The sequence below is a fragment of the Agrobacterium sp. SOY23 genome (genome assembly GCF_027212525.1).
GTDB lineage: Bacteria > Pseudomonadota > Alphaproteobacteria > Rhizobiales > Rhizobiaceae > Agrobacterium > Agrobacterium tumefaciens_I.
In genome coordinates this window covers 1-57671 of record NZ_JAPWDT010000005.1, presented here as the reverse complement: position 1 = coordinate 57671, position 57671 = coordinate 1, and the positions used below count along the sequence as shown (strand labels likewise).

The 57671-nt window shown below is 59.7% G+C and carries 49 protein-coding genes and 2 pseudogenes (1 of these 51 running past the window's edge); 17 read left to right on the top strand and 34 right to left on the bottom strand.

The annotated features are described in order from the left end of the window. A protein-coding gene (locus O3S81_RS15560) for an EamA family transporter (RefSeq protein WP_269344557.1) crosses the window boundary here: on the top strand, positions 1-415 show its final stretch. Its footprint begins 500 nt before the window's first position; the window shows 415 of its 915 coding nt (coding positions 501-915); its start codon lies beyond the left edge, outside the window; the stop codon is at positions 413-415. A gap of 32 nt (positions 416-447) precedes the next feature. Continuing rightward, complete coding sequence (locus tag O3S81_RS15555) at positions 448-1839, top strand: M20/M25/M40 family metallo-hydrolase (RefSeq protein WP_269344555.1); 1392 nt, start codon at positions 448-450, stop codon at positions 1837-1839. Between the two features lie 46 nt (positions 1840-1885). Here O3S81_RS15555 and O3S81_RS15550 read toward each other — a convergent pair whose 3' ends face one another. The 9 genes from O3S81_RS15550 to tssI form a co-directional block, all read right to left on the bottom strand. Then, on the bottom strand, positions 1886-2878 hold the full coding sequence (locus O3S81_RS15550; RefSeq protein ID WP_269344553.1) for a type VI immunity family protein: 993 nt from the start codon (positions 2876-2878) through the stop codon (positions 1886-1888). 9 nt (positions 2879-2887) lie between these two features. Then, positions 2888-3880 (bottom strand): type VI immunity family protein, encoded by a 993-nt coding sequence (locus tag O3S81_RS15545; RefSeq protein WP_269344551.1) that lies wholly within the window; start codon positions 3878-3880, stop codon positions 2888-2890. Positions 3881-3889: 9 nt separating this feature from the next. After that, the gene (locus tag O3S81_RS15540; protein WP_269344549.1) at positions 3890-5011 is read right to left on the bottom strand and encodes a DUF4150 domain-containing protein; all 1122 of its coding nucleotides are present in this window, start codon (positions 5009-5011) and stop codon (positions 3890-3892) included. Next, positions 5008-6075, bottom strand: coding sequence for a hypothetical protein (locus O3S81_RS15535; RefSeq protein ID WP_269344547.1), 1068 nt, complete (start codon positions 6073-6075; stop codon positions 5008-5010). The genes O3S81_RS15540 and O3S81_RS15535 overlap by 4 nt, the downstream gene beginning before the upstream one ends. Further along, positions 6072-7097: a DUF2169 family type VI secretion system accessory protein gene (locus tag O3S81_RS15530; RefSeq protein ID WP_269344545.1), complete on the bottom strand. Its 1026-nt coding sequence runs from the start codon at positions 7095-7097 to the stop codon at positions 6072-6074. The genes O3S81_RS15535 and O3S81_RS15530 overlap by 4 nt, the downstream gene beginning before the upstream one ends. A gap of 5 nt (positions 7098-7102) precedes the next feature. Then, positions 7103-7351: a hypothetical protein gene (locus O3S81_RS15525; protein WP_269344543.1), complete on the bottom strand. Its 249-nt coding sequence runs from the start codon at positions 7349-7351 to the stop codon at positions 7103-7105. Positions 7352-7429: 78 nt separating this feature from the next. After that, a complete protein-coding gene (locus O3S81_RS15520; protein ID WP_269344542.1) occupies positions 7430-8593 on the bottom strand; it encodes a hypothetical protein in 1164 nt (387 codons plus the stop codon). 16 nt (positions 8594-8609) lie between these two features. After that, complete coding sequence (locus tag O3S81_RS15515; protein WP_269344540.1) at positions 8610-9755, bottom strand: hypothetical protein; 1146 nt, start codon at positions 9753-9755, stop codon at positions 8610-8612. 9 nt (positions 9756-9764) lie between these two features. Further along, positions 9765-11876, bottom strand: a complete 2112-nt coding sequence (gene tssI / locus O3S81_RS15510; RefSeq protein ID WP_269344538.1) for a type VI secretion system tip protein TssI/VgrG — start codon at positions 11874-11876, stop codon at positions 9765-9767. Between the two features lie 156 nt (positions 11877-12032). Between tssI and O3S81_RS15505 the strand changes: the two genes are divergently transcribed. Next, complete coding sequence (locus O3S81_RS15505) at positions 12033-12947, top strand: hypothetical protein (protein ID WP_269344536.1); 915 nt, start codon at positions 12033-12035, stop codon at positions 12945-12947. Between the two features lie 10 nt (positions 12948-12957). On the opposite strand, the pseudogene O3S81_RS15500 reads toward O3S81_RS15505, so the two are convergent. Beyond that, positions 12958-13079, bottom strand: a pseudogene (locus O3S81_RS15500) (DUF4172 domain-containing protein); the annotation flags it as partial. A gap of 278 nt (positions 13080-13357) precedes the next feature. Here O3S81_RS15500 and O3S81_RS15495 point away from each other — a divergent pair. From O3S81_RS15495 to O3S81_RS15455, 9 genes are all read left to right on the top strand, one after another. Then, a complete protein-coding gene (locus O3S81_RS15495) occupies positions 13358-14416 on the top strand; it encodes a LacI family DNA-binding transcriptional regulator (protein WP_269344534.1) in 1059 nt (352 codons plus the stop codon). A 1-nt stretch (position 14417) separates the two neighbouring features. Then, positions 14418-16028 carry an FAD-dependent oxidoreductase gene (locus O3S81_RS15490; protein ID WP_269344532.1) on the top strand — a complete coding sequence of 537 codons (1611 nt, stop codon included), beginning with the start codon at positions 14418-14420 and terminating at the stop codon, positions 16026-16028. 29 nt (positions 16029-16057) lie between these two features. After that, positions 16058-17317 carry an ABC transporter substrate-binding protein gene (locus O3S81_RS15485; protein WP_269344530.1) on the top strand — a complete coding sequence of 420 codons (1260 nt, stop codon included), beginning with the start codon at positions 16058-16060 and terminating at the stop codon, positions 17315-17317. 55 nt (positions 17318-17372) lie between these two features. Next, positions 17373-18299 (top strand): carbohydrate ABC transporter permease, encoded by a 927-nt coding sequence (locus tag O3S81_RS15480; RefSeq protein WP_269344529.1) that lies wholly within the window; start codon positions 17373-17375, stop codon positions 18297-18299. Further along, positions 18289-19131 (top strand): carbohydrate ABC transporter permease, encoded by an 843-nt coding sequence (locus O3S81_RS15475; RefSeq protein WP_080813145.1) that lies wholly within the window; start codon positions 18289-18291, stop codon positions 19129-19131. Before O3S81_RS15480 ends, O3S81_RS15475 begins: the two co-directional genes overlap by 11 nt. Before the next feature lie 15 nt (positions 19132-19146). Continuing rightward, positions 19147-20190 carry an ABC transporter ATP-binding protein gene (locus O3S81_RS15470; protein WP_269344526.1) on the top strand — a complete coding sequence of 348 codons (1044 nt, stop codon included), beginning with the start codon at positions 19147-19149 and terminating at the stop codon, positions 20188-20190. A 198-nt stretch (positions 20191-20388) separates the two neighbouring features. Beyond that, a complete protein-coding gene (locus tag O3S81_RS15465; protein WP_269344524.1) occupies positions 20389-20931 on the top strand; it encodes a hypothetical protein in 543 nt (180 codons plus the stop codon). After that, positions 20928-21716: a hypothetical protein gene (locus O3S81_RS15460; protein ID WP_269344523.1), complete on the top strand. Its 789-nt coding sequence runs from the start codon at positions 20928-20930 to the stop codon at positions 21714-21716. Before O3S81_RS15465 ends, O3S81_RS15460 begins: the two co-directional genes overlap by 4 nt. 197 nt (positions 21717-21913) lie before the next feature. Further along, positions 21914-23416, top strand: coding sequence for a SecDF P1 head subdomain-containing protein (locus tag O3S81_RS15455; RefSeq protein ID WP_269344520.1), 1503 nt, complete (start codon positions 21914-21916; stop codon positions 23414-23416). 111 nt (positions 23417-23527) lie between these two features. Here the strand turns inward: O3S81_RS15455 and O3S81_RS15450 are convergent, their stop codons facing one another. The 13 genes from O3S81_RS15450 to O3S81_RS15390 all read right to left on the bottom strand — a co-directional run bounded on the left by O3S81_RS15450 (position 23528) and on the right by O3S81_RS15390 (position 40564). Next, positions 23528-25282, bottom strand: a complete 1755-nt coding sequence (locus O3S81_RS15450) for a M48 family metalloprotease (protein ID WP_269344518.1) — start codon at positions 25280-25282, stop codon at positions 23528-23530. Between the two features lie 146 nt (positions 25283-25428). Further along, complete coding sequence (locus O3S81_RS15445) at positions 25429-27462, bottom strand: DUF4034 domain-containing protein (protein WP_269344516.1); 2034 nt, start codon at positions 27460-27462, stop codon at positions 25429-25431. A gap of 345 nt (positions 27463-27807) precedes the next feature. After that, positions 27808-28245 carry an RpiB/LacA/LacB family sugar-phosphate isomerase gene (locus O3S81_RS15440; protein WP_269344514.1) on the bottom strand — a complete coding sequence of 146 codons (438 nt, stop codon included), beginning with the start codon at positions 28243-28245 and terminating at the stop codon, positions 27808-27810. Between the two features lie 64 nt (positions 28246-28309). Next, positions 28310-29332 (bottom strand): NAD(P)H-dependent glycerol-3-phosphate dehydrogenase, encoded by a 1023-nt coding sequence (locus O3S81_RS15435; protein WP_269344512.1) that lies wholly within the window; start codon positions 29330-29332, stop codon positions 28310-28312. Positions 29333-29365: 33 nt separating this feature from the next. Beyond that, entirely contained in the window at positions 29366-31414 is a 2049-nt protein-coding gene (locus O3S81_RS15430) for a bifunctional aldolase/short-chain dehydrogenase (protein ID WP_269344510.1), read from the bottom strand. A 72-nt stretch (positions 31415-31486) separates the two neighbouring features. After that, entirely contained in the window at positions 31487-32551 is a 1065-nt protein-coding gene (locus tag O3S81_RS15425) for an ABC transporter ATP-binding protein (RefSeq protein ID WP_269344508.1), read from the bottom strand. Positions 32552-32601: 50 nt separating this feature from the next. After that, positions 32602-33327 carry an SDR family oxidoreductase gene (locus tag O3S81_RS15420; protein WP_269344506.1) on the bottom strand — a complete coding sequence of 242 codons (726 nt, stop codon included), beginning with the start codon at positions 33325-33327 and terminating at the stop codon, positions 32602-32604. A 76-nt stretch (positions 33328-33403) separates the two neighbouring features. Next, entirely contained in the window at positions 33404-34900 is a 1497-nt protein-coding gene (locus O3S81_RS15415; RefSeq protein ID WP_269344504.1) for an ABC transporter substrate-binding protein, read from the bottom strand. Positions 34901-34981: 81 nt separating this feature from the next. Further along, on the bottom strand, positions 34982-35857 hold the full coding sequence (locus O3S81_RS15410) for a carbohydrate ABC transporter permease (RefSeq protein ID WP_269344502.1): 876 nt from the start codon (positions 35855-35857) through the stop codon (positions 34982-34984). 2 nt (positions 35858-35859) lie between these two features. Then, positions 35860-36747 (bottom strand): carbohydrate ABC transporter permease, encoded by an 888-nt coding sequence (locus O3S81_RS15405; protein WP_269344501.1) that lies wholly within the window; start codon positions 36745-36747, stop codon positions 35860-35862. 124 nt (positions 36748-36871) lie between these two features. Then, the gene (gene glpD / locus O3S81_RS15400) at positions 36872-38407 is read right to left on the bottom strand and encodes a glycerol-3-phosphate dehydrogenase (RefSeq protein ID WP_269344499.1); all 1536 of its coding nucleotides are present in this window, start codon (positions 38405-38407) and stop codon (positions 36872-36874) included. Continuing rightward, the gene (locus O3S81_RS15395) at positions 38404-39216 is read right to left on the bottom strand and encodes an HAD-IIB family hydrolase (RefSeq protein ID WP_269344497.1); all 813 of its coding nucleotides are present in this window, start codon (positions 39214-39216) and stop codon (positions 38404-38406) included. Before O3S81_RS15395 ends, glpD begins: the two co-directional genes overlap by 4 nt. Before the next feature lie 4 nt (positions 39217-39220). Beyond that, on the bottom strand, positions 39221-40564 hold the full coding sequence (locus O3S81_RS15390; RefSeq protein ID WP_269344494.1) for a sn-glycerol-1-phosphate dehydrogenase: 1344 nt from the start codon (positions 40562-40564) through the stop codon (positions 39221-39223). 129 nt (positions 40565-40693) lie between these two features. Here O3S81_RS15390 and O3S81_RS15385 point away from each other — a divergent pair, with 129 nt between their 5' ends. Together O3S81_RS15385 and O3S81_RS15380 are read left to right on the top strand one after the other, a co-directional pair. Then, complete coding sequence (locus O3S81_RS15385; RefSeq protein ID WP_442864928.1) at positions 40694-41680, top strand: sugar-binding transcriptional regulator; 987 nt, start codon at positions 40694-40696, stop codon at positions 41678-41680. Between the two features lie 120 nt (positions 41681-41800). Continuing rightward, positions 41801-43288 (top strand): xylulokinase, encoded by a 1488-nt coding sequence (locus tag O3S81_RS15380; RefSeq protein WP_269344491.1) that lies wholly within the window; start codon positions 41801-41803, stop codon positions 43286-43288. A 480-nt stretch (positions 43289-43768) separates the two neighbouring features. Here the strand turns inward: O3S81_RS15380 and O3S81_RS15375 are convergent, their stop codons facing one another. Genes O3S81_RS15375 through O3S81_RS15350 form a run of 6 tightly spaced genes read right to left on the bottom strand, consistent with a single transcriptional unit; the run spans position 43769 to position 49908 of the window. Beyond that, complete coding sequence (locus tag O3S81_RS15375; RefSeq protein WP_269344490.1) at positions 43769-44644, bottom strand: endonuclease/exonuclease/phosphatase family protein; 876 nt, start codon at positions 44642-44644, stop codon at positions 43769-43771. Next, positions 44641-45354, bottom strand: coding sequence for a glycerophosphodiester phosphodiesterase (locus tag O3S81_RS15370; protein WP_269344489.1), 714 nt, complete (start codon positions 45352-45354; stop codon positions 44641-44643). Before O3S81_RS15370 ends, O3S81_RS15375 begins: the two co-directional genes overlap by 4 nt. Beyond that, positions 45351-46484, bottom strand: coding sequence for an ABC transporter ATP-binding protein (locus tag O3S81_RS15365; RefSeq protein WP_269344487.1), 1134 nt, complete (start codon positions 46482-46484; stop codon positions 45351-45353). Before O3S81_RS15365 ends, O3S81_RS15370 begins: the two co-directional genes overlap by 4 nt. Positions 46485-46488: 4 nt before the next feature. Next, positions 46489-47568, bottom strand: coding sequence for a carbohydrate ABC transporter permease (locus O3S81_RS15360; protein WP_269344485.1), 1080 nt, complete (start codon positions 47566-47568; stop codon positions 46489-46491). Further along, complete coding sequence (locus O3S81_RS15355) at positions 47569-48480, bottom strand: carbohydrate ABC transporter permease (RefSeq protein ID WP_269344483.1); 912 nt, start codon at positions 48478-48480, stop codon at positions 47569-47571. Positions 48481-48540: 60 nt separating this feature from the next. Then, positions 48541-49908, bottom strand: coding sequence for an ABC transporter substrate-binding protein (locus O3S81_RS15350; RefSeq protein ID WP_269344481.1), 1368 nt, complete (start codon positions 49906-49908; stop codon positions 48541-48543). 115 nt (positions 49909-50023) lie between these two features. Here O3S81_RS15350 and O3S81_RS15345 point away from each other — a divergent pair, with 115 nt between their 5' ends. Beyond that, the gene (locus O3S81_RS15345) at positions 50024-51160 is read left to right on the top strand and encodes an ROK family transcriptional regulator (protein WP_269344479.1); all 1137 of its coding nucleotides are present in this window, start codon (positions 50024-50026) and stop codon (positions 51158-51160) included. Between the two features lie 65 nt (positions 51161-51225). Here O3S81_RS15345 and O3S81_RS15340 read toward each other — a convergent pair whose 3' ends face one another. Further along, entirely contained in the window at positions 51226-51336 is a 111-nt protein-coding gene (locus O3S81_RS15340) for a recombinase family protein (RefSeq protein WP_269344478.1), read from the bottom strand. 114 nt (positions 51337-51450) lie between these two features. After that, entirely contained in the window at positions 51451-52866 is a 1416-nt protein-coding gene (uppW, locus tag O3S81_RS15335) for a Wzy-type polysaccharide biosynthesis protein UppW (protein WP_269344477.1), read from the bottom strand. A 651-nt stretch (positions 52867-53517) separates the two neighbouring features. On the opposite strand from uppW, the gene uppZ reads away from it, so the two are divergent. Both uppZ and O3S81_RS26625 read left to right on the top strand, forming a co-directional pair. Continuing rightward, complete coding sequence (gene uppZ / locus O3S81_RS15330) at positions 53518-54501, top strand: polysaccharide biosynthesis acyltransferase UppZ (RefSeq protein ID WP_269344475.1); 984 nt, start codon at positions 53518-53520, stop codon at positions 54499-54501. A gap of 233 nt (positions 54502-54734) precedes the next feature. Then, positions 54735-54950: pseudogene (locus O3S81_RS26625) on the top strand (IS30 family transposase); the annotation flags it as partial. 45 nt (positions 54951-54995) lie between these two features. On the opposite strand, the gene O3S81_RS15320 reads toward O3S81_RS26625, so the two are convergent. The 3 genes from O3S81_RS15320 to O3S81_RS15310 form a co-directional block, all read right to left on the bottom strand. After that, entirely contained in the window at positions 54996-55742 is a 747-nt protein-coding gene (locus tag O3S81_RS15320; RefSeq protein ID WP_269344473.1) for an ABC transporter ATP-binding protein, read from the bottom strand. After that, a complete protein-coding gene (locus tag O3S81_RS15315) occupies positions 55735-56505 on the bottom strand; it encodes an ABC transporter ATP-binding protein (protein ID WP_269344471.1) in 771 nt (256 codons plus the stop codon). The genes O3S81_RS15320 and O3S81_RS15315 overlap by 8 nt, the downstream gene beginning before the upstream one ends. Next, positions 56502-57671: ABC transporter substrate-binding protein (locus tag O3S81_RS15310; RefSeq protein WP_269344470.1), on the bottom strand; the 1170-nt coding region annotated here is incomplete at its 5' end. The genes O3S81_RS15315 and O3S81_RS15310, both read right to left, overlap by 4 nt.

Genomic DNA, 57671 nt, shown 5'->3' with positions numbered 1-57671 from the left:
TGGCCTCGTCTGGGCATTTGTGAACGGTGGTCTTTTCGTTCTCTATATCGTGCTTGGACACAGGATTTCACAAAGCGGCGCATCGAAGGGGGTGGAGCGTCTGGGCGCGGCGATGGCGGCGGCCTTCATCTTCGTGATCCCGATCGGATTTCTCGATGCGCTCAATGCCTTCGGTGCGCCGCTTTTGGTTCTTGCGGGGATCGGGGTCGGGATCTGCTCCTCGGTGATCCCTTATGTCTGTGATCAATTTGCAATGTCGCGCCTGCCGCGCTCCAGCTTTGCGTTGCTCCTGGCGCTCCTGCCGGCAACGGCGACAATCATCGGCGTGGTCGTCTTGCGTCAGATACCCGAATTTATCGATCTCGCAGGCGTTGCCCTCGTCATGCTCGGTGTCGCGATACACAAGCCGAATTAGCCGGAAATCTAAAGAAAGGAGATCGCTGGATCATGCCCGATACTGCCACAGTCGATACTGTCCTCGCCCATGTCGATGCCGGGCTTGACCAAAGCGTGGAGCGTTTGCAGGACTTGTTGCGGATTAAATCAATCTCGACGGATCCCGCTTTTGCTGAGGACTGCAAGGCGGCCGCACAATGGCTTGTTGACGATCTCACCGCATGCGGCTTCGAAGTCGCGACGCACCTGACGCCCGGCCACCCGATCGTCGTCGCCCATGATCGTGATGGGACCGATCCACACGTGTTGTTTTACGGCCATTACGACGTCCAACCCGTCGACCCCCTCGATCTCTGGGACACCGACCCGTTCGTGCCGCAAGTCAAGACCATTGCCAACGGCACCAGGGTTATCACCGGCCGCGGCGCTTCCGATGACAAAGGGCAGCTCATGACTTTCATCGAAGCATGCCGTGCCTGGCGTCATGTCGTCGGCAAGCTGCCAGTCAGGGTCTCCATCCTTCTCGAAGGCGAGGAAGAGAGCGGTGGCAAGAATTTGCCCGCTTTCATCGAAGCGAATACGCAAGAGCTTAAGGCAGACATCGCACTCGTGTGCGATACCGACATGTGGGACCGCCAGACACCTTGCGTCACCACCATGTTGCGCGGGTTCGTGGGCGAGGAGATGACCATCTTCTGCGCCAACAGGGATTTGCATTCGGGCACGTATGGCGGTGTTGCGCGCAATCCGAACCAAATCCTGGCGGAGATCATTGCATCGCTGCATGATGCGGATGGGCGCGTTGCGCTCGAAGGTTTCTACGATGACGTCGCTGAACTGCCGACCAACGTCAAAGAGCAGTGGCGCGGCCTCGGCTTCGATGACAAAGCGTTTCTTGCTGATGTCGGCCTCTCCCTGCCATCCGGCGAACGAGACCGCTCGGTAATCGAGATGCTCTGGAGCCGTCCCACCTGCGAGATCAACGGTATCTCCGGCGGATATATCGGCGAAGGGTTCAAAACAGTGATACCCGCCAGGGCCAGCGCAAAGATTTCTTTCCGCCTTGTCTCCAATATGGACCCACGAAAGATCCGGGACACCTTCAGAGCTCATGCGCGCGCCCGCATCCCTGCCGATTGTTCGGTGACCTTCACTGATCATGGTGGGAGCCCGGCACTGACCGTTCCCTCCGAAGGCGCGCTACTCAACAAGGCCCTTGCTGCGCTCACGCGCGAGTGGGGCAAGCCCGCCGTCATCATCGGAGATGGTGGCTCAATTCCCGTTGGCGGTGAATTCAAGCGCATTCTGGGCATGGACACCCTCTTCATCGGTTTCGCCCAAAATGATGACCGAATTCACTCGCCCAACGAGAAGTACGACCTGACGAGCTTCCACAAAGGCATTCGCAGCTGGGTTCGCCTGCTTGACGCTTTCGCCAGATAGACCATCATGGTGATGGGTTCGTTTAGATTCACGAGAGTGGTCGACCTTAACGTTCACCATCGTCAAATCGACGGGTCCACCATTGTGTATATTCCATCTCATCGACATCGTGGGGCGCTTGCAGATAGGGATAATCCCAGGCCTCGTAACGCAGGGGCTTGAGAAAATCGTTGACCGCGCGGTACGCCGCAGGCACTCGCCCCTTGTTCAAGTCGCCGAGCACAGGCCGTTGACTCGCCTGGAAAACGACGCCTCCCTCGTAGGGATGGAGGACAATCTCGTCTGCGAGCACTTCTCTCGCCTTCTCTAGACCACCGACGCGCGCAAGCAGTTCATCGTTGACGGCTGTCAGCCAATTCACGTCACGGATCACATCGGTGCGCTGCGAAATGATTAACCCAAAACGGATGCCGTCCTCATAGAGAAGGCCGGGAAATCTGCGGAACAAGGGATATGCCCGTTCAGTTGCACCTGCCGCATAGGAATAGAAGAAAAGCGACATCCCCGAAACGGCATAAAAAACCCGGAGATCACGGCAGGCGTCAACAAAGAGGCGAACCACGCCAGTTGGATTGCGTGATAATTCCGATAGCCGCGTCTGATACATCACGCGCCCGTTGCCGCCGCGGTAACCGATGCCTGGAAGAAGGGCCGTAAGGTAGTCGCGAACCGGATTCGCCGAACGCAGCGCCTGTTTTGGCATGTGCCTGATATAGAAGCTCGCCGTCTCGGCCTCGTCGAAATATTCATCTTGTGACAGATATTGCGCGACGTCTTCCCGTGACGAGATGCGACGCACACGCTCGTTAAAGGACAACAGATTTGTGTTGCCTTCCGCAAGGTCGTAGTAACGTAACGCCAGATCGAGCATGGCTTGGCGCGTACGCCGTGTTTCACCATCCGCAAAATAGAACCCGGATGTCAGCCCGAACAGCCATTGGATGACATTGCCGGGCGGCAGGCCGATTTCATCCAGTTTTTCGAGTTCACCGCGCTCCTCGAGGATCGCCATCGTGGTGATGAGTTCGTCTATATCCAAGAAACCGCCCTAACGCTCGCCACCATCAAACCGGCGTGTCCACCATTCGGTGTACTCCATCTTATCGACATCATGTGGCGCTCTAAGATAGGCGCGCTCCCAGTTCTCATAACGCAGGGGCTTGAGAAAATCGTTGACCGCGCGATATGCCGCGGGCACCCGCCCCTTGTTCAAGTCACCGAGCACAGGCTGGTCTCCAGCCTGGAAAACGACGCCGCCCTCGTAAGGGTGAAGGATGACTTCCTCGCCGAGTACCGTTCGTGCCTTTTCAAGGCCGCCAACCCGCGCGAGCAGTTCATCGTTGACGGCTGTCAGCCAGTTCACGTCGCGGATAGTGTCCGTCCTGTCTCGTATCGCCAATCCAAAACGCGCGCCATCCTCGTAAAGCAGCCCGGGAAACCTGCGAAAAAGAGGGTAGGCTTTTGCCGTTGCGCCCGAGGCGTAGGAATAGAAAAAAAGCGATAAACCCGATACGGCGTAGAAAACCCGCAGATCGCGGCAGGCGTCAACGAAAAAACGGACCACGCCATCCCGATCGCGCGACAACGCCGATAGTCTCGTCTGGCACATGAGGTGTCCATTGCCGCCGCGATAACCGGCGCCGGGAAGAAGGGCAGTGAAGTAGTCGTGGACCGGATCCGTCGAACGCAAAGCCTGTTTTGGCATATGCCTTATATAGAAACTCGCCGTCTCCTTCTCGTCGTAATAGTCGCCCTGCGACAGATATTCCTCGATCTGTTTTCCCGCTGAGATACGGCGTGTCCGCTCATTAAACGACAATAAATTGGTGTTGCCCTCTGCGAGATCGTAATAACGCACTGCCAAACCGAGCATGGATTGGCGTATCTGACGCGTTTCTCCATTGGCAAAATAGAACCCGGATGTCAGCCCGAACAGCCACTGGATGGCATTGCCGGGCGGCAATCCGATTTCATCCAGTTTTTCGAGTTCACCCCGCTCCTCGAGGATGGCCATCGTGGTGATGAGTTCGTTTAAATTCATGATATTATCCTACTTGATCGGTATCGGGCGGCCGGGGAACCGACGACCGGGCAAGGGCAACCAGATCGGATTCTCCAGACCTTTCTGGAGTTCGCGCCACCGTCTCTCAGCTTCCCACTGCCGCTCCTGTTCGCGCTGCCTTACCGCTTCCTCACAGTTGTCACACTCATCCAGCACCACGAACTCACTATATTCAGCACCGTGCCGGTCAGCGATATCTTCATATGCCCTGGCCTTCGCCGCATCATTCGGAAACTTGTCTCCCGGAAATTTCATGTCGTACATATGGGTCATCTGGCCGTTCTCGACTTTCACCACGTCGAGCCAGCGGGAGCCACGCACGTTGAACCATCGCGTACCGCCCCAGGGCGCCCGGCGGGGAACCTTGGGAATGTCGTGTTCCTCTCCCTGCAGGATGACATTGCCGGGCGGTTTGTCCGGGAATGTGTTGTTCGGATTGTTCGGGTCCCAGAAGCCAAGTTCGGAAATATAGCCGTAATTGGTGCGCGGATCGCCGACCGGCATGCTGCTGCCAAGGACCGTGTTCGGATATTGCGCCTGGATCGTCGCATCGACACAGCGCTGGTAGCGGCCCGGGCTCGCCTCGTCGTCGCGCGGCAAAACCTGATCCATCCATTCAAGCCCCTCGGTAACGCTGTTTCTCGGACGATGCAGCGCATAACAGCGGCAGCCCACCTCGCAGAGATAACGTTCGGGATCGCCTTCGGGCAGATCGGTCTTGTAGCCGCCGACCGATACGGTGTTGCCCTTGTTAAGCAGCATCTTGTCGGTAAGGCGCGTCACCGCGCGGCCTTGCATGAATACGTTGGGAGACCAGGACAGGAAAGTGGCCTCATGCAGATGCGTGCCGGATTTGACCCCTCCGGACGAACCGGGCTCGTCACCGATCGATTTGGCGAACCGGGAGCCGCGCACGCCATTCATCGCCCCGCCATGCGAAAACACCGTGGTGGTGCCATCGGCGAGGTCGCGGGCGAATGCGGTATTCGTATACGGCACGGGCACAGGCTTGGGCGGGGTCAGGCATACATCCGGCAGCGTCGAGCGGACATAGCCATTCGAGTTTTTATGGCAGAGTGTAATCCCGTTGATGCGGATTGTTTCCTTCATGCGTCTATCCTGCCGGTTTCCATGTCGCGCTGGACGCTTTCCACGATTGTCGCCGCTCTCAACCCGTCACGGGAACTGGCGGACAGCAGGCTGTAGAGAAATTCCACGCCCCCCGGCTCCGCCTTTTCTACGCGCGATCCGGGCGCCGGCCCAAGCGCAAGCGCCGCCATCACAAGCCCGCTCGCGGCCCCAAGGTCACCCAGCTGAAGCGCCGGGATTTCCGCCCTGTCGGACAGGTCGGCCATTTGCGCGGCATTGGTTGTGATCGCATATCCAAATTCCTCGGCGCGGACGCGATCACCATTGAGATCGACAATGAAGCGATCCGGAGAAAAGCCGCCTTCGAGGAGGGCCCCATAACAGCTCGCAAGGGCGCGGCCCATCAATCCGCGCTCGGGATCAACAGGGCTTTCAGGCTCTTCCATGATAGAAAGGCGCGCAATCCGGCCGAGCCGCGTATTGTCTTCCGGCCCAAGCGCCAGCACAGCCGCAGCTTCACCGGGAACCATGCCGTAGGGGTTGTCCCGTGTCAGCAGTTCACCGTGATAGGCCAGACTGTCGAGCATGTCCGAGTGAATATAACTGTCGACAACCGCAACAAGGACAACTCTATCCGTTCTCCTCACGATTTCCGGACCATCCCGGCCAACAAGCTGCAGGCTTTCCGCCTGTCCGCCAAAGGAAACGGAGAGGCTCTTCACCTGCGTCAGAGGGGTTTGCTTAAGCCTGGCATCAAAGGCCTCGGCGACAACCCCGCCCTCCATCCAATAGGGCAGCAGCAGAAGCATCGCATAATCCGCGCTTTCCTGCCCCCGCTGCGCCAATTGCGCAAGGCAATCGGCAAGCGCGCAGGACAGTAATTTTCGCAGCCGCTCGACATAGTCCCGCTCTTCCGTCAACGGATAGACCGGCGCAAGGGTCGGTGGTCGCCCGTCCGCCATCACCAGGTTGCGGTCCTTCTCGGTAAACCGTTCGCCACGCGAATAGGCGGCAATTGCCGTTTCAAAATTTTTGCCCGCCGGACATGTCAGACCGGCCGCCAGAATTGAAACCGCCGCCCTCATGAGACGACCCCGGCCATTTGCCTCAATCGAAGGAAAGAGACTTCAACGTCCTGATCGCGCCCGCCACAGGGCACATGGGCGTTCCATACCAGATCCACGAGACGCTCATCGCCAGTGATTTCCACCTGAACGAGCCTGAACCTGTGCGTCAGCGTCTTGCCGGCGATCCGAGTGTCCGCTTCGAGGATACATTGCGGCAGGCGAAATGCGTAACCGCCTTCCGGATGAAGCCCTTCCAGTCGCACGGGTTCGCCACCACGCAACTCGCCGGGATAGATTTGATCGACCGGCGCGGTCTGGTGGAAATTTTCCGAGAAATCGGAAGGCAAAAGCGGCGACCTGTGTTTCATCCACGCTTCATCATAGGTGCCGGCGTGGATACGCCGCGTTGCCCAGGCCGGCTGAATCGCGCCGAAGCCAACCGGCTGCGAAAGCGGACGGCCAGGATCGAAGACATCGGCGGGAGCCGCGATCTGCGGCATGGCCAGTTCCGCACCCTCCGGCGCGCGCTCAAAATAACGGGACCAACCCCGGCCAATTGGATTGGCTTCGCACTCGGCGCCATCGTCATCCGCAAAGAGATCGCTTCCGCCGAGCGAACGCGTCCATGACAGTTCGACGCGTGAAACCCGCTCTCTTTCAGCAGCCTCCCAGCCGCGCCTTTTTTTGATCATGCGCGCTTCGCCCGTGACGGCGGCCTGCTTGGTCATTGTACCAACAGCAACGGTGACATCGATACGGTCCAAAGGCTTTTCGTCCAGTGCCACAGCCGAGCCATGGAGAAGAATATCTGCGGCGGGCCTGAAAGGTGCGAAATCAGCATCCGCGAGGAGCTCATTTGCCTCGGCATCACGATAGGCCGGCGAGAGCCGGACAGGCTGCGGCTCAAGAAGATCAGTCATGCCGTCGGGACGCGCACGAAACCGCCCGCGCACGGCGACACACCAATATTCCTTTCCATCACGATCCCGAGTGAAATAACCGTCCGCGGAGAAAGGCGTGTTGTTGCTGACTGCCCACATGCCGGTCAGTTCAGGTCGATATAGGCAGCGTCCAGTGCGATATTCTGGCGAGCCGTCTGGATGATTTTCTTGCCTTCCACTCTGACGACTCCATCAGCACCCAGCACGATGCGGGCTTCGCCATTACGGATTGCCAACGCACCGGAACCGTCAAACTCGATCATTGCCGCAAGCTTCAGTAGCTTGCCCCAGGCGTCCTCCGATAACGGAAGAGCTTGTGCCAACAGCGCTTTACGATCAGGGATTTGATTCATACCTGCGAACTCCCTCTAAATTCACCCAGATGGAAGGCCGATCCCAAAATGAGCGGCACTTCCAGCGACCACAGATCTCTATTTCAGTTGTTTCACCAAACCTTCTTCGATGGTACGCGTAACGAAATCGGTATGGATCATTGTTGCAACGTCCTTCGGCGCAGCAGGAAACGCAGTAAGCGAAGCCACTGCGGTGACAACGCCTTTCCCGACACTCAATACGGTCCTGGCACGTATCTTCTGCTCGCTGCCCTGGAGAGTAACGATGTCGATGAAACCTTTATCCACGTCACCGACTTTTTCGCCGGGAACGAAACTGACGTCCTCGTCCAACTTGAAGCCCACGTCCGGCATGAGATTCTGCAGCTCTATTTCCACCACTTTGGCAGCGAGTTGACGCAACTGGTCGTCAGTTGGCGACACGTCCGACTTAGGTGTTGGAAAGACGAACAGGGATACGGCTGCGTTTCCGTCCGGATCATTGGAATTTGTGAATATCGCTCCCGTATAGGACGGATTGGGATCGCTGTTCTGTGTCAGTTTTTTCCATCCATCCGGCAGGCGCGCGGAGTAGACCGTGCCGCCGCTCGACGGCAATTTTTCCCAATGCATCGAGCCTTCAATGCTGTCAGCCGTTTCGTTGTCGAGCTTCAAAGCTCCGAAAAATTGCCCGATCTGGGGTTCGACGCGGGCGGCCTCCTCTTCTGCATAGCCGGCACGCACAATGAGCAGAGACTTGTCCTCGCGCCAAACCGCAACCCTCTCACGGCGGTTGAATCCATTATCCGGCCCGAGGGCAAACACATCGCCAGCATCGCGACCATGTTCCTTCATCGCGGCGACCGAAGGTGCCCATTCTTTCGCGAAGAGCCGGGCGTAATCGACCCCACGGGCAACCTTTTCCGGTTTGATCTCGGCGGTGATGATCTGGATTTCGAAATGATCGCGATTGGCGGGATCATAGCCGATCGTCTGCAGGGTAACATTGTCAAAGGTTTCGTACTTGTCCCATTCGGACAGTGCCCGCTGTTCCTTGAACCACATGAACTTGTCGATCTTGACCGAGTGAAAGTTAAGATCCTTGGCGTCTTGAAATGTATATGGCTCGGACGCCTTCGCTGTGGTGTCGAGGGTCAAACGGCTCGTATAATCTTCAGCCATAACATCCAATCCAATTGCGGTCGTCATTAAAACCATCGCCGAAAAAGACAGTCGGCGCAGCACCAAAAATAGAGGCTTCAACGTTCGGTTCTCCGTATCATTTTCCCCACCATCCCTTGACGAGGTCTGCCGCCTTATCAAGACCCGTCAGGCCGCCAGACACTTTCGCGCCGCCACCCACGCCCAAGCCAAGTTTTGCGCCGACTTCGGCGCGCGCCTTGCCCTTTTTCACGCCAGCTTCAGCAGATGCCTCAGCCTGAGCGCCAACAGCTCCCTGCAACTCACCGCCAACACAAACACCTATATCCCATTTGTCCTCGATGAGCTGGTTGTGCTCTTCGAACAACCAGTTCCACGCTTTGATGACAGGGTTGCCGACACGGCTTGGCGTCAGGCAGAGCTCTCCGTTGACCGATCCCTCGATGACGTTGGCCTTGGCGGCAAGTTTCAGTGTTCCCGTTACCTCTTCAGGGTTACCGACAAAGGCAACCTCGCCCTCAAGCTCTCCTTTCAGCACCGCACCTTTCGCGGCGCCGGAGATGACCTGGTCCTTGAGAACTTCGACCTTGCCCTGGGCGGCGGCGGCACTGGCTTTTGCGCTTAATTTGGCATCAACGCCGCCTTTGGTGACAGAAAAACCGGCCTTTCCATCACCTTCCAGTGCTCCGAGCTTGTATTCTCCTGAAGCCCAATCCTTTGCCGGGTCGCCAAAGCTGTCTCCGGCCAATTTTTTATCGGCTTTCCACCAGGTAAATTCGGCAACCTGGAAATTGCGTTCCTTCCATTTGCCGCGCCAGTCAGTGTCGTGGGCGGTCTTTCCGTCCGGATTGCGGCGTGTGTAGCCCGAAGCAAGATACTCTCTCACGCCTCGTTGATATTTCTTGCCGACGCCCGCATCCTTGTAGTCCTTGCTCAGCTCACCAAACTTCCAGGCGTTTTCCTTGGTCTCGTTTTCACGTTCTTTCTGGGGAAGGAGCTTGTTTGCGCTGGACGATCGTCCGAAAAGCACGGTCTCGTCCACAGCCGGTATATATTCGCACATTCCGCCGTTGGAATTGAACGACTGCTGGGGCGCATCTGCGCGATATGGCGGCGTGATCCGCGGAGATACCGGAAAAAACGGATGACGCTTGAATGTCGACAGGTCGGTTTTCAACATATCCAGAACATTGTCGTCGTCATATGCGGAAAACGGCACACCCAGCATGCGAGACGGCGGCAATCCTGATGGTTTCTCAGCCATGGCCTACACTCAGTTCTGTGTAATCTGGTCGGCTTGGAAATGAATATGCTTCCCTTGAATCACGATATGCCCCTCGCGCGACATCGTCAGCATCGAGTTCTCTCCCACCTTGATCGTCAATTGTTCGCCTACCCGGATGTTCATGATGCGCCCGATATCCGTATCGGAGCGCCCCCGGACGATGACACTGTGAGACTTACCCACCGTCGTTTGATAAGTGTGTCCAACGACCGTTGATTTCGCCCCGCCGACAACCTCCGAGGACCCGATACCGACGACCTGCGAGTGATTTTTCTCCACGAAAAGCTGGAAATTCCCTTTCGCGAAATTGAATGGGTCCGGGATCTTCATTTTGCCCAACGCAGCGCCAACCTTGTCGAAGACGAGCTTCGTCTTGTCCCTCAGAAGGTTTGACAAGGCATTTTCGCCTACCGCAATAGACATGTTGCCGGCGATAACCTCATCATGGTCGCCGCCAACTTCCGTCGATTTGTCGTTGGCCACGAGTTCCGATTTATCGTGTCCCACGCGCTTGGAATAATCGTTCAGAATTTCAAAATTCGTGTCCTTCTGAGCGTGGAGAAATACCTCCTCCTGCTCCGCTTCGTCCTCAAACCGCAATTCATTGAATCCGGACCCTTTGTGCGTATTGGTGCGGAACGTGCTGCGCGTCTTGTTCGCCGGCAGATCATAAGGAACGGTCTGCCGCGCATTCGGCACCACGCCGGTCACCAGCGGCCGGTCCGGGTCGCCATCGACAAAGGCAACCATGACCTCCATGCCGATACGCGGAATGATCTGGCCGCCCCAGGTGGAGCCCGCCCAGTTCTGCGCCACCCGCACCCAGCACGTATCCGTGCCATCCTTCTTCGCCTTGCGGTCCCAGGGGAACCACAGCTTGATGCGGCCATATTGATCCGGATGGATTTCTTCGCCTTCAGGGCCGGCGACGATCGCCACCTGCGTGCCTTCGATGCGCGGGCGTTTTGTTGACCGGTGCGGCGTCAGCGGCACGCGGGCCGGAATCGCCTCGAAGTGGTTGCGATATTCCGGCTCGTTGCTGTTTGTTTCATAGGACAGGTCAACGATGCTGTGGCTTGCCCTGATGATCACATGCTCCTCATAGGCATGTTCGGGATGGGCGACCTCGAAAGGCGTGAAGCGCCGGCCAGCCTCCAGAATACGCGCGGTCGACGAGCCGAACACCCGGTCGTGATCGGCTTCGATGGACTGGGTTCTGAGTTTCTGCGCCCGCTCCGCCTCTTCCACCGTCTTGATGCGGGCCGGATATTCGTAAAGTTCGCGTTTGGTCGCATCCGGCATCTGCACCAGCGATGGCGTCATCGTGCCCGGCACCATGCCCGGCGTTTCGAAATTCCAGTCCGCACCCGCCCGCTGGCCGGAGACGTAAGAAAAGCGCCGCGCCCAGTCATTGATATGGTTGCGATCCGACGAGCCCTGCGCCAGCCGCACCGTTCCCTCGCCCTGTGCGGCCGGTGATGGCCCGAGCCAGCCGCTGGCGCTATCGGCCACATGCAACTTGTGGGAGCCATCCTCATGGCTGAACCAGTAGAACAGCCCGTCCTCTTCGAAACGGCGGGTGAGAAAATCGAGATCGGTCTCGTTAAACTGCACGCTATAATGCTGCGCAGGCGGTGGCGAGATGATGCCGGATGTATCGGGTGCCGGAATGCCGTGTTCGGAAAACAGCGTCTCGACGATCTCGACCGCCGTCTTGTCCATCCAGATGCGGCAATCGGACCGGCGCGACAGCAGCCACATCTGCGGCCGGATGGTCAGCGCATAGGAGCGCATGCCACGGGTAATCGGCGGTCCCTCGTGCAGTTCCGTCACCAGGCCATTGAACGGGCGGCGAACACCGCCGCCATCGCCATCGCCCTGGCTGATCTCGACCGAAACATCGACCAGCCGCCCGATCAGTTCCTCGGGTTTGACCGCTTCCTTCTTGGCCCGCACCGTCAGGTGGATATCGAAGAGCTGCGACACGCCCTCCTCGACCGACAGGCGCTCCGGCAACAATTGATCTTCGCCCAAAGGCGACCTGACCTTGAGAACGCGGCTGGCCTGAACGAAATCGGAAACTGCGGGCTGGTCATTCATCGCGAACCTCGATAGCAGAGCCAAAAAATCAATCAGCTGTCAAAATCTCGACAGAATGCAATCAAACATTGTGGCGAAACCAAGGATTCACCACGAATTCTGCAACCTGGATATGCCAAAATTCCATCGATGAAATCTGACAGGCTGGGGTACGGAGTGACGATCGAAAAACAATCGAGGCAGACGAAACACGACGCCGATAATTACGGCCTGCGTCGGGAAGAGGCTGTCGGCGCTCGCCGTAGTGGCGGATGGTGGGTCAGTGTGAGGCGGCGTGGCCACAGGATTGTCAGGCTGTTCAAGGACAGCATCTACGGTTCGGGCCATGCCGCCTATTGTCAGGCACGCGCCTACCGCGACGCCATCATCCTTGCCATTCCGCCCGCCACCAACCTCGAGCAGGCCGTACTTGTGCGCACGAACAACCGAAGCGGCATCTCCGGCGTCAGGCGTGTCGAGACCGCCGACGGCGATGCCTGGCAGGCAACGCTGATGACCCGTGAGGGGCAGAAAAGAGAAAACTTCTCCATCGCCAAACTGGGCGAGGAAGCGGCAAAATCGATGGCAATCACACAACGCCGCAAATGGCTGAAGGCATTGCCCGTGACCCATCTCGCCTATGCCCATCACGCTGCAGAAGTGGCGCGCATGCAGTTTGGAGACGAGCTTGCGCCTGTAGACGATGTCATGCCGGAAGCGCATTACAGCGATGCGGATATTGAGGCACGCATCAGAGCCATCAACGATCGCTTTGATGCCGAACGGCCGAAGCGCCTGCGCGTTCGGGTCAAAAGCTACTCAACAGACAGGATATCCATTGCGGTTTCCGACGCGGGTAACCCCGCGCATAAAAAACTCAGGCATCTCAACAGGCGAGGCAAGACCCGGATCGACATCATCGACACGATCAAGGAGAGTGTACGGGAGAGCGTGACGGCAATTCATGACGAGAGCACCGCGTTCTGGTTCAGCTCCGAACACGCAAACAAACTACTCGACCTACAGACCTTCAATGTTGATGAAGGCTTTAACGTGCTCGTTTTTGTGCCAACGGAGTGGCGGGACAGATGACGAACGGGAGCGATGTGGCAGTGATCGAAATGTAGTTTTCCAAGCTGAGCCCACCCTTGAAGCCTGCGATACCCTCTCGAAATATACATTCGACATCTCCTGGCGCTCGTTAAACCGCCCACGAAATCGATCCGTTCAAGCGTTGTCTATTGGGCTTCCAGGGGAGGTCTTGACCGCCTCATCGCTCAATAATTCAATTCGGAGCTGACTGCTGTCATCATCGCTGAAATGCCGAACGACGTCTGAACGTTGTGAATCATGCCGCCAGCGAACTGCCTGCTGCAACATGCTCCGTGCCGGAACCTGACACATCATCGTGGAGCGACTCACTCTTGACATCCTCTCGTAAACTCTGTTTATACGTATAAGCAGCTAATACGAATTAGCAAACGCCGGGAGATGAGGTTTCGATGGTTAGGCGCTTGACGCAACGGGACATTGCGATCTTCGCGGGTGTCAGCCAGGCGACGGTTTCGCTCGTGCTCAACGAGGCGAAATCCGCTGAAGGCCGTATTCCGCCGGAAACGCGCGAGCGTGTGCTGAAGGCCATTCGGGATACCGGTTATGTGGCGGATCCCGTCGCACGCAGCATGGTCAAGGGGGCCAACCGCATTCTGGGCGTTTTCACCTATCAGCCGGCTTTTCCGATCGCGCAGGCCGATTTCTACACGCCTTTTCTGATGGGGATCGAGGAGGAAGCGGAGAGGTTGGGCTACGACCTTCTGCTGATGACGGCTGCGGCGCGCGACGATAACGGCCGCAAGCGCATCTTCGGGGAAACGGGTCGGCTTCGACTAGCCGACGGATGCCTCATTCTGGGCAGCCAGTTCGATCGCGATGAGCTGGCCCAGCTGGTTGCCGGTGACTATCCCTATGTCGCAGTCGGCCGTCGTGACGATGCTGGCGGGCCGGTGCGTTATGTTGGCGCGGATTATGTGACTGCCACGCATGCTCTTGTCCGAGAGGCGCTTGCCGCCGGCCATCGCCGTTTCGCCTTTATCGGCGCGACGGGTCCGGCGGAATCCATCAGCGATCGCTGGCGTGGTTTTCTGGCCGCGATCGAAGGTGCGGCCGAGCTGGTCTATTCCCATGAAAGCGAAAATGGCGATCCGGCAGAGCAACTGACCGCCGTTCGCGCCAGCGGAGCGAGCGTGGTTTTTTTTGCCGAGGTGGCCGAAGCGGTGGTCTTCGATAATCATGCTCGTGCGCAGGGGGTGAGCGTTCCCGGCGATCTTTCCATCGTGGTGCTGGGCAGCGGCACACGCACGCATACGCTCCGCTTGCAACGCGTCTTTACCTCCTATGCCATCCCCCGAGAAGAGATGGGCAGGCAGGCGACCTCCATGCTGGTCGAAACCCTCACCAGCCCCCCCGGCCCCGTACGGCAGATACTGCTGGGCTGCGACATCGTGGCGGGCGAAACGCTTGGCTCCCCAACTCAAGCCCCAACTCAAGGAAAGAGAACCTGACGTGAGAGAATACAATGCAGATATTCTTGTGGTTGGCGGCGGACTTGGCGGCGTGGCGGCGGCGCTTGGGGCCCTGCGCAACGGCCGCAGCGTTATCCTGACCGAAGCATTCGAGTGGATTGGCGGCCAGCTGACCAGCCAGGCCGTGCCGCCCGATGAGCACAGCTGGGTCGAACAGTTCGGGATCACGGCCAGCTATCGCGCCCTGCGCACGGGCGTGCGGCAATATTACCGCGACCACTATCCGCTGACGGACGCCGCCCGGGCGGATCTGACGCTCAACCCCGGCGACGGCAATGTATCTCGCCTGTGCCATGAACCACGGGTTTCGCTGGCGGTGATGGAGGCAATGCTTGCCCCTTACGCGGCCGGCGGCAAGCTGACCATCCTCAAGCCCTATGAGCCAATTGCGGCCGAGGTCGACGGCGACACCGTGCGGGCCGTAACGCTGCGCCATTGCAATACGGGCGATCTCATATCCTGTTCGGCCCGCTACATCATCGACGCCACCGAATTGGGCGATCTGCTGCCGCTGACCGCAACCGACTATGTCACTGGTTTCGAAGCCCAATCCGAAACCGGCGAACCGAGCGCGCCGGCGGAGGCGCAACCGGATAATCAGCAGGCCGTCTCGATCTGCTTCGCCGTCGATCAGGTTGACGGCAATCATGTCATCGACAAGCCCGCCCGGTATGACCACTGGCGTCAGGTTGCCCCCGAATTCTGGGGCGGCCCGCTATTGAGCTGGGACTCGCCCAATCCGCGGACGCTGGAGCGCAGCCGCCGCTTTTTCGATCCCAATCCGGTCGACAATGCAACACGCGACGTTGCCGACCAGCGCCACAGCGCCGGCGATATGAGTCTCTGGATATTCCGCCGCATTGCCGCCCGCCATACATTTCGGCCCGGCGCCTATGCCAGCGATATCTGCCTCGTGAACTGGCCGATGATCGATTATTTCGAGGCACCGATCATCGACGTCACTCCCGAACAATATGCCGAGCGGCTGGCCGATGCGGCAAGCCTCTCCTATTCCATGTTCTACTGGATGCAGACCGAGGCGCCTCGCCCGGATGGCGGTCAGGGTTTTCCGGGTCTGCGCCTGCGCGGCGATATTACCGGCACGGAGCATGGCCTGGCCATGGCACCCTATATCCGTGAAAGCCGTCGTATTCGCGCCCTGACCACTGTGGTCGAACAGGATCTGTCGCTTGCCGTGCGCGGCGATCGCGGCGCGGTGTATTACCGCGACAGCATCGGCGTCGGCATGTACCGTATCGATCTGCACCCCTCGACGGGCGGCGATAATTATATCGATGTCGGCGCCTGCCCTTTCGAAATTCCGCTGGGTGCCCTTATTCCCCGCCACAAAACGAACCTGCTGGCGGCATCCAAGAATATCGGCACGACGCATATCACCAATGGTTGTTACAGGCTGCATCCGGTCGAATGGAACATCGGCGAAGTGGCCGGCATGCTGGCCGCCTATTGCTTCGACAGGGGCGAGACCCCGCATGGCGTGCATGCCGATGAAAAGCGGCTGGCGGAGTTTCACACCCACATCGAACGCCAAGGGGTGGAGCGCCATTGGCCTGATATTCGCGGCTACTAGCCAAAACGTATAATCTGGGAGGATTATTCATGCGCAGGAGTATAGTCAAAATTGCAGTGACCGGTTTTCTGGTCACATCCGGGCTGGTTTCTCCGGCTTTGTCGCAGGAATTGCGAATGGCCATCTGGAGCGCCAACGAAGCCCATCTCGCCCTCTTCAACGAGATCGCCGGTGAATTTGAAGCCAACCATCCCGGTGTCAAGATCACCTATGATTCGCTTGCCTACGAAGGTTATGCCACCACCCTGACCACCCAGATTGCCGGCGGCAATCCGCCCGATCTGGCCTGGCTGTTCGACACGACAGCCCCTGACTTCATGGCGGCCGGGGCGCTTTATCCCCTCACCGAAACCTTTGCCAATACGCAAGGTTACGACATGGGCGACTTCCCCCCGGCAACACTCACCGCCTGGTCGTATGAAGGGGTACAATATCTCTATCCCTTCTCGACATCGCCCTTCGGCGTTTTCGTCAACAACGACATGATCCGGGCGGCAGGTGCCAAGACACCCGCCGAGATGATCGCTGCCGGCGAATGGAACTGGGACAACGCCATTGCGACGGCCGCGAAAGTCGCCGCCACCGGCAAACAGGGAGTGATCATTCGTGATTTCGAATACAAGGCCTGGGAGAACCTTGCCGAAGTCTATACCGGCTGGAACGCCTATCCCTGGTCGAAAGACACGAAGTCCTGCGCTTTTGCCAGTCCGGAGATGGTTGAGGCCATGCGCTTCATCCACGATGCGATCTTCGTGAAAAAAGCCATGCCGGGCCCCGGTGTTTCTGCCGACTTTTTTGCCGGGGATGCGGCGATGACGACCACCCAGATCAGCCGCGCAGCGCTGCTGCCGAAAGGCGACAAGGCCTTCGACTGGGATCTCGTGCCGTTGCCTAAAGGACCTGCAGGTGACTATGCCGTAACAGGTCGGGCAGGCATTGGCGTCATGGCCAGCGGCAAAAACCCGAAGCTCGCGGCGGAATTCCTGGCGTTTTTCTCCTCCAAGCCTAATGTAGCCAAGCTCGCGCGGTTTTTCCCGCCGGCACGGCAGAGCTTGCTTACCGCCGATGTCCTCGCGGCCGCCAACCCATTGCTGTCGCGCGAACAGATAGAGGCCGTGGTCATTCGCGGCGTCGCCACGGGCCAGTCGACGCAGCAGGTTCTCAATTTTGCCCGGCTGCAACAGACTGTTCGCGCTGGCCTCGACGGTCTCTGGCGCCCCGATGCCGATGTCGCGGCTGTCCTGCAAGCGCTTTGCGGCCGTCTCGATCCCTTGCTGGCGGCCAATTGACGCTTCCTAGTCACCCGATTTTCGGTGGATGCGAAAGGCAGAAGGAAGAAAAGCCATGACGCTTGCCCTCCAGACAGTGCAGACACAGGCTAGGCGCGGCTTCTGGACCATGGCGCGCCGTGACGCCGCCACCGGTTATCTGTTCATAGCGCCGCAACTCATCGGCATCGTTGTCTTCGTGCTCGTGCCGCTGGTGCTGGTCTTCTGGTATTCACTGCATGAGTGGAACGTGCTCGCAGGATCTTTCCGGTTCACCGGCGTCGCCAATTACCAGAAGCTGCTCGGCGACCCGGCCATAGGCGAAGTGCTGGCCGTGACCGCCGTGTTCTCGGCCGGGCTTGCGCTCCTCAATATGAGCCTGGCGCTGGGGCTTGCGTTGCTGTTGAACCAGAAACTGGCCTTCATGACCGTGTTCCGCACGCTGTTCTTTTCACCGGTCGTGGTGTCGCTGGTCGCCTGGACAATCGTGTGGAGCTTCCTTCTGCAGAACAATGGCGGCATCAACGGCCTCCTGCAAATGATTGGCGTCGAAGGTCCCAACTGGCTGCGCCACCCAACAACCGCGATGATCTCGGTCATCGTGGTGCAGGCGCTCAAGAATCTCGGCCTCAACATGATCCTGTTTCTGGCCGCGCTGCAGGGCGTGCCCCGAGAACTGTTCGAAGCCGCGCGCGTCGATGGCGTGCCGCGCTTCAAGCAATTCTATCGCATCACCCTGCCGATGATCAGCCCCACGATCCTGCTCGCTTCCATCGTCACCATCGTCGGTGCGTTGCAGGTCTTTGCGCAGATCATGATCCTCACGCAGGGCGGACCGGGTTTTTCCACGACGGTTCTCGTTTATTACCTCTACCAGCAGGCCTTCCAGTTCTACCTCTTCGGTTACGGCTCGACACTCTCCATCATCCTGCTGGTCATTGTCGGCGCGCTCACCTTCATCCAATGGCACCTGCGCAGAAAGTTCGTATTCTATGAAAACTGAACTCAGCCCACGCGCGCAGACGCTGATCTATTTCATACTCTGCGTGCTGCTTGTCCCCTTCGTTTTTCCGACCTGGTGGATGGTCACGTCGTCGGTCAAACCCGTCAGCCAGATATTTGCCTTTCCGCCTGATATCTGGCCGCGCGCCTTTGATTTTTCGTCCTATTCCGACGTTTTCAGAATACAGCCCTTCGCGCTGCAGTACTGGAACTCCGCCTATATCGCCGCAATCGTCACCATCGGCACCATGGCAGTGGCGTCGATGGCCGGATATGCCTTTGCGCGCATCAGGTTCCCCTTCGCCAACGCCATATTCATGGTGGTGCTGGTGGGATTGCTCATCCCGTCCGAAGTGACGCTGGTTCCGCTGTTCCGGATGTTTCTCAAATGGGGCATGATCAACACGCACTGGCCGCTGATCCTGGTACCGATCTTCGGTGCGCCGGCGGTCTTTGCCACCTTCATCATGCGGCAGTTCTTCATCTCGCTGCCGGTGGAACTGGAGGAAGCCGCACGGGTCGATGGCCTCGGCCGGTTCAAGATATTCTGGACCATCGCCCTGCCGCTTGCCCGTCCGGCGCTGGCCGCCGTTGCGATCTTCACATTTCTCGGCAGCTGGAACCTCTATCTCGAACCCATCGTCTTTCTTTCCAGCCCGGACAAATTCACCCTGCCCCAGGCACTGACACAATTTACCGACGCCTATGGCGGGCCGATGTGGAACATCCAGCTTGCCGCTGCGACGATGACCGCCATTCCCGTCCTCATCGTCTTCATCGTTGCGCAGAAACAATTCGTCGAAGGCCTCGCCCATACCGGCCTTAAAGGCTAATCGAAAGGCTGACCCATGGCACCCGTTACCCTTAAATCCGTCAAGAAAAGCTATGGCGCACTCGCCACCATCCATGGTGTCGATATCGATATTGCCGATGGCGAATTCGTGGTCCTCGTCGGCCCTTCGGGCTGCGGCAAATCCACCTTGCTCCGGATGATCGCCGGCCTTGAAACCGTGACCGGCGGCGATATCTCGATCAGCAGCCGTGTCGTCAACGAGATCGAACCGAAAGACCGTGACATCGCGATGGTCTTCCAGAACTACGCGCTTTATCCGCATATGAGCGTGGCAAGAAACATGGCCTTTTCGCTCGAGCATCGCGGCGGCAGCAAAGCCGAGATCGCCGAGCGGGTGAGCTGGGCAGCTGACATATTGGGGCTGACGCCGTTACTTGAACGGTTCCCCCGCCAGCTTTCCGGCGGTCAGCGGCAGCGTGTCGCCATGGGCCGCGCGATCGTCCGCAATCCTCAGGTCTTTCTGTTCGACGAACCGCTCAGCAATCTCGATGCCAAGCTGCGCGTCGTGATGCGTGGTGAAATCAAGGGGCTGCACCAGCGCCTCGGCGTCACCACCGTTTACGTCACGCATGACCAGGTGGAAGCCATGACCATGGCCGACAAGATCGTGGTGATGAATGCCGGACGGGTCGAGCAATGCGGGGCGCCGCTCGAGCTTTATGACCGGCCGGCCAATCCGTTCGTCGCGGGTTTCATCGGCTCGCCGGCGATGAATTTCATCAAGGGACGACTTACCGCCGGTGGCTTCGAGGCTGACGGCGTCGTCCTGCCCCTCCCGCCCGGCCACGTCTCGGGTGACGCGATCTACGGCATCCGCCCGGAACATTTCGAACTGGCCGACCATGGCCTCCCCGCGACCGTTTTATTGGTGGAGCCGATGGGGTCGGAAACGCAGGTCACGATGATGCTCGGCCAACACCAGGTCATCGGTGTCTTCCGCGAGCGTGTGCAGGCGCAGCCGGGCGCGACCATACAGGTTCAGCCGGATCTGGCATCGATCCATTTGTTCGATGCCGCGACCAGTCAACGCCTCAACTAACGTTGATGAAACCGGGCGCCCCCCGCTGAAACGAAAGACGCCATCACAATTCGTCAACACGCGCCAAACAGGAAAATTTGCAACGTGCCCGTCTGAACCAAACACCATATCGCAATTACCCGCATGACATCCGATTACGCTATATTCAGCTAAGCCATTGCTATAGCTTGTTAACGGACCCCAATTGGAAAAATCGCCGTGACCTATGTTTCCAAAACGATGCGTAGCCAGCTATCCAGCCCGCACGCCATTTATCACTCTGTCGTCAAGCTCACGCTTTTGAGCATCCTGCTGCTGGGAACGTGCGGGGTCGCCCTTTATTTTGCCTATCGGATTTTCAGCAAGGCACCGGCCGGTGCACCGCTCGACAGACCGGTATGGCTGCTTCTCATCGCAGCAGGAGCCGGCTTCCTGTTCTTCTGCCTGCGTGCGCTGCCGAAATGGCTCACGCTCGGTGCGCCCGTTCTGATGATTTCGCAGGAAGGTCTGACGTTTCGCGGTAAACCGCTGATGCGCTGGCATGACATCATCGAAAACGAATGGGTGAGCCTTGGCAGCTTTGGTCTCACCACGGGGGCAGCGCTGCATGTCCGCACCTTGGACAGGAAGATCAAGCGCGAGGCCATCACCTTCAATTGCTCCGCGAGGGAATATATGCGCCTTTGCGAGCTTTATGAGCAGAGCAGCGGGCAACACTCCGACGATGGCCCTGCCGCTCACGGCGGTGCCCGACACCCATGACATCCATCCTCGGTGAGCGCTCCATCGGCATAAAGAGAGGCTACGATGCCTTGGACCTCGAGGGCATCGACGAGATGCGTGTCTCTCGCCGGTTTCCAGTCGGCGCTTTCTTGTGGAGCCTCGGCGGCCTTCTGGTCGCCGGCTTTTTGGCGGCGGTTGTCGTAAATGCCAAACTGAATTCACCGCATCGCAACTTCCCGAACATGGGATACGCCTATTTTTTCGCCTTCGCGGCCCTGGCCGGCACCGTCTATTATCTGCCGACGCTCATGGCTTTCCTGTCGGCGCCGCGCCCCTTTATCATTAGCCGCGATAGCTTCCGTTACGGTCGGCGGCAACTGAGGTTCGATCAGGTTCGTGGTCTGCAGAACGATGTCGGGAGGTCCTCCACCCGCCTCTTGCTGGATGAAGGCCCCTCGATCAGGCTTCGATGGCCGATCTGGCATGACAGCGCGCTATTTGTGGATCTGCTCGAACATCGCTGCCAATCCCATCTGTTATCGGCAGCAATCGCGCAGTTGCGGGCGGGCAAACGTGTTTCGTTCGGCGCAAAGCTGGCGCTCGACCAGAAGGCAGTGCACATCAAGGGTAAGGTTCTGCCGTTGGATTCCGTCACGGATTTCCATTTTACCAGTCAATCCGATCGCGGTGACGAGACATCGATGCTGAGGCTGCGAACCCTCAAGAGGGAATATCTGCTGGACGAGCGGCATATTACCAACGCCAAGGTGTTCGTCGGCGCGTTCAAGCATCTGTCGGAATTGGGAAATAGCCGATCGCCATGACACGCCATCGCAAACCGGGCTTGAAAGTGTACCGCCCGAACTGCAGCACCGCCTGAGTGCAATGATCGCGGAATCGCGACGCAGGACAGGATTCAATGATTAAAAATCACTGCTTATGGGAGCCGTGTAGCATTGAACCTGGGATAGACAGTACGAAATCGGCATGTCACCTGTTGGAAAAGCCGTAACCGGAGGGCATGCAAATTCGCAAGAACGCAACGCGCCGCAATATCGGTCTGGTCCCTCCCCTCTTTCTCGCTGCCGGGCTGATATTCCAGGCAACGATAACAGTCGGCCTCGCACAGGCGGCAGAGAACGTGACCGTTCCGCCTTATGCGCCTGCCGTCGGGACTGAGCGTCATTATCGCGTTCAAAAGACGACCGAGACCGACATGTCGCTTTGGCTCGACAAGCCGGAAGCATCCTCCGTTGTCTTGCGTGGCGATTTCCGTCAATCGGCAACCGTGCTATCGCGGGACGACGAGGGCATGCGGGTGCAATGGAGGCTTTCCGCCGATCTCCCACCGGATGTGGCGGATGCTGCGGATTCTTATCCGATGAACGCCATGTTTCGCAATTCACTCGCCGCCTACGGCGTTCAACAATTGGAATTCGAGGCCGATCCGAGCGGTACTCCGACGGCGCTGATCGGCGCGGATCAGATCGTCGCCAATATGGAAAGACTGCTGTCCAGCTCCGCACCAGATAGCACAGCCTCTCGCATGCTCCAGACCGTCAAAAATAGCCCTCTCACGATTATCGACGTTCTTGCGCCTGAAATCATGACCCTGGGGCTTGGACAGTCTTCTGAAGCTTTCACGGCCGATATCGGACAGGAGTGGACGGTTGCAGGCAATGAAGAGCTGAAAGGCATGCTCGTCCCGACAAGCACCGTGTGGAAACTCGAAGCTGCCGACAAAACGAGGCAAACGGCCACTTTCATCGCTAAGGTCACCTACGATCCGGTTACCCTGCTGCAATCGCAGCAAGCGTCGATCGATGGCATCATTGCAAGTTTCGGAGACCGGGCGAAGCAACTGACTGACGCCCAGCTGGCGCAGGTCAGAAGCGCCGCGAAGTCACGGACGGTGACCTATGTCAATTCGACACGCGACGGCTCGACACTCGAAGTGCTGGAAAACACGGTCGCAAGTGTCGGCGGCATGACCGTCACCGTGGCTGTGCACATATGGCAGGAGGATCAGCCACCGGTCCTGCCCGCGCCGCATGCATGGAACGCCAACGCCCTGTCTGGCCAGCTCGTTGAACCCTTGCCCAAAAACAATGCGCAAACTTCGATCGATCTGGATCAGTACCGCCCGAAGACCGATGCCGATACGCCTCCCTCGCCCAACCAGACCGATGGCGGCAAAACCTCTATCGACGGCGCCGGAGACATTGCACCCGTTTCGCTCAAGGTCGCAAGGGCGAAAGCCTCGGTCGATCCCGCTGCCGGGCCTAGGGTGGAAATTGCGTTGACACGGGAAAGCACAAAGGCTTTCGAGAATTTCACGCATGCAGCTCTCGGGCAAAAAATCCAGCTGCTGGTTGATGGAGAAGTCATCTTCGAGCCGGTGGTGAGAGAGCCAATTATGGGCGGCGTAGTCCCCATCGGTGGTATTGATTCAGCGCAAGCTCTGGCCATCGAGCGACAGTTATCGTCTTCTGGGGCCGCGATCATTGTGCGGTTGGCACCGTGAGCACGTCGCGTTGATTGACGCCGGAACTGGGCTCGAAGCGCCAGTGCAGGAGTAATTGAGGCATATTACAGGTGCTGAAATTTCCCGCCTGAATGTCCCTTTCACCGTCTTTCAAGGCTTGTCAGTGATTTGCGTCACCACAAGGCCGGCCCGCGCGATCAAACTGTCGGGTGTGCAATGGACCGGAATTTGTTCCGATGGTCCGATAAATTTGACTTCGTGGTCAATATGTAGCCGTGGTGACAAGCGCTCGATCAACCGTTCGCATGCGGAAGCATTATAGTCCCTCTCGCCCGTCAGCCTGCCGACGAGGCGCATGAACCAACCGTCATAGGCCTCAACATACAAAAACCATCGGGTCGGCTTTTGGCTGCTCGGCGGCGTGTCGCGGCAAAGCCAGATGGCGCGCGCATGCTGATGGAGCGGCTGGAGCTTGCTCTGCAGCAATGCGAGTTCGGACGCCTCCATTCCGTGTGGAAAAAGGCCGGCTGCCGCGGTTTGCCTCACCTCCTCGCTTGCCCACAATCGGTCTGCAATGTGCCGGTGATCTTCTGCCGCTGCCTTGTCCCCCTGCCGCAGATAAAGTTCACAAAGACGGCGATGAGCCCGGACCTGGAAAGAAGAAGAGGGCTGGCCGATGCGATGCCACAGCGCAATCGCCTCATGGCTGTCGCCGGCCTGCTCCAGATCATCAGCTTTTAGCTGCAAAAGCGCCTGGTCTTCGGGAAAGTGTTGCAATCCCTCTGTAATCGCTTCAGCGCGAAGCACCCCTGTCTGATCGAACTTCTTCGCCAGTAACGCCAGTTGCAGCCAGTCCTGCTCGTCAAATAGCTGCTGCCTGCGACGGTGTAGCAGGGTTTTAAATTCGTCATGCCGGTTCACCTGCCAGCGCTTTGCATTTCGCCAGTCCTGCATGGCATTCTCGCGCCAGCTCTCATCGAGTTGTGTGGCCAGGGCGGGCGCCTCCTTCCCCAGCCAGTTTGCGGCAGCCGACGCCTGATCAAGTCGCCAGGGCAGGCGATCGGGAAGCGGACCGGAGGGATCGAAACCGGTCGTCTCGACACGTTCGAAAAGGGATGGATGTGTGCTGCCGGGGTCCGGCTTTTCGCAGAGGCTCTCGTGCAGCCAGACGGCCGCCTGCGCACCATCGCGCGGATGGCTTGTCGCGGGCTCGGCAAGTAGCGCCGTAAACGGCCTGGCGGAGCCAATATCCGCTTCTCCCGCACACTCGAATATACCCGGCCAGAAGCCGTCAGTCATTGCTCTCTGCCGCAGAGCCAGGGCGAGTTCCGCCTTCAGGGCAAGTTCCGAACCGCATATCTCGACTGCCTGCGCATCGGCGACCTTCTCACAACGGCGGGAGAATTCGAGCGTCTCGCGCATCATGCGCGGCACGTACCAGGACAAAAACAGCCGCAGCGGCGCGGTAATCAGCCGATGGTTGCGCTCATGCAGTTCGCCCAGCCTCGCCCAGCGCTGCCGCGCCATATAGGCCCAACGGGCGAAATGGCCGTGCAACCGGGAAATATGCGCATATTCATGAACAAGCACAGCTTCAGCCTGGGCCTTCGTCAGCAAGGCCAGAAGCGGCAGACCAAGCACGAGAATGTGCTTGCGCGAACCGGAGCGCGCTCCCCTCTGGTAAATGGACGCATTGAGCTCGGCGTTGACGCAAACCTCTGTAAAACCGGGCGCGTCGCAGGCAAGCCGCAACCGTTCGAGGTCGCGGACCAGAGCCGGAAACTTTTCGGGATCGAGCAATATTTCACCCGAGACCGGCGATGGTGGTGGCACGGCGCGGGCGCGCAGGACCATCAGCCCATAAAAGAACCACGACAGCGACGGCAGGGCGAAAATCGCCAGCAACAGCGGCGAACTCAGAAAAAAGATCAGCAGAAGTGGGGACAAAACCAGCAGGACGCCGGAAAACAGCAGAACGGCGTCACCGAAAGCGAGCCAGATCAAGGCTCTCCATCGACCATCATGCGGCGGCGAGTGCTTTTTCATGGCCCTTATTTCGGCGGCAAATGGTCACTGGAAAGTTTGTTGCCGAAGAAAGCGCGGATCGCCCGCCCGGCCATCTGCCAGCCACTCGAACCGTAAACCTGCGTTTCCATCCAGTCGAGCGACGAATGATCGGGGAACAGTTCCTTGTATCGATCAAACCACTGCATGGCGATAAACTCGCTCTTGGGAACACCGTCGCCGTATTTATAGGCGAGGACGACCTGCCCATAGGCTTCGCCGGCGAGATGATCGTCATCGTGGCCAACAAGGGATTTCATGTCGGCAACGGCCTGCTGCTTTTCCTCCGGCGTTCCATGCCGGCGGCTGACACTGGCTACTTTGATCGCGGATAGCTCCAGGCCGCCATGCATTGCCCCGATATAAAGATTGCGAACCTGTTCGAAGTTCTCGCGGATCGTCAGATCGGTGTTTTGAACATTTTCAAGGCGCCAGGCGTAGTTATAAAACGCAACCGGGTCCCCTTCCTCGACGGCCCGCTCAAGCCAGTAATCCGCTTGGCTCTCGTCAAGCAGATGCGGTTTGGCGTCGTCCCGCGTACCCCTGACGATATCATACATGCTGGCCGCCGCCGCATAGGCACGTCTTTCCGCAAAGGCGCGCGTGAGATAAGCGGACTCGTCCTGAAAGCCACCGTCCCATATCATCCGGCAGGCGTGCATCGGCGTGAATTCGTCCGGTTCGTAGAGCGGTGCAAGCTCAGCCGCCCGGTCGATCAACCGTGTAGCGATCTCGGGGTCCGCCCCTATGCCCCACATGCCGAACTGCCAGGCAAAAGCCGCCATGGTCAGCATCGTCGGCTCATCGAAACGGCGCACGGCAGTTTGCAGCACCCGCGCATAGGCACCTTCCACATCCTCGACATGGTGGATCAACATCAGATTGGTGAAGTCCCGGAAAGGCCCGTCCACACCGGGATATGTGCCCGGTTCCTTCAGGTAACGGACAGATTCGACATGGCGCTGATGCGCCAGTTCTGCGTCCTGCAGGGAATAATGCGTGAAATTGGCGTATTTGCCGAGAGCAATGAACCGCAGCCGGTCGGGAAGGTCTCGTGACAGCCACTGTTCGAATTTTTTCTGCCGCGCGGCAGCGCCTCGAACATCACCCGGCTCGGGATAGTCGGGAATTGTCAGCGTATCGTGAACGCCCGGCCAGCGGATAGCGTTGCGCTCCTTCTCACTCAGTTGCGCGCACAGGGGGCCGGAAGCGAATTTTTCGACCTCACCCTCCGAACCGCCCCACCGCGCGCTCAGATATTGCGCATAATCCGCCAGCACATCCGCCCAGCCGGGCTTGATCGACAGGCAATAACGCAGCCAGTAATAACCGGGATTTTGAAGATCCCCCTCCTGTACCGGCGGTGCGGAGGCGGGAAGCGTTGCGGTGGCGATGCCGGGTGGTTTCAGTCCGTGCCTTGCAAGCTGGGCGCAAGCCGCCTCGTAAGTATCCGGCTCGAACTCATCCCGCTGCATGGTGTTTCGAACCGGCCCGCCGTCAAACAGCGCATCGACGAAATCCGGCTGACCGAGATACTGGCATATCTGCATCATGATTTCGCAGGCGACCGCCGGCCTCTGCGAAAGCGTCATTGCCTTCAACAGATATTCGGCTGCGTTGATGCAGGCCATATGCGCGGCGACCCACTGATCTTCCCCCACCTGTGATGCCCAGGACGCCGTGCGGATATCGCAGGCCCGGCGGAAGTAATAATCACCGGAAACCATATGCGCATGGTAGGAGGCAGGGTGGGATCGCACCCACTCGTTCAACAGTTCAAGCCTCAGGGCCGCATCGACACCCGTATTGTCGAACAGGGCGGAGCTGGTTGCAAGAAAGGTATAGCGATCGTCCGGAACGGCGGCGACTTGCCACCATGCCTCCTCCAGTTCCGCCAAAAGACGTTCGACTTCGTCGAAACGCCGCTCAAGCATCGCCCTGCGCAGTTCCTCCTGCTGACGCAGCCGAATCCACGACGGCCCATCCAGCGACAAGGGGGGCAGGCTTTCGACAGTCGGCATGGACGATTCCTTGAAACAGTTAATGAAAGGCGATCTTCAGGTAATTCATTTCATGGCCCGGTTGTAAGGGTTTTGCAACTGCTTGAAATAACCGACAAAGTAGCGGCTCTCATCCGTAGTCGAGCCGCGATCACCGATGAGGGCACCAACGGTGCCCCTTGCCCAACCCGATGGAATACGGCTGATGTTCGAAGCCGCGATTGCCAGAACGCGCGACCATCTTTTCCTGGCCTGTTCCAATCAAGGCAAATGCTTTGATGGCTTCGCCCGCATGCTTGGGAACCTTGAACCGCAGCCAGGATGCCCGAATCGTTGATAACGATATCGATTTCCCCAAAAAACGCGTTACCGTGTCACATCCAGCCTGTTGATCGCCTGAACATTGCCTGCCGATGGGCCGTCAGGATCGAAACTTGAAGCCAGCCAGGTATCGACGATTGTCTTTGCCAGTTCGGGACCAACGACGCGCGCGCCCAGTGTGATGATCTGGGCGTCGTTCGATTTGGCGGCGCGCTCCGCCGAATAGGTATCGTGCGTGAGAGCCGCACGTATGCCTGCCACCTTGTTGGCCGAAATACAGACGCCGATTCCGGTGCCGCAAAACAGGATGGCCCGATCGTGCCTGTGCTCCAGAATATCCTGCCCGATCCTGGCTGCAAGATCAGCGTAATAACCGGATTGGCTAAGGTCGGTGACCTCGATATCCGGCCGCCCGGCCAGATGGGCGGCAATGACATCCAGCAGGGGTTTGCCGGCACTGTCGGCTCCCAGGGCAATTTTCATGGCGGTTTCCTTCCCTGTGTCTGAAGAACGAATTCGTGGCTGCGCAGCCGGCGCGGCCTGAGGCTCAGGCAAAAAGTGTGGAGAAATCGAAGTCCAGCGCGCCGCCATCGAGCACGGCGGCGATGATCGCGCAGGCGAGTGGAAAATCGGTTTTCGCCGAAGGAACAGTGCTGAGCAATTCCGCCAGCACGCGGGCCGTGTCGATACCTTCCACTGTCTCGCCCGCGAGTTCACCGGCCATCATGCCGCTCACCGTTCGGTTGCGTCCGAGACCGTGGCCAAGCCGACTGTTGCGACCACCACCAACGGTCACATGCAGATCACCGATGCCGGCAAGGTCGAAGGCGGTGTCGCCCCGTCCACCGATCCGCTCGCAGAGTATCGCCATTTCGCCGGCGGCCTGTGTGAAGGCGGCCGCCGTCGGGTTTTTGGATTGCCCGTCGGCGCGCGTGGTATCGGGATAACGGGTCTGCATGGCACTGACGCCGATGGCGAAGAAATTCTTGAGGGCGGCGCAGGCTTCGACCCCGATCACATCATCACTGACCGCAAGGCGGTAATAGGGGGTTTGCAGCAATGCAGCCGCAAAATCGGCGGTTTGTCGGTCACGGCAGGCATAGACGCTCGTCGTCGGATAGCGATTGGCCAGTTCCCGCGCAATGCAGGGTCCGCCGATGCCGATGAAGGCTGCCATATTCGCCACCTGCCCCGGCAACGTTTGCGCATAAGTGACGATGCGACCATGCTTGCGGTCGAGTCCCTTGGTTACGAAGGCGACCGGTTTCGGCGTCAAAAGGGTCTCGTTGAGCCGCTTGATTGCCCATGGAATCCCCGGACTGCTGACGCCGATGATGACTAAATCGGCGGACGCCATATGCTCGGGCGTCAATTCGTGATCGGCAAGGATCGTAACATTGTCCGGCAGCGGCCGGTCGAGCTTCGGATGCGCCTCGCCCGCCTGCATGCGGCGAACAGGTTCGCCATCGAGGGGCGTGCCCACCAGGGTGACCGTGTGGCTGTTGTCCGCCGCCGGCACGCTTAGCGCACTGCCCATCACGCCGGCGCCAAGAATGAGTATTTTTGCCATGGTCTTTTCCTTCAAACCTTTGGGAGACAGGCTTCAGCGCATCATCGCTGCGACATTGCCGCCATCGACGGTGATCACCGCTCCTGTTGAGCTGCGCGCTTTCGCAAGGTGCACGAAGGCCGCCGCCACATCCGCGCCCGTCACTTCACGGCCGACGAGATTGCCGCGCATATAGGCCTCCGGCGTCAGGCCGCGCGCTTTCGAGCGCTCCTGCACCATCGCATCCGTCATTAGGCCGGTGCGGATACGGTCGGCATTGACGGCGTTCGAGGTGATGCCGGATACGCCGTGCTCGATTGCGTATTGGCGCATCAGCGCCATCAGCGCCGCCTTGGACGTGCCGTAGGGACCGAAATCGGCGCCGGGATTGACCGCCTGTTTCGAGACGTTGAAGACAATCGCCCCGCCGGTCTTCTGCTTCTCCATAACCCGCACCACGGCGCGCGCCATATAATGATGGCCCCAGAAATTGAGGTCGAACGCCTTGCGGAAGGTCGCCTCATCGACGGAAAGCAGCTTGCCCTGGAAGGCGGCCCCGGCATTTGAGATCAGAATATCGACACCGCCGAAATGCCGCGCCACGCTTGTCACCGCCGCATCCACGGAAGCGGGGCTGGTGACGTCGCATACCACCGGAAACGCGCCGATCCGTTTGGCCTCCCGCCTCACCGCCTCGTCGGAAATATCGAACAGCGCGACTTCCGCCCCTTCCGCCTTCAGCGCTTCGGCCACGGCAAGACCGAGACCACTCGCCCCGCCGGTAACGATGGCCACCTGCCGGGTCAGCGGCTTTTCCTGAACCTTGGTCAGCTTCACCTGTTCGAGCGACCAATATTCGATGTCGAAGAGATCGGCCTCTGAAAGCGCCTCGAAGGCATCGATGCCTTCGGCATTGGTGATGACCGATACGGTGGCTTCCGCCACATCCGCACCGACGATGGCGTTCTTGCGCGCCGCCCCGGCCGCGAAGAGGCCGATGCCGGCGACGTAGAACACGCGCGGCATGGGGTCGAGCATATGTTTGATGCCACCGACGCGGGCATTGTTGCGCTCGAAATAAGCCGTGTATTCGGCCTGATAGGCGCTCACCGCCGCACGGACCGTTTCGGCCCATTGCTCCAGTTCTCCTTCCGCCGGGGCCGGCAGCGCCACGCCGAAGCGCTTGATGTGGATGATGTGTTCCGGCGTCGCATTGCCGCGCTTGACGAGGCTTTCGACATTTTCGGCATTGCAGAAGTCGAGGATCTTCTCGCCGGTGCGGTGTTCGAGCACGAAACGTTTCGGCGCGCCCTCGATGCCGGTGTCGATGGCGATTGCGCCGCGCAGGATCGGCGCGATATCGGCAGCGGTGGCGAGCCTATCGGGAATGGCGATGCTTTTGAACGGCTTCGCCCGGCCCTGCGCGATACACCGTTCGGCCCTGTCGATCTTCTCGATCATGTCCTCATAGGATTGGCGGGGGTCCTCAGACCAGGTGAAGATACCGTGTTTGAGAAGGACCATCCCGTCGCCCTTCGGGTTCGCCCGGAAGGCTGCGTCGCAGGCCTTGGCAAGGTCGAAACCCGGCATGACATAGGGCACGATGATGCTGTCGGGGAAGAGTTCGCGCACGATCTCTTCGCCATGCGGCTGGTTGGTCAGCGACACGATGGCGTTGGCGTGGGTGTGGTCGATATGTTTGAACGGCAGCAGCCCGTGCAGGATCGCCTCCACGGAAGGATTGGGAGCGGCCGGATCAAGCAACAGCCGGCGCTGCAGCATCACCATGTCGTCATCGGTCAGCGTTTCGAAACCGACCATGGCCTTCAGCGGATCGAGGCGCACAGCCGGCAGGCCCGGCGGTTCGATGGTGCCCATGTCCCAGCCGCTACCTTTGACGCACAGGACATCGACCTCGGAACCGTCCATTTCCGTGAACACCGTCTTGACCGAGGTGTTGCCGCCGCCATGCAGCACCAGCTCCGGATCGACGCCGAGAAGCCGTGTCGTATAGGTGCGGATGGCGAGGTCGCGGTTGATTCCCTTGGCGACATAGGCATCGACCACGGATTTGAACTCTGAGTCCGACCAGCGCGATTTCATTGCAAATTCCTTTCCTGCGGCCGTCTGCCCGGCCCGATAGTCGCGATATTGTGAGATTTGGCGCGCGCACCCTCAGATGCGGACCTCCGTTTCGGCATCGAAGACATGAACCTTGGCGGGCGCGATGGAAAAACGCACATCGCTGCCCTCGGCAAACCGCGCCGCCTTGTCCACCACCGCCAGGAAGCGGCCGTCCGGCCCGTCGCAGAAAAGCTGCGCATCATGGCCGAGCCGTTCGAGCAGCACGGATTTCGCGGCAAGCGGGCCTGCCTCGTCCACCACGACATCGGTGGGGCGCAGGCCGACAATGACCTTTTGCCCGGTCCTTGCCGTCGTCGTGGCTTCGAGCGGCACCCGTCCGGTCGCCGTATCGACGGCGGGTGTGCCGTTCGATGCGACGACCGTTCCGGGGAGGAAATTGATCGACGAGCTTCCGATGAAGTCGGCGACATATTTGCTGGCGGGACGGTCATAAACGTCGTCCGGCGAGCCGATCTGCTCGATCTTGCCGGCCCGCATCACGACGATCTTGTCGGCCATGGTCATGGCCTCGATCTGGTCGTGGGTGACATAAATCGTCGTGGTTTTCAGGCGGTTATGCAGCTGGCGGATTTCCGTGCGCATATGGGCGCGCAGCTTCGCGTCAAGGTTCGACAGCGGCTCGTCGAACAGGAAAACCTGCGCCTCGCGCACCATGGCGCGGCCCATGGCGACGCGCTGGCGCTGTCCGCCCGACAGTTCCTTGGGGTAACGGTCGAGATAGGCGGTGAGATTGAGCGTCGCGGCCGCCCATTCCACCCGCTTCCTGATCTCGGCCGGCGGCACCTTGGCGACCTCGAGGCTAAAGGCGATGTTGTCATAGACTTTCATGGTCGGATAAAGCGCGTAGTTCTGGAACACCATCGCAATCGAACGGTCGCGCGGGTGAACCTCATTGACGCGTCTGCCGCCGATCAGGAGATCGCCGCCGCTGACGGTTTCAAGACCCGCCGTCATCCGCAAAAGGGTCGTCTTGCCGCAGCCCGAGGGACCGAGAAGCACCACAAATTCGTGGTCCTCGATCTTGAAGGAAATGTCGCGCATGATCGTAAAGGCGCCGAACGATTTCCCGATGCCCTGATATTCCACGGTCGCCATAGGGTTCCCACTCCATTTTTATCAGCCTGCCGGACCCGCCGGCGGCACGGTCAATATTTCTGCCGGGTCGGCGTGATGACGATTTCCTGAACGATGGCCCGCTGCGGCAGCCGGTAGGCGTCGAGGATGAGACCGGCGACGACATCCGCCGAAATTCCCCCGCCAATGGCCTGCTTGTTGGCCCTGTAGCCGGCAAGCGTCGCCTCGTCCTTCACGTGATCGAGCACTTCCGTATCGATGATGCCGGGAGAAACGACGATGACGCGGACATCGTGCGGCGCCAGATATTCGCGCAGGCTCTCGGACACGGCATGCACGAAGAACTTGGTGCCGCAATAAACGGTATGGTCGGGATAGACCTTGCGGCCGGCAATCGAACTCATCATGACCAGTGTGCCGCATTTGCGCGCGATCATGCCGTTCATCACCGCATGGACGCTGTTCATCACGCCCTTGGTGTTGATGTCGATCATCTCGTCCCATTCTTCCGGCGGCTGGCGGCCGATATCGCCAAGCCTTGCGATGCCGGCATTGGCGAACATCATGTCCACCGGCCCGAACGTCGCCTCGGCCTCTTTCACCGCTTCGGCAAGCGCGGCGCGGTCGCGCACGTCGGCCTTTTTCAAGACGGCGTTCGGCAGACCGAGCGCCTCCAGCCTCTCGAGGCGCCGGGCGATCAACAGCAGCGGGTGGCCCGCTGCGGAAAAAGCGCGCGCCACGGCCTCGCCGATACCGGAACTCGCACCCGTGATCGCGATCAACGGTTTATCCGCCATGATAGTCCTCCCGTTTTCCCTTGTCTTTCCGTTTGGAAGGGCGACGGCCGCGCCGCCGCCCTTGCCACTTCTCGGATCAGCCCTTCAGCACCGCTTCAACCTGGGAGGCGATGTCGTCCATCGCCTGTTTGGACGAGCCGTAATTGCCGGCGAAATACTTGCCGAGACCGACCGGGATCGTGTCGTTGGAAAGCTGCGCCCACTCCGGCAGGTCCGGCTCCGACCCCATGTATTTGTCGATGGTCTCGCGCACGACGGGCAGGTGACGGGTCGTGCCGGCACCGACGCGGGCGTGGGCCTTGACGCGGGGATCGTTATAGACCGAGGTGCGGGTCGGCCCGGTGCCGCCGCCCAGCGTCGTGATGAGGGCCTGCGTATCGGCGCAGGTCGCCCATTGCATGAACAGCCATGCCGCGTCCGGGCTTTTCGAATATCGCGAGACGGCAAGCGAGGAGCCGCCCTGGTGGCCGACGCCGGGGATTTCGCCGTAACCGCATTCCGAAGGCTTGCGCAGCGTAATCGGCTGCGGCGGAATGACCGCTTCGCAAAGTCCGGAAACCTTGGTCTGCGTCGGATCATCGAAATAGGGGAAGAACTCGCCCCAGGAGAGCATGGAGGCTGCGACGCCCTGCGCGACCGCCTGCCCCTGCCCGTCCCATGTCCACTGATCGACGCCGGGCGGCATGACCTTGCGCAGCGCCGTATAATAATCGATCGCGGCGATGCCCCGCTCGTCATTGCCGGCAAATTTCTTGTCGGCGGTAAAGACCGAGCCGCCGTGACCCCACAGCATGGAAGTCCATTCGCATTCCAGCGCATAATGGCCCGATTTCATCTGGCCGGCATAACCGTAAACCTTCGGTCCCATTTCCTTGGTGATGGTGACGGAATTGTTGAGGAGATCCTCGAAAGTGGTCGGGGCCTTCAGGCCGAGCTTCTCGTAGATATCCTTGCGATAGATCATGATGAAGATCGGGATATCGTAGGGCACGCCCACCCAGCGATCTTCGTATTTTGCGATACCATCGACCAGCGCCGGCATGAAGTCGTCGATATTGTAGTTCGGCATGGCGAGGTCGGGCTTGGCCTGAATTTGCTCGCGCGGGTCGAAAACATCCTGGCTGAATGAGGCCGCCCAGCTCTGGTCGATGTAATAAAGGTCATAGGTACCGAGCGAGGAGGCGACGTCGAGCGTCAGTTTTTGCAGAACCTGTTCGAGCGGTAGAACCTCGATTTCGACCTTGATGCCGGTCGCTTCCTCGAAATATTTCTTGAGCTGCGAGTTGATGGCGTTGGATGGCGGCGTCGATTCCGTCGCAAGCTTCAGCGTCGTGCCGGCGAAAGGTTTGCCGACGTCCTTCAGCCACGCGAGAATGTCCGGGCTGGGGGTCAGCTGCTCCTCAGCCAGTGCTCTGTTCATGACGAATGGACGGCTGCCCATACCCATGCCGAGCGCGGCGGCTCCAAGACCAAGCTTGCCGGCCGAACTCAGGAACGAACGGCGATCCATTCCCCCGCGCACGAACCGGTCGGTGATGGATGCGAGATAAAGCTTTCTGTCTTCCTCTTTCATTTTCTCTCCTCCTCTTTTCCCTCGCCGTGTTTGACGACGGGATTCCCCTGTTGATCCGCGCACTCCTCATGCGCAGTTTTGTCACTGTTTCAGCGAACCCATGGTCAGACCGCGCACCAGATGGCGCTGGACGAGAAGGATCACGATGAAGGCCGGTACGATCGCCGCAGCGCCAAGGGCGGCCATGTTGCCCCAGGCGGTGCCGATCGACGTTACGAAGGTGGACGAGACGACGGGCACGGTCTTGATGCCGGTCTGCGTCAGCGTCAGTACGAACAGGAACTCGGTCCATGAAAAGATGAAGCAGAGGACCGCGGTGGCCGCGATGCCGCCCTTGGCCATCGGCAGAACGATGCGGCGGAAGATCGTCCAGCGCGAGGCGCCGTCGAGCAGTGCGCTTTCATCGATCTCGGCCGGAATGTCGTCGAAGAAGCTCTTCAGCAGCAGCACGGCGAGCGGCAGGTTCATCAGCCCGTGGATGAGGATGATGCCGATATAGGTATCGAGCAGGCTGAACTGCTTGAAAATGAAGAACATCGGGATCGCCACGGCGACCGGCGGCATCATGCGGGTGGACAGAACCCAGTTGACGAAATCGTGGCGGCCGCGAAAATTCATCCGTGACAGCGCATAAGAGGCAAGCGTCGCGACAACGATGGCAAGCACGGTCGAGAGCGAAGCGACCACAATCGAATCCCAGAGACGCGGTCCCATGTAGAAATTGCCGCCGCCGGGCGACACGCTGGCATCACGCGCAAAACCAAACGAGATGCCGAAGACCTGCTCGAAATTGCGCACCGTCGGCTGGAAATCGGCGATGATCGGCGGCCAGTTGAAGATGTCCTTGGCGTCCCGGAAGGCCACAGAGGTCCAGAAATAGATCGGGAAGAAGAACGCCCCGACGACCAGCCAGCCGGCAATGGTTCTGAGGGTGCGGGCAAAACGGCTCTGATGCATGATTACCACCGTATCTTTGCAACGCGGATGAACAGATTGGCGAGCACCATGACGATCACCAGACTGGTAAGGCTGAGCGTTGCGCCGTAACCCCATTTCAGGAAGGAGAAGGTCTGCTGCCAGGCATAGAGGCTGAGCGTATAGGTGGAGGTTCCGGGTCCGCCGGAGGTCATCACGAAGACGTAGTCGAAGACACGAAACAGATCGATGCCGCGCAACAGCACCGCCACCGCAATCACCCGCGACATCATCGGCAATGTCAGGCGGCGGAACATCTGGAACGACGACGCCCCGTCGATCATCGCCGCCTCATAGGGTTCGCTTGGCAGCGAGCGCAGACCCGCCATGAAAATCAGCACCATGAACGGCGTCCACTGCCAGATTTCCGCGACGAGGACCCCGGCCAGCGCCAGCGAGGATGTCGCAAGGATCGGCGTCGATTTGTCGAGCAGGCCGAGCGTATCGAGAAGATAAGGAATGATGCCGAATTGCGGGTCCTGCATCAGCAGGAACATCATGCCGGCAATGGCCGGCGGAATAACCAGCGTCATCGACAGAATGGCGCGCAGCGCCCCGAAACCCGGCAGCTCGGCATCGAGGAGTAGCGCAACCGCCATGCCGAGGACGATCTCGATGGTCAGCGCCACGACGAAATAGACGAAAGTCACGCCAAGCGCGCCCCAGAAGCGGGTGTCGTTCCAGAGCTGGATCCAGTTATCGAAGCCGACAAAAGCAAGCGTGCGCTTGCGCGGCACGAATTCATGGAAGCTCAGCCAGACATTGTAGATCAGCGGATAGATGGTGAAGACGATCAACAGCGCGATCAGCGGCAACAGCCATGGCCATGGCGAATCCGAAATCGCGATGCGTTTTACCTGTGCAACAGACATGCTGTTCCTCCTCCTCGGGCCGTCGTGGAACACGCATGGCGCGTCCCGCGTCCTCCCCTTATTTTTTGAAGTCTCACGGATATCCGTGTAACTGCGCCCACCTCTCCCAAGGGTGACGGCATTCCTATCGTGCAGCACTCACTCTTTTCGGAACCGAGCGGCGCTGGCGCATCCAGCTGTCCAGCGCCTCGATCTCCGCAACCGTCATTCGCAGGCCCGACTTCGTGCGCCGCCAGACAATATCGGCGGCGGTGCGCGCATATTCCCGCTCCATCAGGAAATTCACTTCCGCCTCCGTCAGCGAGCCGCCAAAATCACGGCCGAGGTCTTCCCTGCTCCCTGCAGTGCCGAGTATCTCCCTTGCCTCGAGACCATAATGGCGGACCAATCGGCGCGCTTCGCGAACCGACAGGAACGGGAAATCCGCACGAAGGGCGGAGATGAGATCGTCGGCCGTGCCGACGGGAAAGCCGCCACCCGGCAGGGCGCGTCTGGCGGTCCAGCCGCGATCCCTGTTCCAGTCGGGAAAGATCGCGGCAAGCCTGTCGAGCGCATCTTCCGCCAGGCAGCGAAACGTGGTGATCTTGCCGCCGAAAACCGAAAGCAGCGGCGCTTGCCTTTCCGGCCGGTCGAGCAGCAGCACATAGTCGCGCGTCGTCTCCTGCGCTTTGGCGGCGCCATTGTCATAGAGGGCGCGCACGCCGGAATAGGTCCAGACCACATCCGCCGCTGTCAGCTGCCGCTTGAAATAGGAAGACGCCGCCGCCACGAGATAGTCGATTTCCTCCGCTGACGCTTCGACCTTGTCCGGCGCACCATGGTAATCCCGGTCGGTCGTGCCGATCAGCGTGAAATCCTCCTCATAGGGAATGGCGAAGAAGATACGGCCGTCCGGATTCTGGAAGATATAGCAGCGGTCGTGATCGTAGAGCCTGCGCACGACGACATGCGAACCCTGCACGAGACGGACCTGCTCCGGCGCTCCGCTGCCCGTGATATCGCCGACAACCTTGTCCACCCATGGACCGGCGGCGTTGACGACGGCGCGGGCGCGCACGTCACTGCCAGCGCCGGTCTCGGCATCCTCAAGCCGCACGACCCAAAGCCCATTGTCGCGACGGGCGGAGACGCACCGCGTTCCAACCCGTATATCCGCGCCCAGCGACGCAGCATCGCGAACGTTGAGGACAACGAGGCGATTGTCCTGCACCCAGCAATCCGAATATTCGAAACCCACCGAGGACACGTCACGCAGCGGCGCACCGGCGGGATCGGTCTTCAGCCGAAGCGTCGCGGTGGCCGGCAAAAGCCTACGTCCACCCAGATGGTCGTAGATGAACAGGCCAAGGCGCAGCAGCCATGCCGGACGCAGCCCCTTGCGATGCGGTAATACAAACCGCAACGGCCAGATGATATGCGGCGCAATCGCCCACAGACGTTCGCGTTCCGCCAGCGCGTGGCGCACCAGCCTGAACTCGTAGTGCTCCAGATAACGCAGGCCGCCATGGATGAGCTTCGTCGAATTCGACGATGTCGCCGAACCGAGATCGGCCTGTTCGGCCAAAAGCACCTTCAACCCACGACCGGCCGCATCGCGCGCGATGCCCGCGCCATTGATGCCGCCGCCGATGATGACGAGATCGTACACGGGTTCGGTCATGCCGCGTCCCTCCCGCCGCGCGCGCCGAGAATGCGATCCGCGACCTCCACAAAACCGTGGCCACCTTCCCGGACCGTCACATAGGCCGGTTCCGCCTCGATGCGGCCACGGAACTGAAGCACGTTGGCGACCCCGCAGGCATGGGGAAAGAAGCCGAACATCGGCGCGTCGTTCGGACTGTCGCCAACGAAGACCACGCGGTCACGATCCCGCTCGATGTCGAGATCAAGGATTTCGGCGGCGAAACGGCGGGCCATTGTCAGCTTGTCGTAAGCGCCGTACCAGCCATTGACGTGGATGGACGAAATCTTCGCGACCGCGCCCTCCTCCTCGAAAATCCGTTTGATCCGGTCGATATGGGCGACCGGCAAAGGCGGCACGTCCTCGCTGAAATCGATGGCGAGATCGGCTTCGCGATAAAGCTGGTCGGCCGAGACCGCCGCCCCCGACACCTCGGCCAGCACCCGGGCGCGAACCTTTTCAAGCTTTTCCCGATCCAGCGTGCGCTGACTGTCCTCGATGGCGAAGACGCGGCGCATGCAACGGGCATTCTCATTGTACGCAAAATAGAAGGCACCGTTTTCGCCGACAACACCGGCCACAGGCCAGAGGCGGGCGATCATGTCGCACCAGCCGGCCGGCCGGCCGGTGATCGGGGCCACCGCGATGCCTGCCTGCGTCAGCCGCTCCAGCGCCGCGTAAGCGCAGGCCGGAAGCCGCCCCTCATTGGTGAGCGTATCGTCGATATCGCAAAACAGCACCGTGACGTGGCGTGCAATTTCGATGGGCATATCCGCGATCGCCTGCATCTGATCAAGCCTCCCCGGACACGAAATCGGCGAGGATGCCCTCGTCGGCGGCAATATCGAGGAAGGAATAGCGATTGCGCATTTCACGGCAATGAAGAACCGACTCGCGGTAGAACTCCACGGGCAGACCGAGATCCGCCGCCGTCATCGGCCCGCCCGCATCGCGAAGCAGCTGCTCCATTTCCGCAACCGGCAGCGCGAAAGCTTGCAATTCCTCGCGAAGGGTCGGCCACAATTCGGCGAATTTTTCGTTCATCGCGTCGGCGGCGCGCGCGTCGAACAGTTTCGGCTGGATTTCCGCAAGGCAATGCGCGGCGATATCGCCGCCCATGCGCCGCGCCATGTCGGCCGGATCGATGACGCTGGGCCGGATGACCGGCGGCGTTTCGCTGGCGAGGTAATGCGCCTGCAGCCGCGCCATGGTCAGCGTCGCAACACCGACCTGTTGCCCGTGCAGCGTGCCGCGATGGCGCTCGCCGGCAAAGCAGTCGATATAATGGGAAATCTGATGCTCGCCCATGGACCCGTGGTTCGACATGCCGGTGAAGGACACGCCGAGACCGCAAAAGGCGAGCACGCGGTGCAGATAGCCGTTGGCCGCAACATCGCCGGCGGCAAGCCCTTTCGCGCGAGCGTTCAGCTCCGCCTCGTCCTTCTCCTGAAGAATATAAGGAACGGTCGAGTAGAGGCTGCCAAGCAGGCGGTGCGACATCCACCAGTCGATCTGCGCGACGGACCGTACCAGGCAATCCGCAAAGCCGGATGCCGAAAGATAGGTGGGGGCGGCGGCCGTCACACCCAGATCGACGAAGAAACCCGCCGGCGCATGGGACGGCAGCGAGACCTTCAAGCCGTTTTCGAGCGTGATCGAGGCCGTCGTCGAGGTGTAACCGTTCATCGACGCGGCCGTCGCGAAGACGGCGTAACGCCGGTCCGTCTTGCCGGTCACGAATTTGCAGAGATCGTTGATCGTGCCGGAGCCGACGGCGATCACCGCCCCGGCATGCTTCAACTTTTCGGTGAGGTCGGCGACGGTGGCCATGTCGGCATGGGGATGATCGAGGATCACCGTTTCGACCGGGCCGAGTGCCTTGAGCGCCCCGGCCACCCGCGACCCCATGGCATCCCAGGTATCGGGATCGGCAACCACGGTAAAGCGCTCACCGAGACCGAGACCCGCGACGAGACCGGCCTCCGCGCCGTCCAGCGTGTCTTCGATGACGATCTTTTCATAGGGAACGGTGGCGCGCTTGCCGGTTTCAGGATTGGTCCAGTTGCCGGCCACCAGATCGTCGATCAGCGCCGTCCAACCACCCTGAGGCGCCTCCGTTCCCAATGCCGCCGTCATCGCTCTTTCCATCTCCCAAGCCCTCGCCTTCCATGTCTATTTTCAACAAGTGACAACATCATCTGTCATTTGTCAATACACATGACAGGAGCAGTTGACAAATGACACCCGCATGCGCCAGATAGCGGCATGACACAGGAAAAAACTTCAGGAAGACCGGCCGGAGAGACCGGGGCCATGGTGCCCACGGAATTCGGCGACGCCATCATGTGGGCCGCCTGGCTCTATTATGCGGATCAGATGACCCAGAGCGAAATCGCCAAACGGCTCGGCGTTTCGCGCGCGACAATCGTGAATTATCTGCAGGAAGCCCGGGAACGCGGCGTCGTCTCGGTCCATATCAGCCCGGCCGCCGGCAGCCGCACCACGATTGCCCGGGCACTGATGGAAAAATACGGTCTCGACGGCGCCTTCGTCATACCGAGCGCTGACGAGCAAAACCTCGCCGACAGGCTGGGGGATGCCGGGGCGCGGGTTCTGGCCGATATGCTGGTGGACGGCGATACGATCGGCGTCGCCTGGGGCCGCACGGTGCTGGCCGCCGCCGACCGCATTTCGCTCACCCGCCCGGTCAGCGACCTGACGGTGGTGCAGGTTTCGGGCAGTTCGACGGGCGAGCGCGATTTCTCGCCGGAGTTCTGCACCTCGCTCCTGTCGAACCGCATTCATGCGCGTTGCGTCAACCTGCTCGCACCCGCCTTCCTGACGACGCGGGAACTCAAGGCCCAGCTGCTTGCCGAGCCTATCCTCAAGAAACAGATGGAATTGGTGCATTCGACCAATCACGTGCTTTTCGGTGTCGGCGATATCGGACCGAAAAGCACCGTGCGTCTCTCCGGCATCGCCAGTAAAGAAGAGATGGAAGATTATGTGGCGCGTGGCGCGGTCGCCGTCATCATCGGCCGCTTCATCGGTGCGGATGGCCGCCCGCTCGGCGGCGATCATGACGAGCGCATGGTCGGCATCACGCTTGATGAGCTGCGTCGGGTGCGCAACCGTATCTGTCTGGCGGGAGGATCGGCCAAAATCGCCGCGATCAGGGCAACGCTGAACGCCGGTTACGCCACGCATTTCGTGACGGACATGGCAACGGCTGAAATCCTGTTGTCCGGCTGAGGCCGCGACGGGGCACCCGGATGGCGAGGGAGACGCCGCCCGGGGACAAAGGCTCGTAACATTGCGAATTCACCGGGCTGGAAGAAAGCGGAACCGGGGCATGGGGATGGAGGAGTGCTTATGCAGGACAGGGAACGCTATGTCGTCGGCATCGATTCATCGACCCAGTCGGTGAAAGCGATCGCCTGGACCATGGACGGCACGCCGCGCGCGGAAGGTCGCGCGCCACACGTCATCAGCACACCTCACCCTTTGAAAGCGGAACAGAATGCGGAGGATTGGTGGATTGCCGCCACCGACGCGCTGAAATCCCTCACCCGACAGGTCGCCGCCGACAGGATCGATGGTATCGCCATTTCCAACCAGCGCGAAACCATGGTCCTGCTCGATGCCGAAGGCACGCCTCTTGCGCCGGCAACCCTTTGGCTGGACCGCCGCGCCGCCGAAATGGTTCCCGTCCTTGCGCGAGAACTTGGCGGCGAGCGCATACACGCCATTTCGGGAAAGCCGGTCGATGTCATTCCCTGCATTTATCGTCTGCGTCATCTGCGCGAGACCGATCCCGCCCTCCTCGACAAAGCCGCACAGATACTCAGCGTCCATGATTTCCTCGTACGGAAACTGACGGGGGAAGCAGCGGCAAGCTGGACGAGCGGCGATCCCTTCGGCATTTTCGATATAGAGAAAAAAGCCTGGTCACACGAAATTCTCGACCATCTCGGCATCCCGCCGACAAAACTGCCGCCCGCCCATCGCCCGGGCTCTCTCATCGGTCACGTGACGGCCGATGCCGCATCTTCGACAGGGTTGCGGATCGGCACGCCCGTCTATGCGGCAGGGGGTGATGGCCATTGCGCGGCTCTCGGCGTCGGCGCCATCAGTTCCGGCATCGCCTATCTCAACCTTGGAACCGCCGTCGTGGGCGGTCTTTGGTCGCCGACGGCTGAACTGAGCCGATACTGGCGCACGCTCACCTCGCCGAGCGGGGAGGGTTATCTTCTGGAGAATTGCCAGCGCGGGGGCGCCTATTTCATCAACTGGTTGCTCGAAACCTTCGCGGGCAGCCGCAGCAGCGCGGAACTTTTCGGAAAACTCGAAGCGGAGGCGCGCGGATTGCCGATCGGCTCGGGCGGTGTCACCGTTTCCACCTATCTTCTCGGCTGCATGGACCCCCACTGGGATATGACCGCGCGCGCCGCTTTCGTCGGTATGGGCCCCGAAACGCGCATGGGCCATCTCTACCGCGCCTCGATAGAGGCGATCACGCTGGAATTTGTCCGCTCACTCGAGCAGATGCGCGCGGTCGGTATCGAAGCAGATCGTATCTTTGTCATCGGCGGCGGGGCCGAAAGCGCGCTGTGGCGGCAAATCGTAGCGGATGCGAGCGGCCTGCCGGTAATCCGCAGCCTCTCCAACGAAGCCTCCGCCCTTGGCGCCGGCATCAGCGCCGCCGTCGGTCACGGCTGGTACGAAAATTTTGCAACGGCAACCAACGCCATGACCCGCCTCGCCGAGCAGGTTGATCCGGATTTGCACATGCGTGACGATTGGCGCGCCCTTTCGGCACGTCAAAGCAGTCTTTATCCTGCCTTGCATGCCGTCATATGATTTCGCTTGCAGTTATAAAAACTGTACGACGTTGATCGTAGATGCGATGAAGATTTGTCATTATCGGTCCCCGCTCTATGCAACATCAACGCGTTCCAGTCGCTACTGAGTACCCTGTTCCGGTTTGCCTCTGAAGCCGCAAAAAACCAGGCTTTGCTACGAACTGAAGTTGCGCCCGAGGAGCCGGGACGGAGGCCTGAACGCATGGAGACTTGTAGGCTCTCCGCCCAAGTCAGCCGAGATCGGCATTTTCCATTTCGCACTAGAAGCGGATTTAGATGCTAGCCTGATCCTGGAACTGGCGACACGCTACACACTGACCTCATATGATGCCAGCTATGTCGCGCTTGCGAAAACACAAGGGCCACCTTTGGCGGCCAGCGACCAAAAGATGGCGACTGCCGCCTTCAAGGAACGCCGTTTTGAAGCGTGGAGGAACTGGAGCCTGACGCCATCCTGCCCTTCGATCGCCACAGGCCCTTATCCGGCGCTCAAGTCGTCCAGTTCCGTCCAAAGGGGATAGTGATCCGAGCCTTTTGCCGTTTTGTCAGCCCAGCATCGTCTTACCTTTCCTGCCTGTGACGCGGAAACGAAACAATAATCGATGCGGCCCCCTTGCGGATGGGTGCTGCCCTCACCTTCCGGGTTCCTCCCGGCAACCCAGGCATCGATAAGCCCGTCGCGATTGACCAGGCGGCCGTATTGGCCCGCCTGCGGTCCGATCATGCGGGCATATTCAGCGCTGTCGGCGGTGAAATTCATGTCGCCCATCACCACCATGTCGCGCGGCATCGGCGGCATATTGCCCTCCGTCCAGCCGGCGGCAGGATCGGGATGGCCGCCGCACCATGCTCCCCCCTCAGCCGGCGCCCGCGCGAAAATATCAAGCATGGCCTCCACCTGCGGCAGGCGGGTCTCCGCGCAAAGATGGCTGAGATGGACGCTGTAGACGCGCAACGCCCCTTCGCCCACCGCAATCACCGTTTCCAGCATGCCCTGCTGGATCGAGTGTTGCGTCAGCGTGGCGAATTTCGGCAAGGGGAAATTGCGGCTGGAAAGGATCGGAAAGCGCGACAGGACCATGGTGCCGAACTGTCGGCGGCGGGAGACGAAGCGTCCCTCGCTTGTCCGAAAACTCGCATCCATGTCCGCATTGGCGCCATAGACCCAATAGCGGTCGCCAAGCGCGTCGGCGATGACCTGCGGCTCATCGACCATGCCGGAGCGCACCCAGTAACGGTCCACTTCCTGCAACGCGATGATATCGGCATCGCGGATTTCATCGGCGATGCGGGCAAGGTCGTAACGCCCATCGGCGCCGAGCCCGTACTGGATATTGTAGGAAACAAGCTTCATGCCGCGATCCTCCCGCGTGCTTCGGCAAAGAGGTCGGGACGATCGAGATTGATGTAATCCACGCCGGCTCCGGCGATTTCAAGATGCGTGGCCGGATCGTCCCCGCCGTAATAGACCATGACATCCAGTCCCGCAGCACGGCAGGTGTCGACAAGACCCGGACGCATCATCTGCGCGGGCGTGATCTCCAGGATCGACGCATGATGCAGCGGCCCCGCCAGCGACGGCGATTTCGCCATGTCGAGCGTGATCATCTTGCGAAACTCGGGGGCAGCGGCATGAAGACCGTCGCGCATCTGCGCGCTGAAGGAGAAATAAAACGTGTCATCTACCATGCCGAGATCGCGAACCAGTGCCGCAAGTTTGACCGGATCGCAAAGCTTCAGCTCGATATAGACGCCGCAGCGGCCGCGCAGATGCTCCAGATAGGCATCTAGGCGCGGCACGGGCTCGCCCGCGAATTCCACCCCGAACCAGGCGCCCGCATCGAGCCTGTCGATCTCCTGCGCGCAGGCGTGACCGATGGGGCCGGTGCCGTTCGTCGTCCGCTCGAACGTCTCGTCATGCAGCACGTACAGCACGCCGTCGGCGCTTTCGCGAACATCGAGTTCGATGTAATCCGCCCCCTGTTTCAGGGCCAGGTCCGCCGCAGCGAAGGTGTTTTCCGGTGCAAAGGCGTTTGCACCGCGGTGGGAAACGATCAGCGTCATTGGGCGACCTCCGCCGCATGGGAAGATTGGAACACGGACGGCACCGGCTCATGGATGGTCGTGGTGATATCGGCGTGGAGGCCCGGAAGCCGGTTACCCTCGGCATCGAAGAACAGCGTGCGCTCCGCGTCAAAGGCGAGGCCCGCGGCTTCGCCGATCGCGAAGCGCGCCTTCTCACCGGCTTCCAGCGCGTGCAGACGGCCGAACGGGGTGTCCAGCGTGTAAAATATCTCACGGCCCATCGGCTCGATCAGCGATACTTTGCCGGTCATCGTCGCCTCCGCCGGTGCAATCATTGCGATGTCCTCGGGCCGCAGGCCGAAAGTGATATCGCCGCGGTAGGTCGCGGAAAGGTTCATCACCCGTTTGCCGACCAGCACCGTGTCGACACGCGCCTCGCCCTTGATCAGGTTGATCGGCGGCGAGCCGATGAAGCCGGCGACGAAGATGTCGCGCGGGCTGCGGTAGAGTTCGTCGGGCGTACCGGTCTGCGCAATGCTGCCGTTGTTCATGCAGATGATCCGGTCGGCCATGGTCGTCGCCTCGATCTGGTCGTGGGTGACGATCAGCGTGGTGATGCCGAGGCGAGCCTGGATCGCCTTGATTTCGGCGCGCATGGCGATGCGTAGCGTCGCATCGAGATTGGAGAGCGGCTCATCGAGCAAAAGGATGTTCGGCTCCTTCACCAGCGCGCGGGCCAGCGCAACACGCTGCTGCTGGCCGCCGGAAAGCTGGCCGGGACGGCGCTCTAGCAACATGTCCACCTGCACGAGGGCCGCCGCCTCGCGCACCCGCCTGTCGGCTTCGTCGCTCGGAACATCCTTGAAGCGCAGCGGAAAGGCGATGTTCTGCTGCACCGTCAGATGCGGGTAGAGCGCATAGGACTGGAAGACGATGCCGACATTCCGGTCGCGGGCGTCGACGCGATTGACGGTGTGATCGTCGAAGAGGATCTGTCCCGAGGTCGGGGCATAGAGGCCCGCGAGCAGGAACAGCGTCGTCGATTTCCCGCACCCCGAAGGACCGAGGATGGCGACAAATTCGCCGTCGTTGATGGTGAGGTCCATCGGCCGAAGCACCTGGGTCTGGCCCCAGCTTTTGGTGACTTTGTCGAGTGTGATCTTTGCCATTCTTTTATCCCTTGATCCCGCCGAAGCTCATCTGGGTCAGGTATTTTTGCGTGAAGATATAGAGGACGAGCGCCGGCAGCACGTAGACGACGCCAACGGCGGCGACGAGGCTGTAGTCGACGCCCATGCTGTCCTCCGAAACGAAGAAGAGGTAGAGGCTCATCGTCAGGCTGGTCTTTTCGATCAGCAGGGTCTGCACAAAGACATATTCCTCCCAGCCGCGCAGAAAGGTGAAAGTCCCGACCGCGATCAGCCCGCCGACGACCTGTGGCAACACCACCATGCGGAAGGCCTGAAAACGCGAGGCGCCGTCCGTGATCGCGCTCATCTCGATGTCCCAGGGAACGGCGTCGAAGAAGCCCTTGAGCACGAAGATCGCGAAGGGCAGTTCGAGCGCGCACAGGACAAGGATGACGCCGGAGAGCGAGTTGAGAAGACCCATCCAGTACATCTGGATGAAGATGGCCACTGTCAGCGCCAGCGCCGGAAAGGCGTGCAGCAACAACAGCCCGCGCAGAAAACTTTCCCGCCCGGCGAAGGAAAAGCGCGACAGTGCATAGGCGGCAGGTGCGGCAACGACTGTCACGATCAGCGTCTGCGCGCCGGCAAAGGCGAAGGAATTGCCCATCGCCGACCAGACCGACGGCATGAGGCCGATGCGGCTCTGGCTACCGCGCTCGGCCGCCACGCTGGCAGGGTCCCAGAGAAAGGCAAAATTATCGACGGTCAGGTAGGGGCCTACTCCGGCAGCGAAGACGGCGACCGTTGCAAGCATCACCCCCCATCGCAGCCGCCTGGCTGTTTGCCCCTCGGGGGCAAAGAGAGCGATGGCGATCAGGGCGAGATAACCGGCCGCAGCGACAGCGAACAGCCGCCAGAGGATGGCGGCTCCATCACCGCCCTTATCCGTCAGCGAGATTGCCAGCAGCCAGAGGTAAGGCAGGACGATCGGCAGCGAAATGACGGTGAGGAAGCCGATGACGATGGCCAGAAAGCCGGTGCGGTTCCAGAGCGTCCGGCGGGCCAGGCGGCTCCAGTCCGTGGTTTTTCGGTTCGGGACCCCTGCGGTGGTGGTCATGGTCATTTACAATACCTCGATCTTCGGGGCGGTGAAGCTCTGCTTCATGCCGGTCATGCGCCATTGCAGCAGCGTGACCGCAACGCCGATCACCATCAGGCCGAGCGCCAGCGCCGCACCGTAGGCATAGGCGCCGCTTTCGAAAGCGCGGCGATAGACGTAGAGCGCGTAAGTGGTGGAATCATAGACCGGTCCGCCGCGGGTAATCAGCAGGATGTATTCGTAGGTCGTCATCAGCGAGAGCGCCTGGTAGATGGTGATGAAGCGCAGCGGCGGCAGCAGCGCCGGCAGCACCACATGGCGCAGCACCGACCATTCGCCAGCGCCGTCGATGCGGGCGGCGCTGAACAGATGCGACGGGATGGAACGGATCGTCGAGGTCATGATGACCATGGCGAAGGAGGCGCCGACCATGCCGTTTGCGATGACGATCAGAAGCAGCGGCTGGTCGTTGCGCAGATTGAGCAGCGGAAAGCCGAGAGCGCCGCCGATCTGATTGATGAGGCCGTAGGAAGTCGGATCGGCGACCCAGATCCACAATACGCCGTAAAGCACCGCCGGGCTCATGCGCGGCAAAAGCCAGAGGCCGCGGAAGAAGGCGCCAAGCCGCTCCGGCACCGCCGTCGTCGTAACGGCAAGGATGGCCCCGAGGCCGATATTGAACAGGAACAGCGTGGCTGTCACGTAGATGAACGTCGTCATCAGCACCATTGGCAGGCGGCTGTCGCGGCCGAGCATGCGCATGACGTTATCGAAGGTGAATTTCTCCACCTTCAGATTTGCGCCCATATTGGTGAAGGCGATGACGACATCGATCAGGATCGGCGCGATGAAGAACACCGACAATATGACGATCGCGGGCATCAGATAGAGGATCGGGCGGGCGGGCCGGTGGTGTCTTGGCGGTCGTGACATCATGGATGGGGTCCTGAATGCCGAAGGCAGGCGAAAGCTTGGCCCGCCTGCCTTCGCTGATCGTCAGTTGGCGAGCGCGTCGCGAATTTCCACCTCGCTGCCGAACTGGACTTCCAGCTCGTCGGCGATGAATTCGACGGCCTGGGCAGCGCTCATGCGGCCGGTCTCGACGGCCTGGAGGCCGCTGAACAGCACCTTGTTATAGCTGCCGAACTTGGTGTGGTTGGGTACGAATTTGGCGTGCACCATCATCGGCGATGCAGCTTCGAGCGCCCAGTTCGCCTTGTAGTCCGGCATGGCAGTCTGGGCGTTACTGATGGCGGTGTGGTAGGAGGAAACGGCGTGCTTGGTGTTGAAATAGGGAAGCGAGGCGAGCGCCACCAGATCGGCAGCGATCGCGGCATTCGTTCCCTTCGGGTTGATCGCGTAGGCGATCGGGTGCGACAGGTTGGCGGGTTTTCCGCCCTTTTCGGCGGCCGGCGCCGGGATCCAGCCGATCTTGTTGAAATAGCCCTTGCCGTCCGTCGGCCAGGTTGCGCCGAGCTTGTCGCCGACCTGCCAGGCAACAGCCCACACGCCCTGATGAAAGACGAAGGCCTTTTCCTGCTTGAAGGCGGTCTGGATCGCCTCCCAGCTCATCGCCGTGTTGTCGACGGGGGTGACACCTTCCTTGGCGTTGCGCTCATACCAGGAGAGTGCCGCTTCCATTTCCTTCTTGGGGAAAAGCAGCTTGCCGGTTTTCTCGTCGGTAAACTTCACGCCATTCGACGCGAAGACCATCAGATAATCGATACCGACATTCGGGCGATGCAGCATCCCGTACTGGGCGGCACCCTTTTCAACCACTTCCTTGCTGAGTGCGGTGAAATCGTCGAGCGTGAACTCACCCGTCTCGACCTTGGCGGGAATGGCATCGATAAAGGCTTCGTCCTTGCCGATCTTGCGCAGCATGTCCTTGTTGTAGAAGAACATGCGGATCTCGGCGTCCTGCGGGATCGCGTAGACCTTGCCATCGGTGCCCTTGACGGAATTCCACAGCACCGGCAGCACATCGCCGTAGACCCATGGCTTGGCGGCGATTTCCTCGTCCAGCGCCTTGGCATAGCCGTCGGTCGCAAACTGGCCGATCCATTCGTGCGGCAGCAGGTAGATATCCGGGCCCTGATTGACCGCAAAAGCCTTCAGCGTATCGAGAGCGTAGTCGTCCCAACCCTTCTGGCCGCTGTTGTTTACCTCGATCACGATCGTCTTGTCGATGCCGGCAGCCTTGTACTGGCTGTTCAGGATAGCGGCGGCGTCCTCAATGTTGGTGATGCGCGCAGGGCCATTGCGATCGGCAAGGGTCCACAACTTCAGCTTGATTTCTTCAGCATTTGCGGCCGATGAAAGAAGGGCGACGGCCGTCGCTGCAAGAGCCAGAGTTCGAAACATGATTACCTCACTTGGATTTGGTGGAATAGCGATTGTTGATTAATTAATTAAGTTGCTTACTTAACAATAAAATGACAATTCTGTTGTCGCGCGCGATTTTTTTGAGACATCGAAAATGCTGAATGAAAAAACTGGTTTAATAGGACTGAGCGGCAGCCATCAGCGGCTCATCCACCTTCTGCGGCGCTCGGCGCCCGCGTCACGGGCAGAGTTGGCAGCCCTCTGCGGCCTCACCCCGGCAGCGGTCAGCATGCTGATCCACGAGTTGATGGTGCGCGGCATCGTTGTCGAGAGCGGGCGGCGGCAAGGTCATCGGGGACCGCCGCAAATCGATTTGCGGCTTTCACCGGATGCGGGCTATGCGCTCGGTATCCATGCCGACTACTATTCCGTCTATCTGACGCTCCTCGATTTCTGCGGTACGCTCCGCGGCGAGCACCAGATCCGCAACAGCTTCGCAACCTTCGATAACGTTGCGGCGACGATTGCGGGAGGCGCGGAAGCGCTCCTGTCGCGAACCGGCATATCGGCCGCCGACCTGATCGGCGCCGGTTTTGCGCTGCCCATCCGTTTCCGCAGCACGGAGCCCGCCCTCGATCTGGCCGAGGATGTGGGCCGATGGGGCGGCATCGACATCGCGGCCACCTTGTCGGATGCGTTGGGCTGCTCCGTGATCGTGGAAAATGACGCCAATGCCGCCGCCATCGGCGAGTTGACGGTCGGCAACCCGGAACATCACGAGAGCTTCTTCCACCTCTATCTCGGCAGCGGTATCGGCGGTGCGGTCGTTCTCAACGGCAATCTCTATCGCGGCGCCATCGGCAATGCCGGCGAGATCGGCGCGCTGCGCCCCCGCTCCATATGCCGGCCGTCGTTCGACGACCTTGCCGCCTGGCTCAAGGCCGACGGCGTGGTCCTGCCACAGGGTCGCGATCCCGATGAATGGGAAACCGTGCTGGCCGCCGCACCGGAAAGCGTCGAACGGTGGCTGCAACGGGCCGGGCCGGAAGCCGCGCGCCTCGCCTTCGCAGCCGGCGCCATTCTCGATCCGCCCGCTATCTACATCGGCGGCACGCTTCCCAAAAGTGTCCGCCGCGCCCTGATCGGATGGATGGATTTCTCGCGCCCGGCGCTTTTCGACGGCGCCACGCTTGGCCAGCCCCGCATTCTTCTGTCGGAAATCCCGGCCACGAACAGCGCCGCGCTCGGCGCGGCAGCGCTCGTCCTGCACCACATGACTTCGCCGCCCTAGGCCGGCGCCAAGCTACGATAATTTACGATCCTCTCTGGTCGTCAATCGAACCGACTTGGATATCTCTAACACTGCTGGTCGCGGGAAATTCGGTCGAGCGCCTCGGCGCACAAAATGTCGAACCGCCCTGCCTGTGCATCATCCAGCAACCGGGCGATTCCCTCCCTGCCACGCATGCTGGCGCCGGAATGGCTTCATCGCGATAGTATTGAACGACCTTCCATCCCTGACGCTCTGCGGATTGGCGCTCGTCCCAGGCAAACGCACAAAATCATAGCTGGCTTATTCACTCAGCTCTTTTTTTGGCCAGACTCTGAGTTTCGTGCCAACTGGGCAGTCGCGAAGTTCTTTCGGGCAACGGCCAATCGCAAGTGCGGTATCGTAGCCCTGTCCGCATCAGCGCCGGTTCGGGCAGGTTCCGGCTCTGCCTCGTTTTCGACGAGGCTGGCGTTCGCCTGCAGACGCAGGCCCATCACGGCCACGAGGAGGAAAAACCAGACGAAGCCCGCGCTAAGCAAGAATAGAGTTTCCAGAAAGCCGTAGAGCAGCACATAAAGCCAGATACCGACGTAAAGCCGCGTCAACGGGCTGTTGCGCGTCACCTCATCCATTTTGCCGAGATAATGAAGCGGTAGCAGATAAATCCACGCCATCACCAGCACCAGGCCCGGGATACCACCCGCAAGCAGCAGATCGAAATATCCGTTGTGTGCCGCCGGCGCAGTCGTTGCCCAGCTGTTGCTATCGGTGATGCTCGACATCAAGGTGTCGCTGCGCCAGAACGCCTGATAACCGTAGCCAAGGATCGGGCGTTGGCGGATATAATCGATCGCGACGGCCCAAATATCGGTTCTTCCGGTGAAACTGGCATCGAGCCCCATCCTTGTCAGCATCTGCGAAAAGACCGGATCGATTGTGGTGCCAACGACCACAACGGTAAAGACCAACAAAAGCAGGGTCACCACCATATAGCGCCAGCCGGGCCAGCCGACGATGAACCAGCCCGTTGCGATGATGATCGGCACCAGCCCGAGTACGGTCTTGCCACCTGATTTTATCAGAAAGAACATTGATAGCAGCAGCACCAGCAAACCACCGATGAAGGACCAGCGCTTGCAGAGATAAATCGCAACGATGATCAACACCGCCATGACCGAGGCAGCCTCGTTCTTGTGCTGGAAGACCCCGCGCCAGTTACCCGCAAGAAGGGGCTCAAGCGCATCGCTCGCCTGGTGGATCGACCGTGACGGCAGGACGATGACGCCGAAATAGCACAGGAAAAGGATAATCATCGCGCAGCTGGCAAGCAGCGTGGCGAAATGTCGTTCCGTGCGCGGCAATTGCAAAAAGCAACCGGCAAGCACGCAGATGATGGCGCACATGACGAGCCGCCGCAGCGAAAACATCGGCGCCTCCCCCACGACAGAGGTGAAGATATACCAGCCGAAAATCGCCGCCATCAGCAGACGCGGCGTGAAGACGATGGAGAAAGACCGTTCCTTCACCATGAACACCATGAAACTGAAAAGCAGGATGATCGCGGTAAGCTGGTTCAGCAGGTTGGACCCCTCCGCCATGGCGGAGCCCAGATAGGTCGACGAGAGAGAAATATAGGGCGAGAAACCGACCGTAAAATAAAGGAACGTCACATAAAACAGTGTATTCCGCCAATTTCCACGCGTCTGTTCTTCGTGCGCTGCATCCATAAGGGGATCTTCTCTGCCATTTTTCCCATGTGTGCCCGATGCTTCATTCCGGTGACATCAATATCCCGAGAAAACCCTATTTTTTAGTTATCCCGAATGCACGGATGAATAGCAATTCCGTTATGAAGGAAAGAGGCCTAAGCGGAGAAACAGATGCTTTTCTGCAATCAAACAGTGTGCAGATTCTGGCTCGGGTTAGATTCTCTTGTCGTCCCGATAAACTCGATAAAGTGGTGCCTTTGCGACGAACTCCCAACTCGGCACTTGACGGGAAGATGCCAGTTCAGGCTTATGGGCCTCAACTAGAAGATGTCTTTGAATGAGGGTATCGTGAGGGGTTCTTTACAGACCTGACCGGGGACGTCGGGCCCGGCATTATCCCAACACTGTCAAAATCGACTAGGTTGCGACATATAGACGTCCGTAACCAGGGCGTTAGTCAATTACACATGAGATGGCTGCTTCTGGCAAGAATAATTCTGGTCATCTGGCTCTTCAGATTTTAGGTATTTTTTTGAACGTATACCTCATCAATCCTTGCAAGCATCGTAATCAGGAGAGTTCGGCAGCTTTTTCGAGTTGGCGCGACTCGCTGCCTCTGTCTGCATTTGAGGCGAAGGACGTGAACGGTTGAGTACTTCAGGAGCGGCAATGCAAAAGGTTTATTCCATCCAGTTTCTGAGGGCGCTCGCGGCGTTTTCGGTCCTGCTGTTTCATATAATCGGTGGCCCATTTACGATTGGGGCGGCGGGTGTGGATGTCTTTTTTGTCATCTCCGGCCTCATCATGGGTTCTTTCGCGACGGCGGCGGGACCGGGGGCGTTTTTATATCACAGGCTGGTCCGTATTGTGCCCTTATACTGGGCCGTGACCTTGGTGATGTGCGCCGGTGCGATGGCGGGCGTTTTTTCCACCTTTACCTTTACCCCCGAGCATTTATGGAAATCGCTGCTTTTTATTCCCTATGCAGGCGACAACGGTGAAGTAGCTCCCCTTTTGGTTGTGGGCTGGACCCTTAATATGGAAATGTTCTTCTATATTGTCTTCGCGCTTGGACTTGCCTGGCGCGCGCCGCTGGCCGTAACGGTCGGCATCCTGTCCGTCATGGCCCTGGCGGGACAGGTTTTACCCACACAATCCCCCTTCATACAAACCTGGACCTCGCCGCTCTTGCTGGAGTTCCTTGGCGGGCTTCTGCTGTCGCGCTTTATGTTCCAGGGCGGACAAGCGGGTATCGCCGCGCTTGTCATATCACTGACGGGTTTTGTTGCCGCGGCCATGATAAGCGAGCAATCTGGAATGCTGCGCCTGATAACATGGGGCGTACCTGCCTTTTTCCTTGTGGCCGGATGCGTGTGGCTCGAAAATGCCGGACTATGGCCGAGACGTCTGCTGAAACCAATCGAGATTATCGGGGACTCATCCTACGCCCTCTATCTTCTGCATGGCCTGGTGATCTCAATCATTCATAAGATATTGGCGCCCGGTATTCTCGCAGGAGCGGTCATCATCGTCGTTGCACTGGCCGTGTCGGTCTTTGCGCATTTCCTGTTCGAGAAACCGCTTATCAAGCTTTTCAGACGCAAGGGTAGCGCCGTGCCGCGCCAACGGGACCATGCCGTATCGATGCGCTGACGCCGGGATCGACCGCGAGGACAACACCAAGAAGCACAGGAACTCCGATCTTTTCTGAATAATCGGACGGCTTATCGGTGCCGGATGCGGACAATCACCATCCTGAATCAATCATCGGTAACCAACGCCATTCTTGAATTTGATCAAGAAGGGTGGATGGAGCGCCGTACTACCGCGACCGGATTGTCGACATGTGCGAGGAACAGGTCAATTGACGCTCCTGCAAGGGACCTTTGAAAGATGGCATCGGCGCGCGGAGCTGGTTCTGCGACCCCACTGCACCGTGGCAAAAGAGTGCGGTGGAGAACGCCAACAAGCGCATCCGCCGGTTCATGCCAGGTGATACGTATCTCGCAGCCGTGTCGCAACGCAAGCTCGTCCAGCCTGCGCGCCATCTCAACGATCAGCCGAGAAAATGCCGCGACTACAGAACACTGGCCGAAGTGTTCCGGAGGGAGCCACCTCTGAAAGGGAAGTGGGTGCACCCTGTAATATTACGATGGCAGACCGCCAAGGACAAATATATTGTTTTGATCGTCGAAATGTACAGTTTGTGTGGCGTTGCTTGAACTGAAGTCGAGGATCAGGGGGGGCGGCGATGAGCCTTGCAGAACGATGCGACCGTGTCGCATGCATGCGAAGCGTTCACTCTCTTTCAGAGCCCTCGCGATATCCTGTTCGACCAGCACCAGCGAAACCTCGGTCTCCTTGACCTTTCGAAGGCCGGCGTAGACCACATCGACCGCCGAGGGTGAGAGGCCAAGCGAGAGCTCATCGCACAACAATACCCTTGGATTGGCCATCAAGGCGCGACCGACCGCAACAAGCTGCTGCTGGCCGCCAGACAAGGCCCGGGACGGTCTTCGGCGCAGTTCCTTTAAGACAGGAAACATGTCGAAGACGCGATTGAGCGACCACTCTCCCGACCTCTTGCGATAGGCGCCCAAGATCAGATTCTCCTCAACCGACAGGCTCGGAAAGAGCTTTCGCCCTTCCGGCACCATGACTATTCCCTGATCGACGATTGCCGAGGTCGATTTGCCGAGCATCGGGAGGCCATCGAGGGTTACCTCTCCCGCCGTCGGTTTCAACAGGCCAGTTATCACGCTGAATAGCGTCGATTTACCGGCGCCATTGGAGCCGATCAATGACAGTGTTTCGCCCGGCCGCAGGTCAAGGTTCACACCGAACAATACCGACATCGAGCCATAGCTCGCCTCCAGATCACGAATGCTAAGCATCTGCGTCGGGCTCCATCCCAAGGTAGATCTTCTGTACGGCCGGTGTAGCCATCGTTGCCTTCGGTTCGCCGTCGGCAATGATCTTGCCTTCACCGAGCACGACAATTCGAGAGACTGTCGAGGTGAGGATGTGCACCAGATGCTCGATCCAGATCACGGCAATACCCTGGCTGTTCACATGCTTGACGAGTTCCGCAATCTCTGCCGCCTCGTTATCGGTCAGCCCGCCGGCAATCTCGTCGAGAAGCAGGAGCGTCGGGTTCGTCGCCAATGCCCGCGCCAGTTCCAGCCTCTTCCTGTCGAGCAACGGCAACGCCCCGGCGAGAAGATGGCCGCGACCATGAAAGCCGGTACGATCCAGAATATCCCGAGCCACGACTGTTGCAGCCTCATGATTGAGGTTCCCCGCGAAGCGCGCGCCGACAAGCAGGTTCTCGAACACGGACATGTTTGAAAAGGACTGCGGCACCTGAAAAGTACGCCCGATCCCGCTCCTTGCCCTTTCCGATGCCGCAAGCCGCGTGACGTCCTCGCCATTCACAAATATCTTTCCGGAATTGGGCACAAGCTGTCCGGCGATGACGCCAAACAAGGTCGTCTTGCCTGATCCATTGGGTCCGATGACACCCAATAACTCGCCCGGATGGACTTCCAGACTCAATTCCTTGAGAACCGGAAGCCCATTACCGTAGGATTTTGTGATGTTTTCAACGGCGAGAGACCTGTTTTGCGAGTGCATAGTGTCCCCACGTATGGCGCTCATGCCCCGATCTTCATCTGAAACGGCCCGGTAACGGGAACCTGCGGTATGCCTTGGTTGGAGACGACAGCCAGATTGAAATCGCCATTTGGCTCCACGCGCCACTGCCCGCCAGCGATTGCCATCTTGGCCACGCTCTTGATCGGGCTATTGGCCCAGTCGAGTGTTCCGACAACCGTATCCAGCTTCATCTTCTTGATAGCATCGGCGACAGAATCCGGGTCCGTCGGATCGTCAGCCGTTCTGAGGGCGTCAACCCCCGCCTCCAGTAGCGCGTGAACGACCCCAATCGGTTGCGTCCAGCGTTTTCCGGTTTCCGCCTCATAGGCCTTGACCAGTTCTCCGCAGGATTGTCCGGTAATCGAAGATTTGAAAGGATAATCCGGCGTCCACCAGACCTCGGTGGACATGCCGTTCGCCGCCGCACCGAGAGACTGCACGCCTGCCGGGAAAAGAAGCGCTTTGGCGATGGTAACCACCTTCGGCTTGAAGCCTGCCTGCATGGCCTGGCGCCAGAAGACCACCCAATCCGGCGGATCGAACAGCCCCGTCATGATCTCGCAGCCCGCATCGCGGAAAGCCGCGATCTGGCGCGAGAAATCGTTCGAACCCGGCTCGAAGAGGCCCACATCGACCATTTCAAACCCCGCCTTCTTCAGGGCAGGCGGAAAGCCGATCTCGTTGCTGAAGAAGGTTTGTCCCGGCGGATCGTTGGTGAAGCAGGAACCGATCTTCTTGTTGGTGTCGAGCGACGACCACATTCCCACATATGTGGAGATGATGTCCTCGATGCCCCAAAAGAAATGATTGGCATATTTGAAGCCCGTTTCAGGTTTGCCTCCTTGAGGAAACAGCCAGCCCTGCCAGGGGTCCATCGTCGTAATCGAGGGAACGCCTGCGAGTTCGCACTGGGCACTAACGTTCTTGATGCCGAGAGCCCCCTGGGCGAGAACGATATTCACCTCATCCGAATTGATGAGCTGCTGGGCCGCACTCGTCGATCTGTCGGGATTGGTCTGATCGTCGATGGCGATGATCTCGACGTCATATGTCTTGCCATTGTTGACAATACCGCCCTTCAGTGCCTGCCGCACCTGCTTCAGCAAAAACGGATCGGCCTCGGCAAAGGTCGCGAAAAGGCCCGTGACGGGGCTCACATAACCAATTTT

What these genes read in the sequence shown, in the direction of transcription:
- O3S81_RS15340 (WP_269344478.1), bottom strand. Translation starts at nt 51,336, where the DNA reads ATGCGTGGCAGGGAGGGAATCGCCCGGTTGCTGGATGATGCACAGGCA.
- glpD (WP_269344499.1), bottom strand. Translation starts at nt 38,407, where the DNA reads ATGACCGAACCCGTGTACGATCTCGTCATCATCGGCGGCGGCATCAAT.
- O3S81_RS15455 (WP_269344520.1), top strand. Translation starts at nt 21,914, where the DNA reads ATGCAAATTCGCAAGAACGCAACGCGCCGCAATATCGGTCTGGTCCCT.
- O3S81_RS15470 (WP_269344526.1), top strand. Translation starts at nt 19,147, where the DNA reads ATGGCACCCGTTACCCTTAAATCCGTCAAGAAAAGCTATGGCGCACTC.
- O3S81_RS15485 (WP_269344530.1), top strand. Translation starts at nt 16,058, where the DNA reads ATGCGCAGGAGTATAGTCAAAATTGCAGTGACCGGTTTTCTGGTCACA.
- O3S81_RS15440 (WP_269344514.1), bottom strand. Translation starts at nt 28,245, where the DNA reads ATGAAAATTGCCCTGGGAGCCGACAGTGCCGGCAAACCCCTGCTGGAT.
- O3S81_RS15365 (WP_269344487.1), bottom strand. Translation starts at nt 46,484, where the DNA reads ATGGCAAAGATCACACTCGACAAAGTCACCAAAAGCTGGGGCCAGACC.
- O3S81_RS15350 (WP_269344481.1), bottom strand. Translation starts at nt 49,908, where the DNA reads ATGTTTCGAACTCTGGCTCTTGCAGCGACGGCCGTCGCCCTTCTTTCA.
- O3S81_RS15430 (WP_269344510.1), bottom strand. Translation starts at nt 31,414, where the DNA reads ATGAAATCGCGCTGGTCGGACTCAGAGTTCAAATCCGTGGTCGATGCC.
- O3S81_RS15395 (WP_269344497.1), bottom strand. Translation starts at nt 39,216, where the DNA reads ATGCAGGCGATCGCGGATATGCCCATCGAAATTGCACGCCACGTCACG.
- O3S81_RS15530 (WP_269344545.1), bottom strand. Translation starts at nt 7,097, where the DNA reads ATGTGGGCAGTCAGCAACAACACGCCTTTCTCCGCGGACGGTTATTTC.
- O3S81_RS15535 (WP_269344547.1), bottom strand. Translation starts at nt 6,075, where the DNA reads ATGAGGGCGGCGGTTTCAATTCTGGCGGCCGGTCTGACATGTCCGGCG.
- tssI (WP_269344538.1), bottom strand. Translation starts at nt 11,876, where the DNA reads ATGAATGACCAGCCCGCAGTTTCCGATTTCGTTCAGGCCAGCCGCGTT.
- O3S81_RS15345 (WP_269344479.1), top strand. Translation starts at nt 50,024, where the DNA reads ATGCTGAATGAAAAAACTGGTTTAATAGGACTGAGCGGCAGCCATCAG.
- O3S81_RS15410 (WP_269344502.1), bottom strand. Translation starts at nt 35,857, where the DNA reads ATGCATCAGAGCCGTTTTGCCCGCACCCTCAGAACCATTGCCGGCTGG.
- O3S81_RS15390 (WP_269344494.1), bottom strand. Translation starts at nt 40,564, where the DNA reads ATGACGGCGGCATTGGGAACGGAGGCGCCTCAGGGTGGTTGGACGGCG.
- O3S81_RS15370 (WP_269344489.1), bottom strand. Translation starts at nt 45,354, where the DNA reads ATGACGCTGATCGTTTCCCACCGCGGTGCAAACGCCTTTGCACCGGAA.
- O3S81_RS15385 (WP_442864928.1), top strand. Translation starts at nt 40,694, where the DNA reads ATGACACAGGAAAAAACTTCAGGAAGACCGGCCGGAGAGACCGGGGCC.
- O3S81_RS15360 (WP_269344485.1), bottom strand. Translation starts at nt 47,568, where the DNA reads ATGACCATGACCACCACCGCAGGGGTCCCGAACCGAAAAACCACGGAC.
- uppZ (WP_269344475.1), top strand. Translation starts at nt 53,518, where the DNA reads ATGCAAAAGGTTTATTCCATCCAGTTTCTGAGGGCGCTCGCGGCGTTT.
- O3S81_RS15480 (WP_269344529.1), top strand. Translation starts at nt 17,373, where the DNA reads ATGACGCTTGCCCTCCAGACAGTGCAGACACAGGCTAGGCGCGGCTTC.
- O3S81_RS15555 (WP_269344555.1), top strand. Translation starts at nt 448, where the DNA reads ATGCCCGATACTGCCACAGTCGATACTGTCCTCGCCCATGTCGATGCC.
- O3S81_RS15445 (WP_269344516.1), bottom strand. Translation starts at nt 27,462, where the DNA reads ATGCCGACTGTCGAAAGCCTGCCCCCCTTGTCGCTGGATGGGCCGTCG.
- O3S81_RS15460 (WP_269344523.1), top strand. Translation starts at nt 20,928, where the DNA reads ATGACATCCATCCTCGGTGAGCGCTCCATCGGCATAAAGAGAGGCTAC.
- O3S81_RS15415 (WP_269344504.1), bottom strand. Translation starts at nt 34,900, where the DNA reads ATGAAAGAGGAAGACAGAAAGCTTTATCTCGCATCCATCACCGACCGG.
- O3S81_RS15525 (WP_269344543.1), bottom strand. Translation starts at nt 7,351, where the DNA reads ATGAATCAAATCCCTGATCGTAAAGCGCTGTTGGCACAAGCTCTTCCG.
- O3S81_RS15540 (WP_269344549.1), bottom strand. Translation starts at nt 5,011, where the DNA reads ATGAAGGAAACAATCCGCATCAACGGGATTACACTCTGCCATAAAAAC.
- O3S81_RS15320 (WP_269344473.1), bottom strand. Translation starts at nt 55,742, where the DNA reads ATGCTTAGCATTCGTGATCTGGAGGCGAGCTATGGCTCGATGTCGGTA.
- O3S81_RS15435 (WP_269344512.1), bottom strand. Translation starts at nt 29,332, where the DNA reads ATGGCAAAAATACTCATTCTTGGCGCCGGCGTGATGGGCAGTGCGCTA.
- O3S81_RS15425 (WP_269344508.1), bottom strand. Translation starts at nt 32,551, where the DNA reads ATGGCGACCGTGGAATATCAGGGCATCGGGAAATCGTTCGGCGCCTTT.
- uppW (WP_269344477.1), bottom strand. Translation starts at nt 52,866, where the DNA reads ATGGATGCAGCGCACGAAGAACAGACGCGTGGAAATTGGCGGAATACA.
- O3S81_RS15315 (WP_269344471.1), bottom strand. Translation starts at nt 56,505, where the DNA reads ATGAGCGCCATACGTGGGGACACTATGCACTCGCAAAACAGGTCTCTC.
- O3S81_RS15355 (WP_269344483.1), bottom strand. Translation starts at nt 48,480, where the DNA reads ATGATGTCACGACCGCCAAGACACCACCGGCCCGCCCGCCCGATCCTC.
- O3S81_RS15420 (WP_269344506.1), bottom strand. Translation starts at nt 33,327, where the DNA reads ATGGCGGATAAACCGTTGATCGCGATCACGGGTGCGAGTTCCGGTATC.
- O3S81_RS15375 (WP_269344490.1), bottom strand. Translation starts at nt 44,644, where the DNA reads ATGAAGCTTGTTTCCTACAATATCCAGTACGGGCTCGGCGCCGATGGG.
- O3S81_RS15515 (WP_269344540.1), bottom strand. Translation starts at nt 9,755, where the DNA reads ATGGCTGAGAAACCATCAGGATTGCCGCCGTCTCGCATGCTGGGTGTG.
- O3S81_RS15545 (WP_269344551.1), bottom strand. Translation starts at nt 3,880, where the DNA reads ATGAATTTAAACGAACTCATCACCACGATGGCCATCCTCGAGGAGCGG.
- O3S81_RS15380 (WP_269344491.1), top strand. Translation starts at nt 41,801, where the DNA reads ATGCAGGACAGGGAACGCTATGTCGTCGGCATCGATTCATCGACCCAG.
- O3S81_RS15475 (WP_080813145.1), top strand. Translation starts at nt 18,289, where the DNA reads ATGAAAACTGAACTCAGCCCACGCGCGCAGACGCTGATCTATTTCATA.
- O3S81_RS15405 (WP_269344501.1), bottom strand. Translation starts at nt 36,747, where the DNA reads ATGTCTGTTGCACAGGTAAAACGCATCGCGATTTCGGATTCGCCATGG.
- O3S81_RS15495 (WP_269344534.1), top strand. Translation starts at nt 13,358, where the DNA reads ATGGTTAGGCGCTTGACGCAACGGGACATTGCGATCTTCGCGGGTGTC.